Annotated in this window: 47 protein-coding genes, 1 pseudogene and 1 riboswitch (1 of these 49 running past the window's edge); of the genes and pseudogenes, 17 read left to right on the top strand and 31 right to left on the bottom strand. The window is 72.2% G+C overall.

Annotated features, from left to right (window positions below):
• The 9 genes and pseudogenes from gatB to ACFV04_RS12200 form a co-directional block, all read right to left on the bottom strand.
• A protein-coding gene (gatB, locus tag ACFV04_RS12240; RefSeq protein ID WP_360254175.1) for an Asp-tRNA(Asn)/Glu-tRNA(Gln) amidotransferase subunit GatB crosses the window boundary here: on the bottom strand, positions 1-1,362 show its 5' portion. It extends 150 nt beyond the left edge of the window; only the first 1,362 of its 1,512 coding nucleotides appear in the window; the start codon lies at positions 1,360-1,362; its stop codon lies beyond the left edge, outside the window.
• 77 nt (positions 1,363-1,439) lie between these two features.
• On the bottom strand, positions 1,440-1,697 hold the full coding sequence (locus ACFV04_RS12235) for a hypothetical protein (protein WP_360254173.1): 258 nt from the start codon (positions 1,695-1,697) through the stop codon (positions 1,440-1,442).
• Positions 1,694-3,202, bottom strand: coding sequence for an Asp-tRNA(Asn)/Glu-tRNA(Gln) amidotransferase subunit GatA (gatA, locus tag ACFV04_RS12230; RefSeq protein ID WP_380528699.1), 1,509 nt, complete (start codon positions 3,200-3,202; stop codon positions 1,694-1,696). The genes ACFV04_RS12235 and gatA overlap by 4 nt, the downstream gene beginning before the upstream one ends.
• 5 nt (positions 3,203-3,207) lie before the next feature.
• On the bottom strand, positions 3,208-3,504 hold the full coding sequence (gene gatC / locus ACFV04_RS12225) for an Asp-tRNA(Asn)/Glu-tRNA(Gln) amidotransferase subunit GatC (protein WP_360254169.1): 297 nt from the start codon (positions 3,502-3,504) through the stop codon (positions 3,208-3,210).
• A gap of 200 nt (positions 3,505-3,704) precedes the next feature.
• Positions 3,705-5,435, bottom strand: a pseudogene (locus ACFV04_RS12220) (putative bifunctional diguanylate cyclase/phosphodiesterase); the annotation flags it as partial.
• Between the two features lie 385 nt (positions 5,436-5,820).
• Positions 5,821-8,109 carry an NAD-dependent DNA ligase LigA gene (gene ligA, locus ACFV04_RS12215; RefSeq protein WP_380528697.1) on the bottom strand — a complete coding sequence of 763 codons (2,289 nt, stop codon included), beginning with the start codon at positions 8,107-8,109 and terminating at the stop codon, positions 5,821-5,823.
• Positions 8,110-8,128: 19 nt separating this feature from the next.
• Entirely contained in the window at positions 8,129-9,139 is a 1,011-nt protein-coding gene (locus ACFV04_RS12210; protein ID WP_380345627.1) for a methionine synthase, read from the bottom strand.
• A 48-nt stretch (positions 9,140-9,187) separates the two neighbouring features.
• Positions 9,188-9,877, bottom strand: coding sequence for an SDR family oxidoreductase (locus ACFV04_RS12205; protein WP_380528695.1), 690 nt, complete (start codon positions 9,875-9,877; stop codon positions 9,188-9,190).
• A gap of 13 nt (positions 9,878-9,890) precedes the next feature.
• On the bottom strand, positions 9,891-10,415 hold the full coding sequence (locus ACFV04_RS12200) for a TIGR00730 family Rossman fold protein (protein ID WP_360254161.1): 525 nt from the start codon (positions 10,413-10,415) through the stop codon (positions 9,891-9,893).
• Between the two features lie 58 nt (positions 10,416-10,473).
• Here ACFV04_RS12200 and ACFV04_RS12195 point away from each other — a divergent pair, with 58 nt between their 5' ends.
• Both ACFV04_RS12195 and ACFV04_RS12190 read left to right on the top strand, forming a co-directional pair.
• Positions 10,474-11,436 carry a class I SAM-dependent methyltransferase gene (locus ACFV04_RS12195; protein ID WP_380528693.1) on the top strand — a complete coding sequence of 321 codons (963 nt, stop codon included), beginning with the start codon at positions 10,474-10,476 and terminating at the stop codon, positions 11,434-11,436.
• On the top strand, positions 11,433-11,945 hold the full coding sequence (locus ACFV04_RS12190) for a hypothetical protein (protein WP_380528691.1): 513 nt from the start codon (positions 11,433-11,435) through the stop codon (positions 11,943-11,945). Before ACFV04_RS12195 ends, ACFV04_RS12190 begins: the two co-directional genes overlap by 4 nt.
• A 16-nt stretch (positions 11,946-11,961) precedes the next feature.
• On the opposite strand, the gene ACFV04_RS12185 is transcribed toward ACFV04_RS12190, so the two are convergent.
• The 4 genes from ACFV04_RS12185 to ACFV04_RS12170 form a co-directional block, all read right to left on the bottom strand.
• Entirely contained in the window at positions 11,962-12,495 is a 534-nt protein-coding gene (locus ACFV04_RS12185) for a Uma2 family endonuclease (protein ID WP_380528689.1), read from the bottom strand.
• Between the two features lie 176 nt (positions 12,496-12,671).
• On the bottom strand, positions 12,672-13,844 hold the full coding sequence (locus tag ACFV04_RS12180) for an alpha/beta hydrolase family protein (protein WP_380528687.1): 1,173 nt from the start codon (positions 13,842-13,844) through the stop codon (positions 12,672-12,674).
• A 121-nt stretch (positions 13,845-13,965) separates the two neighbouring features.
• Positions 13,966-15,102 carry a tRNA 2-thiouridine(34) synthase MnmA gene (mnmA, locus tag ACFV04_RS12175; protein ID WP_380528685.1) on the bottom strand — a complete coding sequence of 379 codons (1,137 nt, stop codon included), beginning with the start codon at positions 15,100-15,102 and terminating at the stop codon, positions 13,966-13,968.
• A 50-nt stretch (positions 15,103-15,152) separates the two neighbouring features.
• Entirely contained in the window at positions 15,153-16,334 is a 1,182-nt protein-coding gene (locus tag ACFV04_RS12170; RefSeq protein ID WP_360254149.1) for a cysteine desulfurase family protein, read from the bottom strand.
• Between the two features lie 354 nt (positions 16,335-16,688).
• Here ACFV04_RS12170 and ACFV04_RS12165 point away from each other — a divergent pair, with 354 nt between their 5' ends.
• Positions 16,689-17,456 carry an IclR family transcriptional regulator gene (locus ACFV04_RS12165; protein WP_380528682.1) on the top strand — a complete coding sequence of 256 codons (768 nt, stop codon included), beginning with the start codon at positions 16,689-16,691 and terminating at the stop codon, positions 17,454-17,456.
• Here ACFV04_RS12165 and ACFV04_RS12160 read toward each other — a convergent pair.
• From ACFV04_RS12160 to ACFV04_RS12125, 8 genes are all read right to left on the bottom strand, one after another.
• A complete protein-coding gene (locus tag ACFV04_RS12160) occupies positions 17,362-18,021 on the bottom strand; it encodes a trimeric intracellular cation channel family protein (protein WP_380345640.1) in 660 nt (219 codons plus the stop codon). The genes ACFV04_RS12165 and ACFV04_RS12160 overlap by 95 nt on opposite strands.
• Positions 18,022-18,066: 45 nt before the next feature.
• Positions 18,067-19,131 carry an ABC transporter ATP-binding protein gene (locus tag ACFV04_RS12155; protein WP_380528680.1) on the bottom strand — a complete coding sequence of 355 codons (1,065 nt, stop codon included), beginning with the start codon at positions 19,129-19,131 and terminating at the stop codon, positions 18,067-18,069.
• A 34-nt stretch (positions 19,132-19,165) separates the two neighbouring features.
• A complete protein-coding gene (locus ACFV04_RS12150; protein WP_380528678.1) occupies positions 19,166-20,236 on the bottom strand; it encodes an ABC transporter ATP-binding protein in 1,071 nt (356 codons plus the stop codon).
• Positions 20,233-21,243 carry an ABC transporter permease gene (locus ACFV04_RS12145; protein WP_380345644.1) on the bottom strand — a complete coding sequence of 337 codons (1,011 nt, stop codon included), beginning with the start codon at positions 21,241-21,243 and terminating at the stop codon, positions 20,233-20,235. Before ACFV04_RS12145 ends, ACFV04_RS12150 begins: the two co-directional genes overlap by 4 nt.
• Before the next feature lie 98 nt (positions 21,244-21,341).
• Positions 21,342-23,105 carry an ABC transporter substrate-binding protein gene (locus tag ACFV04_RS12140; protein ID WP_380528676.1) on the bottom strand — a complete coding sequence of 588 codons (1,764 nt, stop codon included), beginning with the start codon at positions 23,103-23,105 and terminating at the stop codon, positions 21,342-21,344.
• Between the two features lie 54 nt (positions 23,106-23,159).
• Positions 23,160-24,149 (bottom strand): ABC transporter permease, encoded by a 990-nt coding sequence (locus ACFV04_RS12135; protein WP_380345648.1) that lies wholly within the window; start codon positions 24,147-24,149, stop codon positions 23,160-23,162.
• A gap of 461 nt (positions 24,150-24,610) precedes the next feature.
• Entirely contained in the window at positions 24,611-25,558 is a 948-nt protein-coding gene (locus ACFV04_RS12130) for an enhanced serine sensitivity protein SseB C-terminal domain-containing protein (protein ID WP_380528674.1), read from the bottom strand.
• A 116-nt stretch (positions 25,559-25,674) separates the two neighbouring features.
• Complete coding sequence (locus ACFV04_RS12125) at positions 25,675-26,475, bottom strand: enhanced serine sensitivity protein SseB C-terminal domain-containing protein (protein WP_360254131.1); 801 nt, start codon at positions 26,473-26,475, stop codon at positions 25,675-25,677.
• 230 nt (positions 26,476-26,705) lie between these two features.
• Positions 26,706-26,810: riboswitch (glycine riboswitch) on the top strand.
• Positions 26,811-27,040: 230 nt separating this feature from the next.
• Here ACFV04_RS12125 and gcvT point away from each other — a divergent pair.
• The 7 genes from gcvT to ACFV04_RS12090 all read left to right on the top strand — a co-directional run bounded on the left by gcvT (position 27,041) and on the right by ACFV04_RS12090 (position 35,227).
• Positions 27,041-28,162: a glycine cleavage system aminomethyltransferase GcvT gene (gene gcvT, locus ACFV04_RS12120; RefSeq protein WP_380528672.1), complete on the top strand. Its 1,122-nt coding sequence runs from the start codon at positions 27,041-27,043 to the stop codon at positions 28,160-28,162.
• 102 nt (positions 28,163-28,264) lie between these two features.
• Positions 28,265-28,639 carry a glycine cleavage system protein GcvH gene (gcvH, locus tag ACFV04_RS12115; RefSeq protein WP_360254127.1) on the top strand — a complete coding sequence of 125 codons (375 nt, stop codon included), beginning with the start codon at positions 28,265-28,267 and terminating at the stop codon, positions 28,637-28,639.
• An 84-nt stretch (positions 28,640-28,723) separates the two neighbouring features.
• Complete coding sequence (gene glyA, locus ACFV04_RS12110) at positions 28,724-30,004, top strand: serine hydroxymethyltransferase (protein WP_380345655.1); 1,281 nt, start codon at positions 28,724-28,726, stop codon at positions 30,002-30,004.
• 190 nt (positions 30,005-30,194) lie between these two features.
• The gene (locus ACFV04_RS12105; RefSeq protein ID WP_380345657.1) at positions 30,195-31,562 is read left to right on the top strand and encodes an L-serine ammonia-lyase; all 1,368 of its coding nucleotides are present in this window, start codon (positions 30,195-30,197) and stop codon (positions 31,560-31,562) included.
• A 208-nt stretch (positions 31,563-31,770) separates the two neighbouring features.
• Positions 31,771-33,573 (top strand): hypothetical protein, encoded by a 1,803-nt coding sequence (locus tag ACFV04_RS12100; RefSeq protein WP_380528669.1) that lies wholly within the window; start codon positions 31,771-31,773, stop codon positions 33,571-33,573.
• A gap of 77 nt (positions 33,574-33,650) precedes the next feature.
• A complete protein-coding gene (locus tag ACFV04_RS12095; protein ID WP_380528667.1) occupies positions 33,651-34,178 on the top strand; it encodes a hypothetical protein in 528 nt (175 codons plus the stop codon).
• Between the two features lie 365 nt (positions 34,179-34,543).
• Positions 34,544-35,227 carry a hypothetical protein gene (locus ACFV04_RS12090; RefSeq protein WP_380345663.1) on the top strand — a complete coding sequence of 228 codons (684 nt, stop codon included), beginning with the start codon at positions 34,544-34,546 and terminating at the stop codon, positions 35,225-35,227.
• Between the two features lie 19 nt (positions 35,228-35,246).
• Here the strand turns inward: ACFV04_RS12090 and ACFV04_RS12085 are convergent, their stop codons facing one another.
• On the bottom strand, positions 35,247-36,848 hold the full coding sequence (locus ACFV04_RS12085) for an MDR family MFS transporter (protein WP_380528665.1): 1,602 nt from the start codon (positions 36,846-36,848) through the stop codon (positions 35,247-35,249).
• 28 nt (positions 36,849-36,876) lie between these two features.
• On the bottom strand, positions 36,877-37,470 hold the full coding sequence (locus ACFV04_RS12080; RefSeq protein ID WP_380345667.1) for an NADPH-dependent FMN reductase: 594 nt from the start codon (positions 37,468-37,470) through the stop codon (positions 36,877-36,879).
• A gap of 175 nt (positions 37,471-37,645) precedes the next feature.
• On the opposite strand from ACFV04_RS12080, the gene ACFV04_RS12075 reads away from it, so the two are divergent.
• A complete protein-coding gene (locus ACFV04_RS12075) occupies positions 37,646-38,398 on the top strand; it encodes a TetR/AcrR family transcriptional regulator (RefSeq protein ID WP_380345669.1) in 753 nt (250 codons plus the stop codon).
• 65 nt (positions 38,399-38,463) lie between these two features.
• Here the strand turns inward: ACFV04_RS12075 and ACFV04_RS12070 are convergent, their stop codons facing one another.
• The 3 genes from ACFV04_RS12070 to ACFV04_RS12060 form a co-directional block, all read right to left on the bottom strand.
• Positions 38,464-39,405, bottom strand: coding sequence for an EamA family transporter (locus tag ACFV04_RS12070; RefSeq protein ID WP_380528662.1), 942 nt, complete (start codon positions 39,403-39,405; stop codon positions 38,464-38,466).
• A gap of 268 nt (positions 39,406-39,673) precedes the next feature.
• Complete coding sequence (locus ACFV04_RS12065) at positions 39,674-41,647, bottom strand: ricin-type beta-trefoil lectin domain protein (RefSeq protein WP_380345673.1); 1,974 nt, start codon at positions 41,645-41,647, stop codon at positions 39,674-39,676.
• A 143-nt stretch (positions 41,648-41,790) separates the two neighbouring features.
• Positions 41,791-42,240 (bottom strand): ATP-binding protein, encoded by a 450-nt coding sequence (locus ACFV04_RS12060; protein ID WP_380528660.1) that lies wholly within the window; start codon positions 42,238-42,240, stop codon positions 41,791-41,793.
• Positions 42,241-42,400: 160 nt separating this feature from the next.
• On the opposite strand from ACFV04_RS12060, the gene ACFV04_RS12055 reads away from it, so the two are divergent.
• The 3 genes from ACFV04_RS12055 to ACFV04_RS12045 all read left to right on the top strand — a co-directional run bounded on the left by ACFV04_RS12055 (position 42,401) and on the right by ACFV04_RS12045 (position 44,478).
• Positions 42,401-43,213 carry a helix-turn-helix domain-containing protein gene (locus tag ACFV04_RS12055; protein WP_380345677.1) on the top strand — a complete coding sequence of 271 codons (813 nt, stop codon included), beginning with the start codon at positions 42,401-42,403 and terminating at the stop codon, positions 43,211-43,213.
• On the top strand, positions 43,210-43,410 hold the full coding sequence (locus ACFV04_RS12050; RefSeq protein WP_380345678.1) for a DUF397 domain-containing protein: 201 nt from the start codon (positions 43,210-43,212) through the stop codon (positions 43,408-43,410). Before ACFV04_RS12055 ends, ACFV04_RS12050 begins: the two co-directional genes overlap by 4 nt.
• Before the next feature lie 213 nt (positions 43,411-43,623).
• On the top strand, positions 43,624-44,478 hold the full coding sequence (locus ACFV04_RS12045; protein WP_380528658.1) for a hypothetical protein: 855 nt from the start codon (positions 43,624-43,626) through the stop codon (positions 44,476-44,478).
• Positions 44,479-44,753: 275 nt separating this feature from the next.
• On the opposite strand, the gene ACFV04_RS12040 is transcribed toward ACFV04_RS12045, so the two are convergent.
• The 4 genes from ACFV04_RS12040 to ACFV04_RS12025 all read right to left on the bottom strand — a co-directional run bounded on the left by ACFV04_RS12040 (position 44,754) and on the right by ACFV04_RS12025 (position 49,645).
• Positions 44,754-45,299: an ATP-binding protein gene (locus ACFV04_RS12040; RefSeq protein WP_380345682.1), complete on the bottom strand. Its 546-nt coding sequence runs from the start codon at positions 45,297-45,299 to the stop codon at positions 44,754-44,756.
• A 139-nt stretch (positions 45,300-45,438) separates the two neighbouring features.
• A complete protein-coding gene (locus ACFV04_RS12035; protein ID WP_380345684.1) occupies positions 45,439-46,662 on the bottom strand; it encodes an Ig-like domain-containing protein in 1,224 nt (407 codons plus the stop codon).
• A 227-nt stretch (positions 46,663-46,889) separates the two neighbouring features.
• On the bottom strand, positions 46,890-48,146 hold the full coding sequence (locus ACFV04_RS12030) for an Ig-like domain-containing protein (protein ID WP_380345686.1): 1,257 nt from the start codon (positions 48,144-48,146) through the stop codon (positions 46,890-46,892).
• Positions 48,147-48,400: 254 nt separating this feature from the next.
• Entirely contained in the window at positions 48,401-49,645 is a 1,245-nt protein-coding gene (locus ACFV04_RS12025; RefSeq protein ID WP_380528656.1) for an Ig-like domain-containing protein, read from the bottom strand.
• A 283-nt stretch (positions 49,646-49,928) separates the two neighbouring features.
• Here ACFV04_RS12025 and glgX point away from each other — a divergent pair, with 283 nt between their 5' ends.
• On the top strand, positions 49,929-52,148 hold the full coding sequence (glgX, locus tag ACFV04_RS12020; protein WP_380345690.1) for a glycogen debranching protein GlgX: 2,220 nt from the start codon (positions 49,929-49,931) through the stop codon (positions 52,146-52,148).
• A gap of 68 nt (positions 52,149-52,216) precedes the next feature.
• Here glgX and ACFV04_RS12015 read toward each other — a convergent pair whose 3' ends face one another.
• Positions 52,217-53,650 (bottom strand): family 2B encapsulin nanocompartment shell protein, encoded by a 1,434-nt coding sequence (locus ACFV04_RS12015; RefSeq protein WP_380528654.1) that lies wholly within the window; start codon positions 53,648-53,650, stop codon positions 52,217-52,219.
• Between the two features lie 232 nt (positions 53,651-53,882).
• Here ACFV04_RS12015 and ACFV04_RS12010 point away from each other — a divergent pair, with 232 nt between their 5' ends.
• Together ACFV04_RS12010 and ACFV04_RS12005 are read left to right on the top strand one after the other, a co-directional pair.
• Positions 53,883-55,766: an ABC transporter ATP-binding protein gene (locus ACFV04_RS12010; protein ID WP_380528652.1), complete on the top strand. Its 1,884-nt coding sequence runs from the start codon at positions 53,883-53,885 to the stop codon at positions 55,764-55,766.
• Positions 55,763-57,610: an ABC transporter ATP-binding protein gene (locus ACFV04_RS12005; RefSeq protein ID WP_380345696.1), complete on the top strand. Its 1,848-nt coding sequence runs from the start codon at positions 55,763-55,765 to the stop codon at positions 57,608-57,610. The genes ACFV04_RS12010 and ACFV04_RS12005 overlap by 4 nt, the downstream gene beginning before the upstream one ends.
• The last annotated feature ends 61 nt before the right edge of the window (positions 57,611-57,671 follow it).

Raw genomic sequence — 57,671 nt, 5'->3', positions numbered from 1 at the left:
CTCGGCGATGGCTTGGTCGACGGCGGCGCCCAGCGCGGAGTCGTCCGAGACCACGGCCAGGCCGCGCTTCTCGACGATCTCGTCCGGCTCGCCCTCGCCGGCCAGCACGCCCTCGATGACCTGGCGGGCCAGCTTGTCGTTCAGCTTGCCCTCGGCGACCAGCGCGGCGACCCGGGCGACCTGCACCGGGGTGATCGGCTGCTCGCTCAGCTCGGTGCCGGTCTCGTTGGCGCGACGGGCCAGCTCGCCCATCCACCACTTGCGGGCCTGGTCGGCCGGGGCACCGGCCGCGATGGTCTCCTGGATCGGGGCGACCGCGCCCGCGTTCAGCACCGACTGCATGTCCTTGTCGGACAGGCCCCACTCGGCCTGCAGCCGGGCGCGGCGCACCCGCGGCAGCTCGGGCAGGGCGGCGCGCAGTTCCTCGACCCACTCGCGGGAGGGGGCCACCGGCACCAGGTCCGGCTCGGGGAAGTAGCGGTAGTCCTCGGCGTTGTCCTTGATCCGGCCCGAGGTGGTGGTGCCGTTGTCCTCGTGGAAGTGGCGGGTCTCCTGGACGATGGTGCCGCCGTCGGTCAGGACGGTCGCGTGCCGCTGGATCTCGAACCGGGCGGCCCGCTCCACGCTGCGCAGCGAGTTGACGTTCTTGGTCTCCGAGCGGGTGCCGAACGTCGAGGTGCCGTTCGGGCGCAGCGACAGGTTGACGTCGCAGCGCATCTGGCCCTTGTCCATCCGGGCCTCGGAGACGCCGAGCGAGCGGATGACCTCGCGCAGCTCGGCGACGTACGCCTTGGCGACCTCGGGCGCACGGTCTCCGGCGCCCTCGATCGGCTTGGTGACGATCTCGATCAGCGGGATGCCGGCCCGGTTGTAGTCGAGCAGCGAGTGGGTGGCGCCGTGGATGCGGCCGGTCGCGCCACCGACGTGGCTGGACTTGCCGGTGTCCTCCTCCATGTGGGCGCGCTCGATCTCCACGCGGAAGGTCGAACCGTCCTCCAGCTGCACGTCGAGGTAGCCGTTGAAGGCGATCGGCTCGTCGTACTGCGAGGTCTGGAAGTTCTTGGGCATGTCCGGGTAGAAGTAGTTCTTCCGCGCGAACCGGCACCACTCGGCGATCTCGCAGTTCAGCGCCAGGCCGATCTTGACGGCCGACTCGACGCCGACCGCGTTGACCACCGGCAGCGAGCCGGGCAGGCCCAGGCAGGTCGGGCAGGTCTGGCTGTTCGGCTCGGCGCCCAGTTCGGTCGAGCAGCCGCAGAACATCTTGGTCTTGGTACCGAGCTCGACGTGGACCTCAAGGCCCATCACCGGGTCGTACGACGCCAGAGCGTCCTCGTAGGAGACCAGGGTCATGACGCTCACAGCGTCCCTTCACTCAAAAGACTTCGGAGGTACGGGCCCGGCCGCCGCTGGCGCGGGGCCGGGCCTGGGCGCTCAGCTCAGCCCAGCAGCACGTCGTCGGAGCCCAGCCGGCGCAGTTCGCGCACCAGCAGGGCGGTGCCGGTGACCAGCGCGGCGGCGCCGACCAGGGCGTTGACCAGCTTGAGGGTGTCGCTCTCGTCGCGCGCCCTGCGGACGTCCTTGGCGATGGAGATGGCGCCGAAGGCGCTGGTGCCGATGGACAGCCACAGGCCGGGCTTGGAGTGCTTGAAGCCCTTCAGGGAGCCGGGGGACTTCGCCTTCTCGATCTTGCTCACAGTGCCGGTGCCTCCTCCAGCAGGGTGTGCCCCCACTTGTCGTTGAGTGCGGCCTCGACGGCGCCGCCCACGCGGTACAGGCGGTCGTCCGCCATCGCGGGTGCGATGATCTGCAGGCCGACCGGGAGATTGTCCTCCGGGGCCAGGCCGACCGGCAGCGACATGGCCGCGTTGCCCGCCAGGTTCGACGGAATCGTGCACAGGTCGGCCAGGTACATCGCCATCGGGTCGTCGGCGCGCTCGCCGATCGGGAAGGCGGTGGTCGGCGTGGTCGGCGAGACCAGCACGTCCACGCCGGCGAAGGCGGCATCGAAGTCGCGCGAGATGAGCGTGCGGACCTTCTGGGCCGAGCCGTAGTAGGCGTCGTAGTAGCCCGAGGACAGGGCGTAGGTGCCCAGGATGATGCGGCGCTTGACCTCGTCGCCGAAGCCGGCCTCGCGGGTCAGCGCGGTGACCTCCTCGGCCGAGCGGCTGCCGTCGTCGCCGACCCGCAGGCCGTAGCGCATCGCATCGAAGCGGGCCAGGTTGGAGGAGCACTCGCTGGGCGCGATCAGGTAGTACGCCGGCAGCGCCAGGGTGAACGACGGGCAGGAGACCTCGACGACCTCGGCGCCCAGCTCGCGCAGCAGCTCCACCGACTCCTCGAAGCGCTGCATCACGCCGGTCTGGTAGCCCTCGCCGGAGAACTCCTTGACGACGCCGATCCGCATGCCGCGGACGTCGCGCATCCGCGCGGCTTCGACCACGGCCGGGACCGGCGCGTCGATCGAGGTGGAGTCCAGCGGGTCGTGGCCGGCGATGGCCTCGTGCAGCAGCGCCGCGTCCAGCACGCTGCGGGCGCACGGGCCGCCCTGGTCCAGGCTGCTGGAGAAGGCGACCAGGCCGTAGCGGGACACCGAGCCGTAGGTCGGCTTGACGCCGACGGTGCCGGTGACGGCGCCGGGCTGGCGGATCGAGCCGCCGGTGTCGGTGCCGATCGCCAGCGGGGCCTCGAAGGCGGCCAGCGCGGCGGCCGAACCGCCGCCGGAGCCGCCGGGGATGCGGGTGAGGTCCCACGGGTTGCCGGTCGGGCCGTAGGCGGAGTTCTCGGTGGAGGAGCCCATCGCGAACTCGTCCATGTTGGTCTTGCCGAGGATGACGACGCCGGCGTCCTTGAGACGCGTGGTCAGGGTGGCGTCGTACGGCGGGATCCAGCCTTCGAGCATCTTGGAACCGCAGGTGGTCGGGACGCCCTTGGTGGTGAAGACGTCCTTCAGCGCGAGCGGGACGCCGGCCAGCGGGCCCAGCTCCTCGCCCTTGGCGCGCTTCTCGTCGACGGCCCTGGCGGCGGCCAGCGCGCCCTCGGTGTCGACGTGCAGGAAGGCGTTGACCTTCTTGTCGACGGCGTCGATGCGGTCCAGGTGCGCCTGCGCGACCTCGACGGCCGACACCTCGCCCTTGGCGATGGCGCCCGCGGTCTCGGCGGCGCCCCACTTGATGATGGGAGTACGAATCGGCTCGGTCATCTCGGTCAGTCCTCCCCGAGGATCTGCGGCACACGGAAACGCTGGTCCTCGGCGGCGGGGGCGCCGGACAGCGCCTGCTCCGCGGTGAGCGAGGGCCGCACCTCGTCGGCGCGCATGACGTTGGTCAGCGGCAGCGGGTGGGAGGTCGGCGGGACGTCCTGTCCGGCGACCTCGGAAACGCGGGCGACCGCGCCGATGATCACGTCGAGCTGCTCGGCGAAGTGGTCCAGCTCTTCGGGCTTCAGCTCAAGACGCGACAGCCGGGCGAGGTGGGCGACCTCCTCGCGCGTGATGCCAGGCATGCAGCGATCCTCAGGGTGAGTTCTGGTGAGGCCCGGCGGTGCCTTGCGGGCGGTGCCGGGCCCGGGCAGGAGCAGCCGGGTCCGGCGCTCCGTCCTCATGGTCTTTGGACCCCATCCTATGGGGCCCGGACCGGCCACCGGCCAACGCGTTTGCCGAGGTGCCCGTCACCGCCGGGCGGACGTCCCCGCCGCCGGGCGCGTCACTGCGGCCGGAAGCGGGCCCAACTCTGTGTGCCCGGCGCCTTGATCTCCATCTGCGCGGCCTGCACCGCCTGGACCACCGGCGGCAGCACCGGGGGCAGTACGGGCGGCAGGACGGGCGGGAGCGTCGGCGGAATGGCGGGCTGGACGATCGGCTTGCCGCCCTGGACCTGCTGGAAGCCGGCCCGCAGCGGGGGCGGCGCGCCCAGCCGCTCCACCGGCGGGGCGCCGGTGCGGTGCACCCGGAGCCAGGCGGTGGCCTGCTCGGCGGGCAGCGCGGCCGACACCAGCCAGCCCTGGACGGCGTCCACGCCCATGCAGTGCAGCCGCTCCCAGGTCTCGTCGTCCTCGACGCCCTCGGCGACCACGGTCAGGCCCAGCGAGTGGGCGAGCTCCACGGAGCAGCGGACCACCGCCGCGTCGTGGTCGTCGGCGACCATCCGGGAGACGAAGGAGCGGTCGATCTTCAGCTCGCCGACCGGCAGGCTGCGCAGCCGCACCAGCGAGGAGTGCCCGGTGCCGAAGTCGTCCAGGGACATCCCGACGCCGTAGCCGCGCAGCTCGGCGAGGGTGTCGGCGGCCCGCCGGGAGTCGTCCAGCAGCAGCCGCTCGGTGATCTCCAGCTGGAGCGCGTGGGCCGGCACCTGGTGGCGCACGAGGTGGCCGGCGACGCGCTGGGCGAAGCCGGGGTTGAGCACGTCGCGGGGCGAGACGTTGACCGCGACCTGCACCTGCAGCCCCTGGTCGCGCCAGTACGCCAGCTGGCCGACCGCCGCCTCCAGCACGTAGTCGGTGAGCCGGGGCATCAGGCCGCTGGACTCGGCGAGCCCGACGAACTCGTCCGGCGAGACCCGGCCCTGGCCGGGGCGGTCCCAGCGCAGCAACGCCTCCAGGCCGACCACCCGGCCGTCGAAGGCCACCTTGGGCTGGTAGTGCAGCTGGACCTCGCCGGTCTCCAGGGCCCGCCGCAGGTCACCGAGGAGGCCGATGCGGTACGGGGTGTCGGCGTCCTGGGTCTCGTCGTACTGGGCGACGCCGCTGCGGCCGCTCTGGGCGTGGCCCATCGCGACGTCGGCCCGGCGCAGCAGCGACTCGGCGTCCTGGGCGTGCTGGGGGTAGACGCAGACGCCGGCGCTGGCCTCCAGGACGAGCAGCAGACCGTCCAGCCGGATCGGGGCGGCGAGTTCGGCGATCAGCGCATTGGCGACCCGTTCCAGGCTGTCCGGGCAGTTGATGCCGGGCAGCAGGACGGCGAACTCGTCGCCGCCCATCCGGGCCACCATCGGGCGGCCGCGCCGGTAGTGCCGGGGCAGGCCGGCGAAGACGTCGTCGATGGACTCCCGGGTGGGGCTGCCGGCCGGGCCGCCGGAGCGCAGCGCGCGGTGCAGTCGGCGGGCGATGTGAACCAGCAACCGGTCACCGGCCGTATGACCGAGTGTGTCGTTGAGTGATCGGAAGCGGTCGAGGTCAAGCAGGATGAGACCGACGCTGTAGCCCTGGTCGCACTCCGCGATCGCCTCCTGGGCGGCCAGTAGTAAGGCCTGACGGTTGGGCAGGTCCGTCAGCGGGTCGGTCAGTTGGTCGCGGGCGCGGTCCCGGGCGATCCGCCAGGCCGCCACCAGCACGGCCAGGGGCACCGCGAACAGCGGCAGCAGCTCGGGTTCGTACCGGTAGACCAGGACGGCCAGCGGGATGAGCGGCGCGGCTCCGGCCAGCAGCACGCCGAGCAGCAGGACCGCACCCGCCACCCCCTGCGGCGGGCGTGTGGGCGCGCCGCCGGTCGTACGATCCATAAGCCCTGTCCTCCGTCGGGCCCGCCCCGTCAGGCCGCCTTACGGTGAGGCACCGTGCCGGTACCGACAGCTGCCGGGCATGGAGCGACCCCGAGGAGCACCGGCTCAGCCGGTGCCCCCACCCCTGCTGACACTCTGTTGCGCTCCAGGGTATGCCGGGGTCGACCCGGTGGGCAGACTTTCGGACAACCGGAAACGCGCCACCACGCTCGGGTGTCGCACGGTGACACAATGCCCGCTCTCACCGGACGACACCCGGTGACGTTGCATCAGGACGATAACAACACCGATTCGGCCACCCGGCGCTCGGGTCGGTTCCGGATCAGCCCTCGACGGGCGCCTCCTGCGGCTGCGCGGCCTCCTCCGGCTCCGGAAGCCCCAGGTGGGCCCGGGCGGCGGCCGGCCCGTCGGCCAGCAGGACGGCGAAGCCCGCGTCGTCCAGGACCGGCAGTCCAAGCTGAACGGCCTTGTCGTACTTGGATCCTGGGTTGTCACCGGCGACCACAAAATCGGTCTTCTTCGAAACCGAACCGGTCACCTTCGCTCCGCGCGAGGTCAGCGCCTCCTTGGCACCGTCCCGGGTGTGGCCGGCCAGCGTGCCCGTCACCACGACGGTCAGCCCCTCCAGCGGGCGCTCCGCCTCCTCCTCGTCCGCGAACTCCTCGGTGAAGCGGACGCCCGCGGCACGCCACTTCTCCAGGATGTCGCGGTGCCATTGCTCCTGGTACCACTCGACCACCGACCGGGCGATGATCGGCCCGACGCCCTCGACCGCGGCCAGCTCCTCCTCGGTGGCCGAGAAGATCCGGTCCAGGTCACGGAACTCCCGGGCCAGCTCCTGCGCCGCGACCGGCCCCACGTGCCGGATCGAGAGACCGTTGAGGAACCGCCACAGCGGACGCTCCTTCACCTTCTCCAGGTTCTCCAGCAGGATTGCGGCGGTCTTCTTGGGCTCGCCCTTCTGGTTGGCGAAGAAGGTGGCCTTCTTCTCCTTGCCGGTGCGGTCGTCCAGCTTGGGCATGCCGGTCTTCTGGTCGCGCACCAGCACCTGGATCGGCAGCAGCTGCTCCATCGTCAGCCCGAAGACGTCGCCCTCGTCCCGCACGGGCGCCTCGGTCGGCTCCAGCGGCTGCGTCAGCGCGGTGGCCGCGACGTAGCCCAGGCCCTCGACGTCCAGCGAGGAACGGCCGCCCAGGAAGGCGATCCGCTCCCGGATCTGGGCCGGGCAGAACTGGGCGTTGGGGCAGCGCAGGTCGATGTCGCCCTCGGCCATCGGGCGCAGCTCGGCCCCGCACTCGTGGCAGTGCGAGGGCATCACGAACTCCCGCTCGGTGCCGTCCCGCAGGCTCTCCACCGGGCCGAGGATCTCCGGGATGACGTCACCGGCCTTGCGCAGCACGATAGTGTCGCCCAGCAGCACGCCCTTGGCCTTGACGACCTGCTGGTTGTGCAGCGTCGCGTACTGCACCATCGAGCCCGCCACCTTCACCGGTTCGGCCAGCACCGCGAACGGGGTGGCCCGGCCGGTGCGGCCGATGCCGACGCGGATCTGCGCCAGCTTGCCGGTGACCTCCTCCGGCGGGTACTTCCAGGCGATCGCCCAGCGCGGCGACTTCGAGGTGGCCCCGAGCCGGCCCTGCAGGGCGATCTCGTCCACCTTCACGACCACGCCGTCGATCTCGTGCTCGACCGAGTGCCGCTGCTCGCCGAACTGCCCGATGAACGCCCGCACCTCGTCCAGCGTGCCCACCACCCGGTTGTGCCGGGCCGTCGGCAGGCCCCAGCCGCGCAGCAACTCGTAGGCGTGCGACTGGTTGTCGGTGTCGAAGCCGACCCGGGCGCCGATGCCGTGCACCACCATGTGCAGCGGACGGGAGGCGGTGACCAGCGGGTCCTTCTGGCGCAGCGAACCGGCGGCGGCGTTGCGCGGGTTCATGAACAGCCGGATCATCGCCCGGGGCCGCTTGCCCTCCGCGGCGCGCTCCTCGTTCTCCCGGCGGCGGCGCTCGTTCTCCTCCACGAAGGAGGCGTTGAGCGCCTCGAAGGCCTCGGTCGGGAAGTAGACCTCGCCGCGGATCTCCACCAGCTCGGGGACGTCCTCGCCGTCGAGCCGGTGCGGGATCTCCTTGATGGTGCGGACGTTGGCGGTGATGTCCTCGCCCACCCGGCCGTCGCCGCGCGTCGCCGCCTGCACCAACTGGCCGTTCTCGTAGGTGAGGTTGACGGCCAGGCCGTCCACCTTGAGCTCGCACAGGTAGTGGTAGTCGATGCCGTCCAGCTCGCCGGCGACGCGCTCCGCCCAGGCGGCGAGCTCCTCGTCGTCCATCGCGTTGTCGAGGCTGAGGAGGCGCTCGCGGTGCTCGACCTCGGCGAACAGCTCGGTGGGGGCGCCGCCGACCTTCTGCGTCGGGGAGTCGGGCGTGACCAGGCCCGGGTGCCCGGCCTCCAGCGCCTCCAGCTCGCGCATCAGGGCGTCGAACTCGGAGTCGCTGACGACCGGCGCGTCCTGCTCGTAGTACCGGGCGCGGTGGTCGGTGATCTCCTGCGCCAGCTCGGCGTGCCGCCGGCGCACCTCCGCCGGTACGTCCTCCCAGCCCTCGACAGCCGTCACCGCAAGCCCTCCTACGTTCTCATTCCGGGTTGTCCACCAGGCTCTGCGCCGCCCGCACGCTCTGCGACAGCGCCCTGCGCGCGTACGCCGGGGAGGCCCCGGCCAGCCCGCAGGTCGGCGTCACCAGCACGCGGCGGCCCAGCAACTCCGGGGCGAACCCGAGCCTGCGCCACAAGGTCCTGACACCCTGGACACTACCGGCCGGGTCGGACATCCCCAGGTCAGTGGAGGGGACGACACCCGCGAGGATCATCGTGCCCGCATCCACGGCCTCGCCCAGGTCGTCGTCCGAGCGCTCGGTGAGGAGGGAGAAGTCGAGGGAGACGCCGGCCACACCGGCCCGTCGCAGCAGCGGGATCGGGACGTCCGGCGCGCAACTGTGCACCACCACGGGCGCGTCCAGGCCGCGGATCACCTCCCGCAGCACCTCCTCGGCGACCTGCCGGTCCACGGCCCGCAGCCGCTGGAAACCGCTCGCGGTCCTCACCGATCCGGCCAGCACCGCGGGCAGCGAGGGCTCGTCCAGCTGCAGCACGACGTCCGCACCCGGGACCCGCCTGCGGACGTCGGCGAGGTGGCGGCGCAGGCCCTCGGTGAGCGAGCCGGCGACGTCCCGGCAGGCGCCGTGGTCGGCGAGCGCCTTCTCGCCGTGCTTCAGCTCGACGCTCGCCGCCAGCGTCCACGGGCCCACGGCCTGGACCTTCAGCGCGCCCCGGTAGCCCTGGGTGAACTCCTCCAGGGCGTCCAGGTCCTCGCCGAGCCACGAGTGGGCCCGCCGGGTGTCCCGGCCGGGGCGGTCGGTGAACCGCCAGCCGCTCGGCTCGGTCTGCGCGAACAGCTCGACGAGGAAGCCGGCGCCGCGCCCGATCATGTCGGCGCCCGGCCCGCGCGCGGGCAGCTCCGGCAGGAACGGCAGGTGCTCCAGCGCCCCGGTGGAGGTCTTGGCGGCCTCCCGGGCGTCGGTACCGGGCAGCGATCCGACACCGGTGGCGGCGCCGCGCAGGTCGGGGAAGGGGTGTGGGGTGCTCACCCGTCCGAGCCTAGTGCGCGGCGCCGGTGCCCGGTTCCGCGCCCGGTCTCAGCGGCCCGGGCGGACGCTGATGTCGGTGATCTCCGCGTCCCGGGAGGCGTCCAGGGCGGCCAGAACCGCCCGGGCGACGGACTCGGGGTCGATCCAGCGGCCGGCCTCGTACTCCTTGCCCTCCTGCTGGTGCACCTTGGCCTGCATCGCCGTGGCGGTGCGGCCCGGGTAGACCGAGGTGACCCGGACGCCGCCCGCGTGCTCCTCCTGGCGCAGCGAGTCGGCGAGCGCCTTCAGGCCGTGCTTGCTCGCCGCGTACGCCGACCACTCGGCGTGGGCGTTCAGGCCGGCACCGGAGTTCACGAAGACGACGTGGCCCCTGGCCAGGCGCAGGGACGGCAACAGCAGGCGGGTCAGCTCGGCGGGGGCGACCAGGTTGACGTTCAGCGTCTCCTGCCACGCCTTCACCGGCAGCTCGCCCACCGTGCCCAGCTCGACCACCCCCGCGACGTGCAGCAGCGAGTCCAGCTCGACGGGCAGCGCCTGGTGCCCGAAGGCCCAGGACAGCTTCGCCGGGTCGCCGAGGTCGCCGACCAGGGTGTTCGCCCCGGGGAAGCGCTCCCGCAGCTCCGCGGCCCGGCGGGCGTCGCGGGCCAGCAGCCAGAGGTCGTCCCCGCGCTCGGCGAGCCTGCCCGCCAGGACGGCGCCGATGCCCGAACCGGCACCGGTGATCAGATGTGCAGCCATGGGTCCGATCCTCTCAGGCCTTGAGCTGCGCAAAAACCTCGGCGGGCGTGTCGGCGAAGGTCATCAGCTCCGACAGCGGCCGGGGCAGGAAGCCCTCGGCGTCCATCCGCTCCAGCTGGGTCCGCAGGCCCGCGTAGAAGCCCTCGGTGTCCAGGACGACCACCGGCTTCTCGAACATCCCGTGCTTCTTGAGCTCCAGCACCTCGGTGACCTCGTCCATCGTCCCGAGCCCGCCCACCAGCACGACGATCGCGTCCGCCCGGCCCACCAGCTCGGCCTTGCGCTCCGCGAGGTCACGGGTCATGACCAGCTCGTCGGCGCCGACGTACCCCTTGTGCTTCAGCATCTCGACCATGATCCCGACCAGCGTGCCGCCCGCGGCCTTCACCTCGTCGGCGAGCAGGCCCATCAGCCCGGCGTTCGAGCCGCCCCACACCAGGGTGTGCCCGCCCTCCCCGAGGAGCCGGGCGAACTCCGCGGCCGGGGCGGAGTAGCGGTCGTCGAGTGAGTACGCGGAGCAGAAGACAGTGATGTTCATAGTGCTCACTGGTCTATCACGCCACCTCTCCCCCGCTCACCGGCATTACGCCCGGCCGGTGGCGACCCCTAAGGTGCTGCGCGTGCGCCAACTCGAAATATCGGACCTGATCACGGCCGTGGACCCGCGTGACGGCCGGCGGCTCCCGGTCCTGCGCGAGGACGTCGTCCGGCAACTACGGGAGGGCGGGGACGAACGGGCGGCCCGGATCGTCGCCGGACTGCCCGCCGACCGGGACGGCGCACTCGACCCCGCCGCCGTCGACCGGTTGCTCGTCAGCGTGCACACCGAACTCCAGCGGCTCAGCGAGGAACTGCGCATCGGCGACCGCCTCGTCCACCTGCTCGGCCCGCTGTTCACCGCGATCCGGGCGGCGGACGGCGGGCGGCCCGGGCCGTACCGCCTGGTCGACATCGGCTGCGGTCTCGGCTACCTGGTCCGCTGGCTCGCCGCGACCGGCGCCCTCGGCCCCGACGTCGAACTCGTCGGCGTGGACCTCAACGCCGCACTCGTCGGCGAGGCCGACCGGCTCGCCCGGGCGGAGGGACTCGACTGCCGCTTCGTCCACGGCAACGCCTTCGAACTGCCGGAAGCCGCCACGGTCTACGTCTCCACCGGAGTGCTGCACCACTTCGGCGCGGACGCCCTCGGGGAGTTCTTCCGGGCACAGGCCGCGTCGCCCGCCCTCGCCTTCTGCCACTTCGACATCGCCGCCACCGGCCTGGCGCCCATCGGTGCCTGGGTCTTCCACCGCGCCCGGATGCGCCACCCGCTCGGCCGCCACGACGGCGTGGTCTCCGCACAACGGGCCCACCCCGACGAGGTGCTGCTGCGGGCGGCGGCGGCGCCCGGCATGCGGGCGCTGGTGTACGAGCCGCGCGGGCTGTCCAACCCGTTCTGCACCACCCTGCGGCCGGTGATCGGGGTGCGGCCGGAGCTGGAGGCGCCACTGCGGCAGGCGCTCGGACGCCGCGCCCGACGGCTGGTCGGGCCCGAGCACCTGGTCGGGGCCGCCCGATGACACCCGCCGTGTTGCTCCTGCTGCTGGGCCTGGTCGACGCGGCCTTCAGCGGCTTCCGCGCCTACGCCGGCCGCGACGCCCGCATCCGCAAACACCGGGGCAACGTCCGGGCCGCCGGGCGGGGATTCGCCGTCGGGGCCGCCTTGTTGACGGCTCCGGCCGTGGTGGCGGGCCTGGTGCTGGTGACGGCCGCCGACCGGGCACGGACCTTCGGGGCCCTGACCGCCGGAGGCTTCGGCTACCTGCTCCCCCTGGCCGTCTACGCGGCAGCCGTCCTGCTCTCACTGGCGGCCTACTTCACCCTGCCGTTCCGCGCCGGCACCCTGGCGATGGTCATCGGCCTAGGCCCGCTGACCCTGCTGCGGCCCCTCGCCGTCGTCGCGGCGTGCTGCGGCGCGGTCCTCAACGGTGGTGGCGTTCCGGCCCTGCTGGTCGGCGCGGTCGCCGGTGCGGCGGTCCTCTGCGTCGAGCCCGTCGTGCACTGCCGCTGGTACGGCGAGGTGCAGTAGAGCCCGCCACCGGAGGTCAGTCCTTGTACGGGAGGAGCTCCGACAGGCTCAGGGTGAAGCCGAAGGGCTCCGGAATGCCGATCGCATCGCCGAACTTCCGGTCACTGCGGGTGTGGTAGCGGTCGCGGTTCGGCTCCGAGAACAGCGCCACCGTCTGCTGGCGCGGGTCCACGATCAGGTGGAGCGGGATGCGCATCGCGGCGTAGTCGTGCAGCTTGTCCATCCAGTCATTGCCCGGATTGGACGGCGAGACGATCTCGACGGCGATCAGGGCTTCGGCGGCGGGGGCCTTGTTGCCGGGCTCGGAGAGGACCTCCAGCGGCAGGTACGTCAGGTCGGGCTCGCGCCCCTTCGAGACGTCCGGGCTGACGATCTCGCTCCGCTCGCTGGGGAGGTAGCCGTCAGGTGCATGCTGCTCGAACTGCCTGCGCACCTGGGCCGCGTTGAGCTGATGAATATCGGAAGGAGACGCCTGCATGATCAACGTGTCTCCGGACCATTCGATCCGGACACCCTCTCCGGAGGGTGCGCCTCGGACATCGTCGGCCACTGCTCCTCAGCGTAGTGATCAGGGGCGGAGCACGGTTCACCCCGCCCCCAACTCCGTTGTGCCGGAAGGGTTCGGTACGCGGCTGATGGCCCGGCGGCAGAAGCGGGGCGGGACTCCCCGGCGGCGGACGAACCGTTCGCGCAGGACGGCCGGGCCCGCGAATCAGGACCCACCGGTCACGGGTGCTGGAAGAGCACCTCCGGGTTCGCCGGCGACGGGCCGTCGAGGAGGGGCTGGTGGACACCCTTCAGGGTGCGGTCGAAGAAGGCCCCGACGTACTCCCGGGTGAGCTGCATGCCGCGCTCCGGCGAGGTGGTCGTCCCCGGGGGGAACGGCAGACCGATCTCGGCGGCCAGGACCGGGACGTCCGTGAAGCTGGCGTGGTTGGCACCCGCGACGGCCAGCCAGGGCTTGTAGCCCTTCCATCCCGCCCAGGCCTTGCCCCAGGACGGGTCCCCGCCGTCGGCTGTGTGGTTGCTCTGCTTGCCGAGCAGGAGGAACGAACGGCCCTGCAGCGCGTCGGCCGGGACGGGCGGGAAGAACGCTCCGTCCATGTTGACCCCGGCCCGGATCCGCCGGTCCTCGGCCATCGCGTTCAGTGTCGAGGCGCCGCCGATGGAGTGTCCGGCCATGCCGATGCGGTCGCGGTCGATGAGGTGGGACAGCCGCCAGGCGGGGTCGTGCCCGGTCAGCCGGTCCAAGACGAACGACACGTCCTTCGCCCTGCTGTCGGGGAGGGTGTCCGGGGCGCCGCCCTCGCACAGCGTGCAGCCCGGGGTGGTGCCGTCGGCGAGCGTCTCCCCGGAGTCCTCGTAGGTGTGGCCGACCAGGGCCACGACGTAGCCGTGACTGGCCAGGTCGGTGGCCAGGCCGGTCAGGGTGGCGCGGGGGTTCTCGAAGCCGGGCGAGAGGACGACCAGCGGGAACTTCCCGCCGGCGGCCCGAGCCCCGCTGTAGGCGTAGGTCGTGGTGTTCGCGACGTCCTGCGGCCGGAGTCCGGTGCCCGGCGGGACCCGCGTCGCCACGAAGCCCTGTGCCTCGCCGAGGGTCATGTACGGCGCGGGGACGCCGGTGTCGTGCCGGGCCGGGTAGAACATCGACACCGCCAGCTGCCGCGGCCCGGCCGTGGGCACCCAGGGGTCGGTGCGGTCCTGGTCGGTCAGGTGCAGCACCTCCTCGCCGACCGCGTACGGCCCGGTCGGGCGGGGCAGCTCGCCGTGGAAGGCCGCAGGGGTCACGGCGACAGCCACGGCGGCGGGCGACGGCGAGGCCATAGCGGCCCCGGCGATCGGGAGGGGAAGGGCGAGAACGAGGGCCGCGACGGCCGCGATACGGCGAGATCGGTTCATGGCCGTGAGACTAGGTTCGTGGCCCGGGCCCCCGGATCAGCCCGATTGATGCATTCTCCGGCCGTGGTCATCCGGAGGACCGGGCGGCGTCATCCTCGTGGATGACGCCGCCGGGTTCGTTTCAGGCGCTGACGGCCGGCCGCTCGGTGGTGGCGATGGTCGCGGAGCCGACGACGCGGGTGCCGTCGTACAGCACGACCGCCTGGCCGGGGGCGATACCGCGCACCGGGGTGTCGAGGCGGACGTGCAGCTCGCCGTCGACCACCGAGGCGCTCACCGGCACCTCCTCGCCGTGGGCGCGCAGCTGGGCGGTGTAGCGGCCGTCGGCCAGGGGCTCGGTGCCACACCAGCGGGGGCGGATGGCGGTGAGCGCGGTGACGTCCAGGCCCTCGACGGGGCCGACCGTCACGGTGTTGTCCACCGGGGAGATGTCGAGCACGTACCGCGGCTTTCCGTCGGCCGCCGGGCGGCCGATCCGCAGGCCCTTGCGCTGGCCGATGGTGAAGCCGTACGCGCCGTCGTGCTCGCCGAGCTTGGTGCCGTCGGTGTCGAGGATGTCGCCGGTGGCGGTGCCGAGGTGCTTGGCCAGGAAGCCCTGGGTGTCGCCGTCGGCGATGAAGCAGATGTCGTGGCTGTCGGGCTTCTTCGCCACGGCCAGGCCGCGGCGCTCGGCCTCCTCGCGGATGACGTCCTTGGTGGTGTCGCCGAGCGGGAAGAGCGAGTGGGCGAGCTGGTCGGCGTCGAGGACGCCGAGCACGTAGGACTGGTCCTTGGCGCCGTCGACGGCTCGGTGCAGTTCGCGCGAGCCGTCCGGCAGGTCGACGATCCGGGCGTAGTGGCCGGTGCAGACGGCGTCGAAGCCGAGGGCGACCGCCTTGTCCAGCAGCGCGGCGAACTTGATCTTCTCGTTGCAGCGCAGGCAGGGGTTGGGGGTGCGGCCGGCCGCGTACTCGGCGACGAAGTCGTCGATGACGTCCTCGCGGAACCGCTCGGCGAGGTCCCAGACGTAGAACGGGATGCCGATGACGTCGGCGGCCCGCCAGGCGTCCCGGGAGTCCTCGATGGTGCAGCAGCCGCGGGCGCCGGTCCGGAAGGACTGCGGGTTGGCGGACAGTGCCAGGTGGACGCCGGTCACCTCGTGCCCGGCTTCGACGGCCCGGGCGGCGGCGACGGCGGAGTCGACTCCGCCGGACATCGCCGCGAGTACGCGCAGTCGGCCGGTGGACGGAGTGGTCGGGGCACCCGGGAAGTCAGTCATGGTGACTACAAGAGTACGTGGCCGCCGGACCTGCCCGGCCCCGGAACTGCCTACCGCCGCACCGACGCCAGCCCGGCGTTGCGCGCCCGCTGGACCACCGGGCCGATGGCCTGCGCGAGCGCCGTGACGTCCTCCGGCGCCGAGGTGTGGCCGAGCGAGAACCGCAGCGAGGCACGGGCCAGCAGCGGGTCGACGCCCATGGCGAGCAGGACGTGGCTGGGCTGCGGCACGCCGGCGGTGCACGCCGAACCCGTCGAGCACTCGATGCCGGCCGCGTCGAGCAGCATCAGCAACGCGTCGCCCTCGCAGCCGGGGAAGGAGAAGTGCGCGTTGGCCGGCAGCCGGCCCTCGGCGGCCGGGTCGCCGTTGAGCACGGCGTCCGGGACGGCGGCCAGGACGGCCGCCACCAGGTCGTCGCGCAGCGCGCCGAGGGTCACGGCGTGCTCCTCGCGGTGCTTCACGGCCCAGGCCGCGGCGGCCGCGAAGCCGGCGGCGCCGGGGGCGTCCAGGGTGCCGGAGCGGACGTCGCGTTCCTGCCCGCCGCCGTGCAGCAGCGGGACCGGCGCGGCCCCGCGGGACAGCAGCAGGGCGCCGATGCCGAACGGGCCGCCGATCTTGTGACCGGTGACGGTGAGCGCGGTGAGCCCGGACTCGGCGAAGGAGACCGGGACCTGACCGAGCGCCTGCACCGCGTCGGCGTGCATCGGGATGCCGTACTCGGCGGCCACGGCGGCGAGTTCGCGCACCGGCTGGATGGTGCCGACCTCGTTGTTGGCCCACATGACGGTGACCAGCGCGACCGACGCGGGGGCGCGCTCGATCGACTCGCGCAGCGCCTCCGGGTGCACCCGGCCGTGCTCGTCCACCGGCAGGTACTCGACCGAGGCGCCCTCGTGTTCGGAGAGCCAGTGCACCGCGTCGAGCACCGCGTGGTGCTCGACCGGGCTGCACAGCACCCGGGTGCGGGCCGGGTCGGCGTCCCGGCGGGCCCAGTAGAGGCCCTTGACCGCGAGGTTGTCGGACTCGGTGCCGCCGCCGGTGAGCACGATCTCGCTCGGGCGGGCGCCCAGTGATTCGGCCAGCGACTCGCGGGACTCCTCGACCACCCGGCGGGCCCGGCGGCCGGCCGCGTGCAGGGACGAGGCGTTGCCGACCACCCCCAGGTGCGCCGTCATCGCGGCGATCGCCTCGGGCAGCATCGGCGTGGTCGCCGCATGGTCCAGGTATGGCATAACCATCCGATTGTAGAGGGCTGCGCCGCGCGGCCTTCCAACCCTGCGTACCGATCCGGCCATCGCGTGGTCGGACCGGCGCCGACCGCCCGCCCGGGCCGCGCCCGGACGCGGACGCTGGCCGGGCCTGACGGCACTTCCGAAAACCTTCCCGACACCTTCCGAACGCCTTGCAAGGGCCGTGCGAGGGCCTTCCCGGGGCTTGTACGCACGCCTCCCGCCCGGCCGCGTCGGGCCCGCCCCGCGCACTGGTCTGCACCAATTCCGGACAGTCGCGTCCGTCGCCGGTTTGTACCACTACGCCCCCCAGCGGTTAGCCTGGCGCCACTTCTCAGCCGGATCAACGGGGGCGCCATGTCGCAGTCGGTCGACCGCGCGCTGACCCTGCTCGGTGCGCTCGGTGACGCGCCGCTCTCGCTGGAGCAGGCCGCCGGCAGCCTCGGGGTGCACAAGTCCACCGCGTTGCGGCTGCTGCGCACCCTGGAGGAGCACGGCTTCGCCCGCCGCCAGCCCGACCTGCGCTACCGCCTCGGCGGCCGGGTGCTCTCGCTGGCCCACCGCGCCCTGGAGGACTTCGACGTCCGGCAGGTCGCCGCGCCGTACCTGGCCGCGCTCAACGCCCGCTGCGGCTACACCGTCCGGCTCGCCGTGCTGCACGACGGCGAGGTGCTGTACCTGGACGAGGTGGCCGGTCCCGCGGCGGCCGAGCCGTCCCGGATCGGGCGCCGGGCGCCGGTGACGGGCACGGCGGTCGGCCGGGTGCTGCTCGCCGGGCTGCCCGCGGACGGGCCGTGCGAGGAGGCCGAACTGGCGGCGGTGCGCCGCCGGGGCTGGGCAGCGGAGTCCGCGGAGCACCGGGAGGCGGTGACGTGCGTGGCCGCTCCGGTCGCGGGCAGCGGGGGCCGGACGGTCGCGGCGTGCGCGCTGAGCGCCCCGGCCGGGCAGGTGCCGCCGGCCGAACTGGCCCGGATGGTGCCGGAGCTGCTCTGCACGGCCGAGGCGATCTCGCTCGCGTACGGCGGCTCGCCTACTCCTCGCTGGTGCGAGAACCGTTGCGGTGCCAGGCCCGTGGCGCGCGCCAGCCGTACTTCAGGGCGAGCATCCGCAGGCCGAAGGCGGTGAGCGCGGCGGCCGTGCCGGTCACTCCGGTGAGCCGGTCCACGCCGATCAGCAGCGCGACCAGCGTGGATCCGACCAGGGCGGGCACGGCGTAGATCTCCCGGTCCCAGCGCAGCAGCGAGGGGATCTCGCCGGCCAGCACGTCGCGGATCACGCCGCCGCCGGCCGCGGTCACCATGCCGAGCGCGATCGCCGCGACGGCGCCCAGCCCGTAGTCGTGCGCCTTGGCGGTGCCGGTGACGCAGAACAGGCCGAGCCCGAGGGCGTCCAGGGTCTGCACGGCGCGGTTGATCCGCTCGACCTCGGGGTGCAGGAAGAACACCACCAGCGCGGCGACGAGCGGGGTCAGGAAGTAGCCGAGGTTGGTGAAGGCGGCGACCGGGGTGGCCCCGATCACCAGGTCGCGCATCACACCGCCGCCGAGGGCCGTGACCTCGGCCAGGACGCAGATCCCGAAGATGTCCATGTTCTTGCGGACGGCGAGCAGGCCCCCGGAGAGGGCGAAGACGAAGATGCCGACGAGGTCCAGCGACTGCTGCACGTCGGAGGGGAAGATCTGCGAGGTCACCACACAACTATGACCTGCGCGGAACCTTCCCCTCCGCTTGCCTCCTCAGACGGCAGTCTTCTCCGGCGTCCCCTCGGGCGCGTTCTCCGGGAAGTGGCAGGCCACCTGGTGCCCGGACTTCAGCGCCACCAGCGGCGGTTCCTGGGTGGAGCAGACGTCCTGGGCCTTCCAGCAGCGGGTGCGGAAGCGGCAGCCGCTGGGCGGGTTGATCGGGGAGGGGACGTCGCCGGTGAGCAGGATCCGCTCACGGCCGGAGCGCTGGCGTCGGCGCGGGTCGGGGACCGGCACGGCGGACATCAGCGCGTTGGTGTACGGGTGCATCGGGCTGCGGTAGAGCGAGTCCCGGTCGGCGATCTCCACGACCTTGCCGAGGTACATCACCGCGACCCGGTCCGAGACGTGCCGGACCACCGAGAGGTCGTGCGCGATGATCAGGTAGGTCAGGCCGAGCTCCTGCTGGAGGTCGTCCAGCAGGTTGACCACCTGTGCCTGGATCGAGACGTCCAGCGCCGAGACCGGTTCGTCCGCGACGATCATCTTCGGCTTCAGTGCGAGCGCCCGGGCGATGCCGATGCGCTGGCGCTGGCCGCCGGAGAACTCGTGCGGGTAGCGGTTGTAGTGCTCGGGGCTGAGGCCGCACAGCTCCAGCAGTTCCTGGACCGCCTTCTTGAGCCCGCCCGCCGGTACCGCGTTCTGCAGCTTGAACGGCGCTCCGACGATGGTGCCGACGGTGTGCCGGGGGTTCAGCGAGGAGTACGGGTCCTGGAAGATCATCTGGATGTCGCGGCGCAGCGGCCGCATCGCCCCGACGCTCAGGTGCGTGATGTCGGTGCCCTCGAACTCGATCTTCCCACCGGTCGGTTCGTCGAGCCGGGTGACCAGTCGGCCCATGGTCGACTTGCCGCAGCCGGACTCGCCGACGACGCCGAGCGTCTCGCCCGCGTTGACGCTGAAGTCGATGCCGTCGACGGCCCGGACCGCGCCGGTCTGGCGCCGCATCAGCCCGCTGCGGATCGGGAAGTGCCGGGTCAGGCCCGTCACCCGGAGCAGCGGCTCGCGGTCGGGGGCGGGGGCCGGCGACGGGATCGGCGCCGCCTGAGTGTCCGTCATCGGTTCTCTCCAGAAAGGTGGTACGAGGCCGGGCTCACAGCCGGGGCGCGATCTCTTCGGCGAAGATGCGGTGCCGCTCGTCGGCCGGCAGGTGGCAGGCCGCGAGGTGCCCGGGGGTGGCCTCGGCCAGCACCGGAACCTCGCTCGTGGAGCGCCCGTCGGTCAGGGCGGCGTACGGGCAGCGCGGGTGGAAGGCGCAGCCGCTCGGCACGTTGATCAGGCTGGGCGGGGTGCCCTTGACCGGGACGAGCCGGTCCTGCAGCTCCCGGTCGAGGCGCGGCATCGAGCCCAACAGGCCCCAGGTGTAGGGGTGTTCGGGCGCGTCGAAGAGGGTGTCGGCCGGGCCGCGCTCGATGCACTTGCCGCCGTACATGACCAGGATGTCGTCGGCCAGTTCGGCGACCACTCCGAGGTCGTGGGTGATGATGATGACGGCGGAGCCGAACTCCTCCTGGAGGTCGCGGATGAGGTCCAGGATCTGCGCCTGGACGGTGACGTCCAGGGCGGTGGTGGGCTCGTCGGCGATCAGCAGCGAGGGGTCGTTGACCAGGGCCATGGCGATCATCGCGCGCTGGCGCATGCCGCCGGAGAACTGGTGCGGGTAGTCGTCCACGCGGCGGTCGGGCTGCGGGATGCCGACGCGGTCGAGCATCTCGATCGCGCGGGCCCGGGCCCGCTTCTTGCTCGCCTCGGGGTGGTGCACCCGGTAGGCCTCGACGATCTGCTGCCCCACCGTGTAGTAGGGGTGCATCGCGGTCAGCGGGTCCTGGAAGATCATCGCCAGCTCGCGGCCGCGCAGTTGGCGCACCCGGTCCGGGCCGGCCGCGATCAGGTCCTCGCCGTTCAGCCGGATCTCGCCGCTGATCCGGGCCCGCTTGGAGCGGTGCAGGCCCATGATGCCGAGCGAGGTGACGGACTTCCCGGAGCCGGACTCGCCGACGATGCCGAGGGTGCGCCCCTTGTGCAGGTCGAAGCTGACCCCGTCGACCGAGCGGACCAGGCCGTCGTCGGTGTCGAAGTGGATCCGCAGGTCGCGCACGGAGAGGAAGGGGTCCCCGGAGGGGGCCTGCGCATCGGCTGCCGTGGTCTTCTGGAGGTCGGTCACGAGAGCCTCACGCGGGGGTCGACGAGGGCGTACAGGAGGTCGACCACGAGGTTGCAGGCGACGATGAAGAAGGCGGCGAGCAGGGTGACGCCGAGGATCTTGGGCAGGTCGTTGTCGGAGATCGCCTGGACGGCGAACTGGCCGACGCCCTGGAGCGAGAAGACCTGCTCGGTGATCAGCGCGCCGCCGAGCAGCAGCCCGAGGTCCATGCCGAAGATCGTGACGATCGGGGTGAGCGCGGCGCGCAACCCGTGCCGGGTGACGACCTTGCCCTCGGCGAGGCCCTTGGCCCGCGCGGTGCGGATGTAGTCCTCGCTCATCGTCTCCAGCATTCCGGCGCGGGTGAGCCGGGCGTAGAGCGCGGAGTAGAGGAAGGCCAGCGAGATCCAGGGGAGGATCAGGTTGCGGGCCCACATCAGCGGGTTGTCCGCGAAGTCGACGTACTGCAGGTTGTCCAGGATCGGCCACTCGTAGCTGAAGAGCGTGAGCAGCAGCGCGCCGGTGAAGAAGACCGGGAGCGAGACGCCGGCGAGGGCGACGCCCATGGAGAGGCGGTCGAAGATCGACCGCGGCTTCAGGGCGGAGACGACGCCGGTGGCGACGCCGGAGACCAGCCAGAGCACGGCCGCACCGGCGGCCAGCGAGATGGTGACCGGGATCCGCTTGGACAGCTCGGGCCAGACCTCCAGGTGGTTCTTGAAGGAGTAGCCGAAGCAGGGCACGTGACAGGTGGCCGGTTCCGGCCCGAACTGGTACTCGGCGCCGCTGACCAGCCCCTTGAGGAAGTTCCAGTACTGGGTGTACAGCGGCTGGTCGAGACCGAGGTTCTGCTTGACCGCCGCGATCGCGTCGGGTGAGGGGTTCTTCCCGATGTACTGGGCGGCCAGTTGGTCGGCCGTCTCGCCGGCGACGCGGGGGAGCAGGAAGAAGATCGCGAAGGTGACCGCGCTGACGACCAGCAGCAGAATCACCGCCGCGAAGATCCTGCGGATGATGTAGGCAAACACAGTTGGGCGGCTCCGGCGGCCCGCCGCCGTCCGGGATCTTCCGGACTGCGGCGGGCGCCGCTGCCTTCACCTGCCTTCAGGGATGCGGAGCCAGGCTCTTACTTGGTGGTGCCGATGTTCAGGTAGTCGTACTCACCGGAGAACGCCGGGGTGGAGGCGATGTTGGTGGCGTTGTCCGGGCGGTACAGGAAGACCTTGAAGTAGGTCAGCGGGACGATGACCGCCTGGTCCATGACCTTCTTGTCGATGTCGCCGTAGATCTTCTCGCGGGCCGCCTTGTCCGGGTTGACGGCGGCGTCGTCGATCATCTTGTTGACGGCCGGGTCGTCCAGCTGGGACAGGTTGCTGTTGCCGGAGGGCTTGATCGCACGGCCGTCGACGATCTGCTGCAGGAAGCCGTAGCCGGTCGGCCAGTCGGCGCCCCACTGCATCATCATCAGGCCGATGTTGTGGTCCTGGGTGAACTGCGGGGCACCGGCGCTGTCGGTCAGGTACTTGCCCTGCGGGTACTGCTGGATCTCGGCGTTGATGCCGACCTTCTTCAGCGCGGCCTGGATCGAGGTGGCCGCGGCGACCTCGGTGGCGCGCTCGGTGCGGGCCGAGATGACGGTGTTGATGCTGTCCTTGCCGCAGGCCTTCAGGGCGTCCTTGGCCTTGGCCTCGTCACCCTTGTTGTCCTTGGTCTCGTACTGGTTGAAGTCCTGGTGGCCCGGGATGTCCGGCGGGAGCACCGTGTTGGCGATCTGGCCGCGGATCGGGCCGCCCTCGGCGGTCTGCACCGAGACCTTGTCGATCGCGAACTGGACGGCCTTGCGGCAGTCGACGTTGTCGAACGGCGCGACCTTGGAGTTGATCGCCAGGTAGACCAGACGGCCGCCGTAGGCGTTGTCGGTGCTGGCCTTGAGCTTCGGGTTCTGCAGGATCTGCGCCTGGGTCTGCGGGTCGACGCCGCCGCCCACCAGGTCGACCTGGGCGTTGCCGGCCAGCAGGTCCTTGTCGATGGTGGCCTGGTCGATGTTCATCTTGAGCAGGATCTTCTCCGGAAGCTGCTTCCGGATCGGGTCGGTGCTCGCGTCCCAGTTGGTGTTCGGCACCAGGACGGCCTGCTTGCCGTCCTCGTAGGACTCGAACTTGAAGGAGCCCGAGGACACGATGTGCTTCACGTAGTCGGCACCGGTGTCCTTGGCCTGCGGGACCGGCGCGGTCTGCGGGGCGCTGACCAGGTAGTCGAAGTCCGCGAACGGGTGCTTCAGGTGGAAGACGATCGTGGTGTCGTCCGGCGTCTCGATCGAGTTCAGACCGCCGGCCTTGTCCTTGTACGGACCGGCGTACGGCGTGTCGTTGTCGACCAGCAGGTCGTGGAAGTACGTCGGGCCGTTGGAGTTCACGTCCGGCGCGAAGTTGGAGCGCTCGACGGCGTACTTGACGTCCTTCGAGGTGATCGGGGTGCCGTCGTCGTACTTCAGGCCCTTGCGGATCTTGTACGTCCAGGTCAGGCCGTCCGCGCTGGGCTGGCCCATCGACTCGGCGAGGTCCGGGACGAGCTTGTTGCCCTCCTCGCCGGCGGCCGGGTTGAACGTGGTGAGCGGACGGGCGTACAGCCGCGAGAAGTTGTAGATGTACGCGTAGTACGTGTTGCCCGGGTCGAGCGAGTCCGGGGTGCCCTTCATCTCGAAGGTGACCGTCCCGCCCTTCTTGTCCGAGGCGTTCACGATGTTCTTGGTGGCCGCGTTGGCGCCGCCGCCGCCCGAAGTGGACGAGGAGGAGGCGTCGCCGCTCTTCGACGAGCTGGAACAACCGGTCACGACCAGGACCGCGGCGGCGGCCGCCGCGGTCAGGGCGACGGTACGGGACCTACGCATGGGAAAGATCAACCCCTTGAGGATGTGGAGACGGTGGAGGGTCCTGACGCGGAGTCAGTTGCTCTTGGGATCGAGGGCGTCGCGCAGCCCGTCGCCGAGCAGGTTGAAGGCGAGCACGGTGATGAAGATCGCCAGACCGGGGACCACCATGTACTGGGGGTCCACCTGGTAGTACCGGATCGCGTCCTGGAGCATTCCGCCCCAGGAGGCTTGCGGGGGCTGGATGCCCACGCCGAGGAAGCTCAGCCCGGCCTCGAAGAGGATGTTGGTCGGGATCAGCAGGGTCGAGTAGACCAGGATCGGACCGACCAGGTTGGGCAGCAGTTCCTTGAACAGGATGAACGGTCCGCGGGCGCCGAGGGAGCGAGCTGCGTGGACGAACTCGCGCTCGCGCAGCGAGAGGGTCTGTCCGCGCACGATCCGGCCCATGTAGGGCCAGTTGAAGAAGCCGATCACGAAGATCAGCACCAGGATGTGCAGCGGGAGGCCGTGCAGGCCGAACGCACCGCCCTGCAGCGAGGTCGAGATCGCGATCGCGAACAGCAGCAGCGGGAAGGCGAGGAAGACGTCCATGACGCGGCTGATCAACGTGTCCACCCAGCCGCCGTAGTAGCCGGCCATGATGCCGAGCACGGTGCCGATGGTGTTGGACAGCACGGTCGCGCCGAACGCGACCAGCAGGGAGACCCAGGAGCCCTCGATCACGCGGGTGAGCAGGTCACGGCCCTGCAGCGGGTCGACCCCGAGCGGGTGGTCCCAGCTCATGCCTCCCCAGTCACCGAACGGCAGGCCGCCGAGGTCGGCGTCCAGCAGGTCCTGGTGGAGGGCGTCCGGGTCGAGCCCGAACATCGACTCGATCGGCTTGGCCAGCACGGCGAGCAGGATCAGCAGGATCACCACGGCGCCGCCGATGACGGCGGCCTTGTCCCGCTTGAAGCGGGTCCAGGCGATCTGGCCGAGGGAGCGGCCCTCGATCTTCTTGGCCGGGCTTTCGGCGGCTGCTGCCTCCGGCTCGTTCCCGGCGGTGGTCACGGATGCGGTCATGGTCAGTTGGTCCCCTCGCCGACGGTGGCCGGCCCACGGGTGCCGGTCGCCGGCTTCGGCGGTGCGGCTGCGGACGTGCGAAAGGTGCTAGGAGGAGCGGGTGTTCGCGGCAGTGCGTCGTGCACGGGCACTGCCACACGCGGGATGGGCTTCGCGTGGACAAGCGGGTCGGCGTGCGCGATCACCTTTGTGGGGTTCCAGTACGCGCGGTGCGTTGCGCAGAACTCTCTGCCATGCGAACTGGCTTACGCCAGACCTGACAACCGACAGATGCCCAACTGTGATCTGCAGGCATGCACCTCCACGATCTCCGGCATAACCCTCTTCACATGGCTGTAACAGGCATGTCAAGATGACCGGACGCCCAATCCGGAAATTCGTCCGGAAAGCATCGAAGCCGACTTGACGGACAATCAAGTCGGCTTCGCGGTGGAGATTACGGCGAGAAACGGTGGTGGCAATCAGCGCCCGGGGTAACCGGGCCACGGCCGCTGGGGCTGTTGCTGCTGGGGCTGCTGCTGCCAGCCCTGCGCGGGCGGCTGCGTGCCGTACGCCCACCCGGGCGTCGGCTGCCCGGGCATCGACGGCCCCGGGTACGCGGGCGGCGGGTACGGACCGGTCGCCGGGCGGCCGGCCTCCCGGTCGAAGAACGGTCGCGCGTTGGCGCGCATCCACAGCGCCACCGGGTCGTACTCGTCCGACATCGCCACCGTGGACACCGCGAGCCCCTCCGGGGCCACCGCGATCGCCCGCTGCATCAGCGCACGCACCGCCTCCACCGCGGGCGGCGAACTCTCGTACAGGTCCAGGCCGATCGCCAGGTAGGGCTCCCCCACCGCCGGCTGCACCCAGGCCCGGCGCAGCGCCCGGACCGCGCGCACCTCGGCGGCCTGCCGCTCCAGCAACGCGAAGAACTGCGGGGCGTTCAGCTGCGGCTCGCTCAGTTTCAGCGGCCCGGCGGGCAGCCGGTCCAGGCCCGCGGCGATCCGCCGCAGATCGGCCCAGGGCACGCCGACGCCGCCGCCGGGCGCGTGCGGGTTCAGCCACAGGCCCCAGCGGGTGCGGTACAGCGAGGCGGCGATCTCCGGGCCGGAGATGACCTCGTGGGCCCGCGCCCAGCCGGAGGCGGCCAGTTGCTCGGGCGAGGTGACGGCCGGCGCGTAACCGTGGCCGCTGATCTCCATGTTCCCGTACTGCGCGTCCGGGCTGCCCGGCGTGCCGTGCCAGAGCAGCATCCAGACCCGGCCGTCCGCCAGCGCGTGCAGCAGTCGCTCGTACGCGTCGTAGCGCTCCGGCGCGACCTCGCGCAGGGCGTGCTCCAACACGCCGGGATCCGCTCCCGGGCGCCCGGCCGGTGCCTGGTGGCTCCAGGGCCCCGGCACCCCGCCCGCTCCCGTTCCCGCACTCATGCGCCCACCTCGCCGCGCCTCTTTCCTCGAACCCGCCGGCCCGTCGGCCGTCTGCACGCACCCTATGGCGCGGCACCGGCCACCGCCACGGCGACGTGCCTGTGATACGAAGCCGCTCACACCCGCGTGTAGAAAGGCAGTACCCGGGTGAGCAGCCACTCGACCACCGGGTCGTCGGCGAGGTCGAGCAGTACGAGGTGGACGCCGCCCGGCAGCGGCGCGGTTCCCAGCGCTCGGCCGAGCGCGTCGTTCACCGCGGCCGGGTCGGCCGGGGCCGCCGGATCCAACTGGACGCCCACGAACATCACGGTGGGCTCGCCCTCGATGCTGGCCAGCGCCCTGCGGGCGGTCAACACTCCGGGGAGGGCCGACAGTTCGGCCCGGCAGGCGGCCAGGAAGTGCTCCGGGTCCTCGCCCGGCACCGGCTCGCGCAGCGCGACCCGGCCGCCGGTCGGCGCCGGATCCTCGGCGCCCTCCCAGCGGTCCTCGCGCGGACCGCGCCGCAGCTCGGCCACGCCCTCCGGCGGCACCGGGATGCCCACCGCCGCCTCCGGGTTCACCGCGATCCCCACGCCCAGCGGCAGTCCGCGGGCGAACTCCCAGACCGGCGCGATCGCGAAGGCCATCCCCGGTGCCTGCTGCAGGAACACCTCCTGCGAGGAGAACACCGGCACGTACGGTTCACCGGCCAGCTCGACGGTCGGCAGGTCCAGCGACTGCCCCTGCGGGTCCGCTCCCGCGGGCAGCGGCACCCACACCTGGCTGCGGGCCAGCACCTCGATCACCCGCGGCGTCGCGCCCGGGTCACCCAGGGCCGCGGTCAGTACCTGCTCCAGCTCGTTGGCCGGCCACGTACCGCCCGCCGGCGCGCCCTCAGGACCGCCCCACCCCTGCTGCTGCTCCACCGGGTACCCCATGCGCCGCCGACTCCGCCCTCTGCCGGTCGGCCGCCCTCTGCTGCGCCGACGCGGAGCAGTCTAGGGCCCGGGGCAGGGGGGACGGGGGCACGTGTTCGGGCGGGTGCGGTCCGCCCGGGCGCGCGGCCGCCGTGTGACCGGGTCCCCCCTCCCTTCCTCGCCCGGGACGTGCCATGATGTGCGCGTCCGACGGCATGCGCCGCGGGCCCCACAACTCCATACCGGCCGCTCGAACCCGCGCGGGAGAGCCCGGAGTGCCGCAGCAGCGGTACGGCCGGCGCCGAAGGAGCAAGTCCTCCCCGGAATCTCTCAGGCCCCCCTACCGCACGGGTTAGGCACATCTGGAAAGCGGCGCACGGCCCTGTCGTACGCCCACCCACGGTGCAAGCCGCCATGCTGTCCCCCAAGCTGGAATCAGCTGCGGGCCGGCGTGCGGTGAAGCTCTCAGGTTCGACGACAGATGGGGAGACCCACGCCGCCGCATGCCCGCGCGCAGGGTCGGTCCCCGAGCGGGTCCGGTCCGGCGCGTGCACCCCTGAGTGCCCCGACCGAGGAGTTCCTGGCCATGTCGTCCCTCCGCCTGACCGCGCTCGACGCGCTGCACCGCGCCCTCGGCGCGACCATGACCGACTTCGCCGGCTGGGACATGCCGCTGCGCTACGGCAGCGAGCGCGAGGAGCACCTCGCCGTCCGCACCAAGGCCGGTCTGTTCGACCTCTCCCACATGGGCGAGATCACCGTCACCGGCCCCCAGGCCGGCGAGATGCTGGACCACGCGCTGGTCGGCTTCGTCTCCGCGCTGGGCGTGCTGCGCGCCCGCTACACCATGATCTGCGCCGAGGACGGCGGCATCCTGGACGACCTGATCGTCTACCGCCTGCGCGAGGACGCCTTCCTGGTCGTCGCCAACGCCTCCAACGCCCAGCTGGTCCTCGACGAGCTGATCGCCCGCGCCAAGGGCTTCGACGCCGTCGTCACCGACGACCGCGACACCTACGCGCTGATCGCCGTCCAGGGCCCGGAGGCCACCGCGATCCTGGCCGACACCACCGACGCCGACCTGCCCGGCCTCAAGTACTACGCGATCCTCCCGGCCCGGGTGGCCGGCCGCGACGTGCTGCTGGCCCGCACCGGCTACACCGGCGAGGACGGCTTCGAGGTCTTCTGCCACCCGGTCGACGCCGAGGAGATCTGGCAGGCGCTGACCACCGCCGGCGAGGGCCGCGGCCTGGTCCCGTGCGGTCTGTCCTGCCGCGACACGCTGCGCCTGGAGGCGGGCATGCCGCTGTACGGGCACGAGCTGTCCACCGACCTCACCCCGTTCGACGCGGGCCTGGGCCGGGTCGTCCGCTTCGACAAGACCACCAACGAGGGCGCCTTCATCGGCCGCAAGGCGCTGGAGCAGGCCGCCGCCGCGGCCGAGACCAACCCGCCGAAGGTGCTGGTCGGCCTGGTCTCCGACGGCAAGCGCGTCCCGCGCGCCGAGTACACCGTGGTCTCCGCCGACGGTACCCCGATCGGCCGGATCACCTCCGGTGCGCCGTCCCCGACGCTGGGGCAGCCGATCGCGATGGCCTACGTCGACGCGGCCCACGCCGCCCCCGGCACCACCGTCGCGGTGGACGTGCGCGGCAAGCACGAGCCGGTCCGGGTCGTGGCGCTGCCGTTCTACAAGCGCGCCCGCTGAGCGACCCCGCCGACCGTCCCCTTTCCCCGTACCCGCACGTCGAAGCTTTCCGCGCGGCGGCCCGCTTCGTCGTACCCGCTTCCCATCCTGGAGAATGACGCCATGAGCAACCCCTCGCACCTGAAGTACACCGAAGAGCACGAGTGGCTGACCGACGCCGAGGACGGCGTCTCCACCATCGGCATCACGCAGCACGCCGCCGACGCTCTCGGTGACATCGTCTACGTGCAGCTGCCCGAGGTCGGCGACGAGGTGACCGCCGGCGAGACCTGCGGCGAGCTGGAGTCCACCAAGTCGGTCAGCGACCTGTACTCGCCGGTGACCGGTGAGGTCACCGAGGTCAACCAGGACGTCCTGGACGACAACGGTCTGGTCAACAGCGCCCCGTTCGAGGGCGGCTGGCTGTTCAAGGTGCGCGTCGCGTCCACCGGCAAGCTGCTCACCGCGGACGAGTACAACGCCTTCATCAAGGCCTGACCCGTTCGTGACCGGGCGGGCCGCCCACGCGTCGGCCCGCCCCCACCGGGGCCCCCTTTCCTCCTCCACCGGGAAGAACACACCATGACGGTTCTCAACCAGTCCCTGCACGCCCTCGACCCGGAGATCGCCGCCGCGGTCGACGCCGAGCTGCACCGCCAGCAGACCACCCTGGAGATGATCGCCTCCGAGAACTTCGCCCCGGTGGCGGTCATGGAGGCCCAGGGCTCGGTGCTCACCAACAAGTACGCCGAGGGCTACCCCGGCCGTCGCTACTACGGCGGCTGCGAGCACGTCGACGTGGTCGAGCAGATCGCGATCGACCGCATCAAGGCCCTGTTCGGCGCCGAGCACGCCAACGTCCAGCCGCACTCCGGTGCGCAGGCCAACGCCGCCGCGATGTTCGCGCTGATCCAGCCGGGCGACACCATCCTGGGCCTGAGCCTGGCCCACGGTGGTCACCTGACCCACGGCATGAAGATCAACTTCTCCGGCAAGCTCTACAACGTGGCCGCGTACCACGTCGACGAGAAGACCGGCCAGGTCGACATGGCCGAGGTCGAGCGCCTCGCCAAGGAGCACCAGCCGAAGCTGATCATCGCGGGCTGGTCCGCCTACCCGCGCCAGCTGGACTTCGCCGCGTTCCGCCGGGTCGCCGACGAGGTCGGCGCGCTGCTCATGGTGGACATGGCGCACTTCGCCGGCCTGGTGGCCGCCGGGCTGCACCCGAACCCGGTGCCCTACGCGGACGTGGTCACCACCACCACCCACAAGACCCTGGGCGGCCCGCGCGGCGGCGTCATCCTGTCCAAGGCCGAGTACGCCAAGAAGATCAACTCCGCGGTCTTCCCCGGCCAGCAGGGCGGCCCGCTGGAGCACGTGATCGCCGGCAAGGCGGTCGCCTTCAAGGTCGCGGCCTCCGAGGAGTTCAAGGAGCGCCAGCAGCGCACCCTGGACGGCGCCCGGATCCTGGCCGAGCGCCTGCTGCAGGCCGACGTCGCCGAGGCCGGCGCGTCCGTCCTGTCCGGTGGCACCGACGTCCACCTGGTCCTGGTCGACCTGCGCAACAGCCAGCTCGACGGCCAGCAGGCCGAGGACCGCCTGCACGAGGTCGGCATCACCGTCAACCGCAACGCCATCCCGAACGACCCGCGCCCGCCGATGGTCACCTCGGGCCTGCGCATCGGCACCCCGGCCCTGGCCACCCGCGGCTTCCAGGCCGAGGACTTCCGCGAGGTCGCCGACATCATCGCCGAGGCGCTCAAGCCCGCCTTCGACGAGACCGTCGCCGACGCCCTGAAGGCCCGCGTCACCGCGCTGGCCGAGAAGTACCCGCTGTACCCGACCCTGGCCAACCAGGAGTAGGTACCGGCGGGCGGGGCGACCCGCCGGCAGGCCCACCGGCCGGCAGGTGACCGGCCGGTAGGTGACCGGGCTCACCCCTCCCGCGTACGTGGCACCCCGGGGCACCCCGCACACTGGACAGTGCGGGGTGCCCCGTCCTGTGCCCCCATGCCAGCAAGTCCTTCCACGAGACCAGACAAGGACGTCCCCCGTGGCCATCAGCGTCTTCGACCTCTTCTCCATCGGCATCGGCCCGTCGAGCTCCCACACCGTGGGCCCGATGCGCGCCGCCCGGATGTTCGCCCGCCGACTGCGGACCGAAGGCCTGCTGACCCAGGTGACCGGCGTGCGCGCCGAGCTGTACGGCTCCCTGGGCGCCACCGGTCACGGCCACGGCACGCCCAAGGCCGTCCTGCTGGGCCTGGAGAACCACTCCCCCCGCACCGTCGACGTCGACCAGGCCGACAAGGACGTCGAGCGGATCACCGCCGAGAAGAAGATCAACCTGCTCGGCGAGCACTCCATCGACTTCGACCCGGCCAACCAGCTGGTCCTGCACCGCCGCCGCTCGCTGCCGTACCACGCCAACGGCATGACCCTCTGGGCGTTCGCGGCGGACGGCTCCACGCTGCTGGAGAAGACCTACTACTCGGTCGGCGGCGGCTTCGTCGTCGACGAGGACGCGATCGGCGCCGACCGGGTCAAGCCCGACGACACCGCGCTGAAGTACCCCTTCCGCACCGGTGACGAACTGCTCCGGCTCAGCCGGGAGACCGGCCTGTCCATCTCCGGCCTGATGCTGGAGAACGAGAAGGCCTGGCGCAGCGAGGAGGAGATCCGCACCGGACTGCTGGAGATCTGGTCCGTGATGCAGGAGTGCGTGCGGGCCGGCATGACCCGCGAGGGCATCCTGCCGGGCGGTCTCAAGGTCCGCCGCCGGGCCGCCGCGGCGGCCCGGACGCTGCGCGCCGAGGGCATCGGCCCGGCCAACGCGATGGAGTGGGTGACCCTCTACGCGATGGCGGTCAACGAGGAGAACGCCTCCGGCCGCCGGGTGGTCACCGCGCCGACCAACGGCGCGGCGGGCATCATCCCGGCCGTACTGCACTACTACCTGAACTTCATCCCGGGCGCCGACGACGACGGCATCGTCCGCTTCCTGCTCGCGGCCGGCGCCATCGGCATGCTGTTCAAGGAGAACGCCTCCATCTCCGGCGCCGAGGTCGGCTGCCAGGGCGAGGTCGGCTCCGCCTGCTCGATGGCCGCGGGCGGCCTCGCCGAGGTCCTCGGCGGCACCCCCGAGCAGGTCGAGAACGCCGCCGAGATCGGCATCGAGCACAACCTCGGCCTCACCTGCGACCCGGTCGGCGGCCTGGTCCAGATCCCCTGCATCGAGCGCAACGGCATGGCGTCGGTCAAGGCCGTCACCGCGGCCCGGATGGCGCTGCGCGGCGACGGCCGGCACCACGTCTCGCTGGACAAGGCGATCAAGACGATGAAGGAGACCGGCGCCGACATGAAGATCAAGTACAAGGAGACCTCGCGCGGCGGCCTCGCCGTGAACGTCATCGAGTGCTGACCCCGAACTGACCGGTCACGGACCGTACACCGGTCACCGACCGTGCACCGGTCACGGACCGTGCACCGGTCCGGCGCGCCCCGGCCCCCGGGCGGAGATCCCCTCCGCCCGGGGGCCTTCGCGATTCCCGTGCGCTTTTTTACTGGCCGACGGTCCGTCAGGAGGTCCATAATCACGGCCAGTCGGTTCACGCCAGAGGGGGAGGCGGATGACCTTCCAGCCCGGGCCGGTGCGGCCCGACGAGCCGCCCGCACCGTTCCCACCGCCCGACGGACCACCACCACCACCACCGACGTCACCGTACGCGACGTCCGAGGCCACCCGGCTGCTCTGCGCCGGCGTCTACCTCGACCCGGACTACCGCCGGCGCGTCATCGGCGAACTGGTCGAGCACGATGAACGCTCCGTCCCGCCGTCGCTCGGCTTCGACCTGGTCACCGTCCTCGCGCACGCCCTCCGGGCCCGGGCCCTGGAGGTCCGCACCGGCGCGGCGCTCGCCACGGTCTGGCTCGGCTTCTTCTGCACCGTCTACTGGCCGCTGATCCGGAACCCGCCGGACGGCAGCTACTGGAGGGAGTACGCGAACGGGCTGACCCACGGGTACGACGGGGGTCCGTACGGCAGTGAGTCGACGGCCGACACCGTGTTCGCCGCGATCTCCCAGTACATGCCGCCGTTCACGGCCACCTTCCCCGTCCTCTACGCCGTGGTCTGCCTGCTGTCCTGGTACGCCAAGCCCGCGGACGTCCGGCAGCACGCGCTGTACGCCCCCGCCTCGTCCGCCGGCACCCGGCCGTCCGACGTCCGGCGCACGGCCGGCGGGTTCCTCTCCGCCCTCGCCGTGATCGCCCAGGTCCTCTACTGGACGCTGGCCCTGCTCACGCTGAAGGAAGGGGTCTGGGAGGGCACGCTGTTCCCGCTGGCACTCGCGGCCACGGTGGGCCTGCACCGGCTGAGGATCGCCCAGGTCATCCGGAGCGAGCTGACCCGCACCGCGTTCCCGCAGCATCCGCGCCGCCTGCCCGACCGGCCGCGCTACCGGGAGCTGTGGCGGGCGATCGCCGCCGAACAGCACTCGCCGCTCATCGTCTACGACCCGGCCGACCCCTTCCTCGGCGCCGGATTCCCCTTCAAGGTCTGGTCGTTCACCCTGGAGCTGAAGCGCCGCGGGACCGGCCCGGTGGCCCCCGGGGGCGGCCTCACCGCCCGGACCGTCCTCGAACTGGTCACCCCGCGCCTGGCCGAGCTGCGGCAGGCCGCCGCCGAGTCCAGCCTGGACCGGCTGAAGGACCTGGAGATCACACACGTCGTCTACCTCCCGTACGGTCCGGCGCGCCGCGAGGTGTCGCGCGCGGAGGCGGAGATCGACAGGCACATCGCCGAGGCGGTGGACGAGGGCGGCGAACGCCGTCGGCACTTCCTGCGCGTCCGGGTCGGCGCCTGGGACGAACAGGTGGTGACGACCCTGCAGTTGCGGGTGCACACCCAGGGGAACCTGCTGATGGTCGAGGTCGTCCCGCACGTGCTCGGACCGATCCGGCGCGACTACGAACTGCTGGCGGACGCGGTGGCCCAGCAGGGCACCCGGGCGGGCCGCCGCGGTTCGGCGATGTCCGCGTTCACCGCCGGGCCGGCCGCCCTCCGCGCGCTGCTGCGGCCGGGCGGCGGGCGGGCGACGGGCGGGTCGGCCGCCGACGACGAACCGGCGGCCGTGGCCGCCCGCCCGGTGGTCTCGCTGCGTGAGGCCGCCACCTCACCGGCCGTCTCGATCTTCCAGGAGCTGGACGTCAGGCGGTACGTGAAGTCGATCGAGGAGCGGATCATCGGGGGTCTGCGGGTCGCCTTGGAGCAGGCCGGGTACGAGACCGACCGCTTCGAGCAGAACGTGATCCAGGTGATGGAGGGCGGGATCCACATCGGCTCGATGAGCGGCGGCGCCGTCGCCACCAACGGGGGCACGGCCCGGTCCGGCGCCCCGGAGGCCCCGCCGCCCGGCGGCAAGCCCTCCTAGGTCCTGTCCGGACCTAGTACCTCCGTTCGCCACCACGGCGGGGGGAGTTCGGGATCGACACGAGCGAGGAGCAGCACGTGCGGCACGACGAGGAGAGCACTCCCCCGGCACCGGCGCCCGGCGGGGTGTCGATCGGCGCGATGACCGGCGGGGCCGTCGCCTCGGGCCCCGGCGCCCGCGCGGAGGACCGGTCGCAGCGGGCCGGGGCGCCCGGCCCGCTGCCCGACGTGAGCGGCGTGACGGTGCCCGCCCCGGCGCCCGGCGGCGTGTCGATCGGCGCGATGACCGGTGGGGCGGTCGCCACCGGCGAGGACGCGACGGCCGTCGACGCCTCGGTCCGCCTCGACGCGTCCGGCCGTGAACTGCTCGCCGCCGTCCGCGAGTTGCGCGGACACCTGCCGATGTTCACCCGGGTCGAGGGCAACGGCGTGGCCGAGGTGGAACAGGAGCTGGACGCCGTCGGCACCGCGCTCGAACAGACCGGCACCGCCCCGCGCACCCGGCTGGAACGGCTCCGCGACCTCCTCCGGAGCTCGGGCACGGCGGTGTCCGGGCTCGCCTCCGCGCTGGCGGTCGTGCAGGCGATCGAGCAGTTCCTGCCCTGAGCGGAGTCGCCGGTCGACGAGCAGCGGGCGGCAAAACAGCGGGCGACAAGCACCCGGGCCGCAGGCACCGGGTGGCAGGCGGGCATCGGGCATCGGGCACGAGGGTCGACGGGGGAGCGGGAATGGCGGGCACGTACTGGGACAAGAACCGGCAGCAGTGGGTCACCCGGCCGCCGGCGGGCCGGGAGGCTCCGCCGACTCCCCCGTCGCCGACGACGCCCCCACCGCCGTCGTTCCCGCCTCCGTCGTTCCCGCCCTCGGCTCCGCTTCCGCCTCCGCCTCCGGGAGAACCCCCGCTGATCACGGCACCGCGCGGCCCCCGGCCCGAGCGTCCGCCGACGCCCGGGGCCCGACGGCGCCGGCGGGTGCTGGTGGCCGCCCTCGCCGGGGTGCTCCTCGGCGCACTCGCGGGCGGCGGCGGGTACCTCCTGACCCGGCACGAGGACGGGGGCGGGCCGGCCACCGCGGCGACCCCGCCGGTCACCCCGGCGACCACCGCCCCCGGCTCCGGGTCCGCCTCGGCCGCCCCTTCCCCCGCGGCCACGGAGTCCCCCTCCCCCGCGCCCACCACCCCGGCGCCCGCGCCGACCCCCACCGGGCCGCACCTCAACCGGGTCCAGGACCCCAACGGATTCACCCTCCTCGTCCCGGACGGCTGGCAGCGGGATGAGGAGAACAACTCCACGTTCTACCGGACCCCGGACCAGCACAGCCTGGTCCAGGTGTACTCGATGCAGGCCGAGCCCCCGTACGAGATGGCCGTCGCCACCGACGCGGACCTGGTCAAGAGGAAGCTGCCGGGCTACAGCCGCATCCGGCTGGAGCAGACCGCCGGCGGCACCGCCGAGCTGGAGTACGCCTACGACAACGCCGAGACCGGCACCCGCCGGCGAGCCGTCGACCACATCCTCGTCGGCCCGGACGGCGTCGCCTACTCGATCATCGTGGCCGGGCCCGAGGACGACTGGCCCGCCCTGCTCCAGGGCCTCCGGGAGGCCGAGCTCACCGGCTTCTGCTTCACCGCCCGGTGCCCCGCGGGCACCGGCTGACCCGGGCCACCCGAGGGGGCTACGCCGCCCCCACCCGGGCCCCGGCCCCGCCGCCGGCCGGGTCGGCGTCCGCCGCCGCCGGCTGCGGGCGGGCCAGGCAGGCCACCGCGGTCGCCACCGCCGCCAGGGCCGCACCGCCCGCCACCGCGCCGTGCAGGCCCGCCGTCACGGCCGTGCCGACGGCGTCGCGGGTGGCGGCGGGCAGGCCCGCCAGTGCGGCCGGGGTGAGGTGGCCGCCACCGGTGAGGGCGGCGGCGTCGGCCGAGCCGAGGTGCCGGGTGAGCGAGCCGGTCAGGCGGGCCGTGTAGACCGCGCCGAGGCCGGCCATGCCGAGGGAGCCGCCGATGCTGCGGAGCAGGGTGACCACGCCCATCGCGGCGCCCATGTCCCGACGGGGCACGGCGCCCATCGAGGTCAGCAGGGTGCTCTGCATCAGCAGGCCGAGGCCGGTCCCGGCGACGGCGGTCAGGCCGGAGGCGAGCGCGACCGGGGTGTCGGTGCCGAGGAGCAGCAGCAGCGCCGACCCGGCGAGCACCAGCGCCCCGCCCAGCAGCGGGTAACGCCGCTCGCCGCCCGGCCGGGCCATCACCCGCCCGGTCACCAGTTGGGCGCCCATCATGCCGAGCATCAGCGGCAGCAGGAGCAGGCCGCCGGTGGTGGGTGAGGCGCCCTGGACGAGCTGCAGGTACTGCGGCAGGCAGCCGATCAGGGCGAGCATCACCGCGCCGGTGAGGAGGCCGAGGACCTGGGCCACCGTGAAGTTGCGGCTGCGGAACAGCGCGGGCGGGACCAACGGCCCGGGGGCGCGCCGCTCGACCCGGGCGAACCAGCCGAGCGCCACCACCGCCACCACGGCCGTCCCGAGGATCCAGGGGGACGTCCAGGCGTACGTGGTGCCGCCCCAGCTGCCGACCAGGGTGAGCGCGAGGATGCCGGTGGTCAGCAGGACGACCCCGGCCAGGTCGAAGGGTGCCCGCACGCGGTCGGTCCGCAGCCGCACCCCGACGCCCACCGCGAGCAGCGCGAACAGCCCGACCGGCAGGTTGACGTAGAACGCCCAGCGCCAGCTGAGCCGGTCGGTGAGGAATCCGCCGAGCAGCGGCCCACCCACGAAGGCGACCGGCATCAGCACGCCGATCACCGACTGCGTCCGCCCCCGGTCGGACGCCGGCACGAGCACCCCGATCACCGAGAGCGCGCCGACCATCAGTCCGCCCGCACCGACCCCCTGCAGGGCCCGGAAGGCGATCAGCTCACCCATCCCCCGCGCCAGCCCGGACAGGACCGAGCCGGCCAGGAACACCACCACCGCCCACTGGTAGGCGCCCTTGCGGCCGTACAGGTCGCCGAGCCGGCCCCAGAGCGGGGTGGCGGCGGCGGAGGTGAGCAGGTAGGCGGTGACCACCCAGGAGAGGTGTGCCAGTCCGCCGAGCTCGCCGACGATGGTCGGCAGCGCGGTGCCGACGATCTGCCCGTCGAGGGCCGAGAGGAAGAAGCCGAGCATCAGCCCGATCACGCCGAGCAGCGGCGGCTTGGTCTGCTCCTCGGCGGCCGGCTCCGGCCCGGGCCCCGATCCGGGGTCCGTGTCCCTGCCCGCGCCTGCGTCCGTGTCCGTGGTCATGGTCGTCCGCCCCCCGCCGCCGGCCGGCTCAGGCCGCGAACGGGCGGGTCTGCCGGGCGTCGCGCAGCGCGTGCGCCCACCAGGCCAGTTGGTCGAGCATGGTCTTGGCGGCGGCGTCGGCGGCCGGGTCGAGGGCCTTGCCGTCGGCGTCGAAGCACTGGGCGGCGCCGTGGAAGCTGACCGTGTTGCGGATCGTCGCCGCGTTCAGCTCGGCCAGGACCACCCGCAGCTGCTCGACGGCCCGGAGGCCGCCGGAGAGGCCGCCGTAGGAGACGAAGGCGACCGGCTTGCCGTGCCACTGCCGGTTGTGCCAGTCGATGGCGTTCTTCAGCGGCGCCGGGAAGCTGTGGTTGTACTCGGGGGTGACGATCACGAAGGCGTCGGCGGCCTCCAGCCGGGGGGACACGGCGGCCAGCAGGTCGGCGTCGCCCGGGGGCAGTTCGCCGCCGAAGGACGGGAAGGCGGTCGGCAGCGGGGTCTCCACCAGGTCGACCAGGTCGACGGCCGCGTCGCCGCGGGCGTCGAGGTGGCCGAGCAGCCAGTCGGCGACGACCGGGCCGAAGCGGCCGTCGCGGGTGCTGCCGACGATGACCGCGATCTTCAGGTGCTGCTCCGTGGACATGGGGGTCCCCCTCCGGGATGCGATGGACGGCACGCCGATGTGTACGGCGTATTCGACAGATACAACGTACACACGGTCGCGTACATCGTCCACTGTGGATACGCCGTACACTCCAGATACGCCGTACACGCCGAAGTGGTACGGTGGGGCCACCCAGACGGAAGGAGCCCGCCCCGTGCCCGCTCAGCAGGCCCCCGCCGGGGACACCCCCGCCGACGACGACAAGCCCCAGGTCTCGCTCTGGGAACGCCTCGCCCGCCCGGCCCCCGCGCCGCGCACCACGCTGACCCCGCAGCGGATCGCCGAGGCCGCGGTCGCCCTCGCCGACGCCGAGGGCCTGGACGCCGTCACCATGCGCCGCCTGGCCGGCGCGCTCGGCGTCGCCCCGATGGCCGCCTACCGGTACGTCTCCGGCAAGGACGAACTCATCGAGCTGATGGTCGACTTCGTGTACGGCCGGCTCCCCCTGGACGAACCGGCCGACGGCTGGCGGGACGCCATGCGCTCACTGGCCGTGCACCTGCGGGCGATGCACCTGGCGCACCCGTGGAGCGTCCGGGCAGCCACCCCGTTCGCCCTCGGGCCCAACCAACTCGCCGTCCCGGAACGCGCGTTCGCTGTACTGGCCGAGCACGGCCTGGACGCCGACACCACCATGGCGGTCTTCCGCACCGTCACCGGCTACGTGCACGGCTCGGTCGCCGCCGAGGTCACCCTGGAGAACCTCCGCCGCGAGCGCGGCTGGTCCGACGGCGACCAGACCCGGGCCGGACTCGCCCCCCGGATGAGCTGGCTGATGAGCACCGGCCGCTACCCCCGCTACCAGCGCTACCTGCACGAGGCCACCCGCAAGGACGACGCCGACTGGCAGTTCGGGACCGGCCTCGACTGCGTCCTCGACGGCATCGCCGCCCACTTCGGCATCTGAGGCCCGGCCGGGCACCGGGCGCGGGAGCCGCCGGACCGCCCGGCCTCCCCCGCACCGGCGGCCGCTCAGCCCCGGCGGCGGGCCGGGAGCGCGAGGCAGGCCAGCCCGCCGGCCAGGACGGCGAGACCGCACCAGGAGACGGCGGGCAGCCGCTCCCCCAGTGCCAGCACTCCGAGCACGGCGGCCACGGCAGGTTCGGCGAGGGTCAGCGTGGTGGCCGTCTGCGCGCTGGTGTGCCGCAGGCCGTAGCCGAACATCCGGTACGCGAGGTAGGTGGTGACCACGGCGAGGTGCAGCACGACCCCCGCGCCCCGCACCGAGAGCAGCCACCCGACCGGCCCGAGGAGCAGGACCGGCAGCACCAGCAGCGCCGCTCCGCCGAACATCGCCCCCATCACCCCGCCCGACGGGCGCCCCGCCGCGATCAGCCGCCCGCCGATCAGCGAGTACCCGGCGTACGAGAGCCCGGAGAGCGCCGCCAGCAGCACCCCGAGCGGGTCCACCGCCGCCCCGCCGCCGGAGAGTTCGGGCCCCAGCACCAGCACCGCGCAGCCGAGCACGGCCAGCGCCGTGGCCCCGGCCCACCGCCCGCCGGGCCGCCCCTGCCGGGCGAGCCACCCGAGCAGCCCGGTGAACACCGGCGCGCTGCCCAGTGCGATCACCGTCGCCACCGCGACGCCCGTACGGTGCACCGCCGGGTAGAAGGTCACCGGATACCCGGCCACCGCGACCGCACCGGCCGCGAGCAGCCACCGCTCGCGCGCCCCGCACCGCCGGGGCAGCGCCCAGGCGGTGCGGTCGGTGAGGAACAACAACAGCCCGCCGAGCACCAGCCCGGCCGCCCCGATCCCGGCCGCCGGGGCGCCGCCGGGCGCCAGCGAACTGACGGTCCCGGTGGTGCCCCAGAGAACGGCGGCGATCAGGATCGGCACCGCGCCGCCGCGCGGGCGGACGGGGCGGGGAGCCGTGGGAACGGAGCGGGCAGGCGAGGACAAACGATTCGGCACAGTCGTGTACTTCCGTCGTCGAAGACCGTCAGAGGAGAGGTTCCGAGAACGGGCGCACGCCATCAGCCCACGGCGGCCTCACGACGGCCGAGCCGGGGCGAAGGGGATCAAGCCACCTACGCGCGCGCCCGATCAGGCGCTGAGCGGCGGCAGCACGACGTGCCAGTACAGCTTCACGAACCCGATGCTACTCGGGCCGGGAGGTTCGGCTTCGCGGGACGTCGGCCGGGCCGACTTCCCGCGCGCCAGGAGAGGCCGATCAGAGGAGTCAGAGGAGTTGGAAGGTCCACTCCTGCTTCCAACCGCCCTCACAGGTCCACACCCCGAGCTGCTTGAAGTCGGAGTCGTGGGTGAGGCAGTCGTCGTCGCCGATCCGGATCCGGTACTTCCCGCCGCCGACGCTCACGAACTGCCACTTCTGGTTGGAGGTGTCGCCCCACGCCTGCTGCTCGGCGACATAGGTCGCCGGGTTCTCGGTGAGGTTGTACCCGAGGTCGTTGACGATCCGGTAGCGGTCCCCGCCCAGCGACTTGATCGTCCAGGTCGAGCCCTTGTACCCGAGGATCCCGCCGATGATCGGCGAACCCCAGCTCGCGGTCTCGTTGGGTGCCGACGCGCCCAGCCCGTTGGACAGCTTCAGGAACAGCGGCCGCTCGGTCGGAACGCCGGAACCGCCACCGCCGGTCGTCGGGGGATTCGTGGGCTTCGGCTTCGTCGGCGTGGTCGGGTCGGTCGGCGTGATCACACCGCCGGAGAAGCCCTCCAGCACCCACTCCTGCTGCCAGCCCGACTTGCACGTCCACACGCCGAGCTGCTTGAAGTCGGCGTCGTGGGCGAGGCAGTCGTCCCCGGAGATCCGGATCTGGTACTTGCCGTTGCCGACTGCGACGAGCTGCCACTTCTGCTGGGAGGAGTTGCTCCACGGCTGGAGTTCGGCCATGTAGTTGGCGTTCTCGGTGAGTTCCAGCCCGTAGGAGCTGGTGATCCGGTAGCGGCCGCCGCCCACCGGGGTGAGCTTCCACTTGGATTCGCTGCCACCCCGGATCCCGGGGACGACCGACGCGCCGGCGGAACCGCTGACCGGAACGGCGCCCAGCCCGTTGTCGAGCTTGAGGGTCACGTCGGCGCCGTTGGCGGGCGTGGTCGGGTTGGTGGTCGGCGGGGTGCCGCCCCAGGCCCAGTTCTGGTTGGGCGCGTCCCGCTTGTCCTCGGAGCCACAGCCCCAGGCCACCACCGGGCTGCCGTTGGCGGTCTGGCCGCTGTAGTCGTCGATGCAGACGTCCTTGGACCGGTCCTCCTGGTCCACCAGGTGCCGGAAACCGCCACTGGCCGACATGTTCCAGCGCTGCCCGGGGTTGTCCAGGCAGTCCCAGACCTGGAGCTTGGTCCCGCTCGCGGTGTTGTTGGCCGGCAGGTCCAGGCACTTGCCGTTGGCCGCCTGGAGCCGGTACCCGTTGTAGGTCCACTTCTGCGCGTCGCCGCCGTTGCACTCCCACATCTGTACGGGGGTGCCGTTCGCGGTGCCGTTGCCGCTGACGTCCAGGCAGGCGTGGTAGCCGGGGCGGCCGGAGTCGGGAGTCAGGCTGCCGGTCCTGGTGCCGTAGCCGGATCGCCCGGGGAAGTGGATGGTGCGCACGTCACCGTCGCACTTGTAGGGCCGCGCGGTGCCCGACCGGCAGGTCCACGAGTCCTTCTTGACGCTGTCGCCGTCGTTGCCGACGAACGCCCAGTTCATGAAGCCGCCGTCGGTCCGGTTGCGGAACGTCGAGTCCCCCTGGAAGACCCAGATCCGGAACACGTCGTAGCCGGAGGGATCCTTCTTCTCCTTGTCCAGGAAATGATTGAGCTTGTAGGTGGTGTCGAGCAGCACCCCCTTCATGTCGGCCTTGTACTCGCCCTTGAACCACTCGGTGTCGTACAGGTCGGTGCCCACCGTCTTGTACACCATGACGTTGAACCCCGGGAACTTCTGGCTCAACTTCGTCGCGGTGCTCTGGGTGAACTCCGCGTTGTCCAGCTTGTTGCTGTTCGCGGCGTTGCGCATGCCCCTGATCATGTCGAAGGCCGAATTGATCAGCGCGGTCATGCAGTTGCCGCCGCCCGGCGAGGCCGGGGTTCCGCAGGTCGTGTCCACGGGAGGCGCCGCCGACGCCGTCGGGGCCTGCACGGCCAGGCCGCCGAACACGGCGACTGCGGCGACCCCGCAGGCCAGGGCGCGTTTCAGGCGGGACAGGGGTTCCACGTCAAAACCATCCTTCTTCTCGGTAAAGCTGGATGGTAGGACCCGAAATCCCGCCGCATCGCGGCCGTTGACGATATCCATATGGCCCGAACGAAAAGCCCTGACACTTCTTTACGCGCCTCCCCGGAAGCGCCTCACGGTTATCACGAATTGATATCTCCTGAAGCGCTCCCCGCAGGCGCGGGGAGGGCGATTTCGAACCATACGGTTTTGCCGATGAAGCCCTCGCCGCGCGGGTGGGCACCCCAGGAGGTGGCGAGGGCTGCGACGAGTTCGAGGCCTCGGCCGGACTCGTCGTCGAGGGCTGCCCGGCGCAGGGCCGGGAGCTCGGGGCTGGCGTCGGAGACCTCGATGCGGAGCACGGAGCAGGTGGGGAGAAGGAGGCGGACGCCGATCAGCCGGTCGCGCGGGGCGCGGGCGTGGCGGCAGGCGTTGGTGACGAGTTCGCTCAGGAGGATCAGGGCGATCTCGGTGGACTCGATCGGCACCTCCCACGTGAGGGCCTGCCGCAGCAGACGGAGGCGGGCACGGCCGGCGCTTCGGGGGAGTCGGGGGAACATCCACTCGACGGCATCGACGGGCTGAGTGTTCATCGGAGTCCTTGGGGGTGTACGGAAGGCTTCACTCACAAGGGCTGAGTTCGGCCATTTCACCCTTCTAGAGTCGGGAGCCGGACCTACCCTCAGTAGTCACACCGTTGGTACAGCGTGAGAGTCGACCGCTGGATGACCAGGGACGATGAGGGGGTTCGGGATGACCACGCCGAAGCAGAACCCGATGGCCTGGAAGTACTGCGGCGATCAGGTCAAGCGGTGGCGGGAGCAAGCCGGGGTCACCCGCGAGCAGTTGTGCCAGGCTGCGAGCTACGACTACGAGAGCGTGCGGTCGATGGAGGCGGGGAGGCGGAAGCCGTCGCTCAAGTTGCTCACCGTCGCCGATGAGTTGTGCGACGCGAGGGGGATGCTGCTGGCGGCGACCGACTTCCTGAAGCCGGAGAAGTTCCCGTCCTACTCGCAGGGCTACACGCATGCCGAAGCTGATGCCATCGCGATCCACACATACGAAGCCCTGCTCATCCCGGGATTGCTCCAGACCGAGGAGTACGCCCGCGAGCTGATCAGCCACGCCTGTCCGCCCCTGGACAACGAGACGGTTGAAGTCCGCGTCGCGGGCCGAATGCAACGCCAGGAGAAGCTGACGAGCTCACCGCCAGTGCTGTTCGGGTTCGTGATCTACGAAGCAGCGCTGCGCGCAAAGGTCGGCAGTGCGGACCTCATGAAGAGGCAGCTCGCGCACATCGTCGAGATGAGCGACCTACGCAACATCGCAATTCAGGTGCTCCCTGCAAACCGTGCGGCATACGCGGCCCTGACCGGCCCCATCATCCTGCTGGAAACCGCAGACCGCGAGCAGTTGGCCTACGTGGAAGGGCATCGAACCGGCGTATTGCATGCCGACCCCGACAAGGTCAACGTGATCACGCAACGACATGGCATGATCCGCATGCAGGCCCTCAGCACTGAGGAGTCCGTGGAGTTCATCGGGAAAGTCTCGGAGGAGCTATGAACGCTGGAACCGAGTGGTTCAAGTCGAGTTACAGCAACGACGAGGGCGGCGCCTGCGTCGAGATCGCCCCTTCCCCCACCGCCGTCCACGTCCGGGACTCCAAGGACAAGGCCGGCCCGACCCTCACCTTCTCTCCCGCCGCCTGGTCCGCCTTCGTCGCCTTCGCCGCCGAAGCTCAAGCCGCCGAGTCCGAGTGATCCCTTGGTGGAATGGGTGGGCAACCACCTTCCAACCACCCCTGCACGCAGCAGATATGACTAATCGTCATCAGCTCACCACGGCCCGTCGCGCCGTGTAGCGTGCCCGTAACGAATCAACCCCCGGCCGGTGCGCCAACACCGAGCGGGGGTCTGACCACCCCGATCGACGAAGGACTCGATCCTGTGGCTACCCACGACTCTACCTTCCCCATGGCCTCGCCCGGATACGGCAAGCAGTCCGCCCCGGGGCAACTTCCCCCGGCTGCCGACGACTTCGCGCACCTCCCGGTCCGCGAGGCGTACCTCGCCGGCCTGATCGACCACCTCCCCGACGGCGCCGCCATGGACGTCAAGACGCTCGCCGCCTACCAGCCGCTCTTCGGGCAGATGGCCGTCCGTACGGCCCTCAACAGGCTCTCCACCGCCGGTCACCTGCGCCGCGTCCGCGAGCGCGTGAACGCCGACCGTCCCCAGTGGGTGTTCCGCACCTACTTCTCCCGGACGCCTCGCAGCGACGCCTGGTGGAACCACTTCCTCGCCACCGGCGAGGCGGGCGAGTCAACGGAAAACGCACCCGATCCCCCGGAGGAGCGAAGCGCCACCGCGCCCTCCCCGGTGTCCCCCGCCTACGCCGCCCTCGCCGGCCTCGGCATCGCGGACACCCGTCTCGCCCTCTCCGCCGCCGACTGTGCCGCCCTCGAACCGCTCGCCGCCGAGTGGCTGGCCCGGGACGTCACCCCCGCCCTCTTCACGGCGGCCCTCACCGCAGGGCTGCCGACGCCGGTCCACAGCCCGGTGGCCTTCACGCGCCGTCGCCTGCTCGACAAGATGCCCCCGGAACGCCCCGCGCCGGCCGCCCGGGCCACCCGCATCCCCGAGTGCACCGAGTGCCGCACCCCGTGCCGCCCCCAGGCCCTTCTGGGCGGCCTCTGCAGCGCCTGCCGCTCCCCCCGCGGCATCAACCGGGCGGCATCGCCTCCGTCCCGCCTCTCCCCCGTCTCGGTCCACCGCCACGCTGCCCGGATCCGCGCGGAACTGAGGACGGCCGCGCGCCAAGGATCATGAATATTCACAGGTATCAGCGTTAACCTATGCAAAATCCAAAGGTGAACTAGGTTACAAACCTTGGATTCCCAGTCACCCGGTTTGCCCACATGCTGAGATTCGTGCAATAGTCAAGGCATCGAACTTCGGCGGGCCCGACCTGGCACTGCCGACGCCCATCGCGCGGCACGCACCCCCTTGGCCGGCGCGATGACTTGCACGGGCCCCCACCCGCCGGACCACGGCGAATTCGGGGGCCCTGCGCGTATCCGGGGACAAGCCCCGGACAGCACGCCTCAGTGCCGCTCGCGCACCTTGAGCTCGAACCAGACTCCCTTGCCCCGCGGCAGCAGGTCCGCACCCCAGCGGTCGGAGAGGTCGTCGACGATCTTCAGCCCGCGGCCCCGCTCGTTCACCGGCCTCGGCTCGGCCAGGATCATGCAGGGCAGCGCCCGGGAGGAGTCCCGGACCTCGACCCGAAGCCAGCCCGGCTTGCGGCTGACGTGCAGGCCGATGGTGCGGCCGGCGGCGTGCCGCACCGCGTTGGCCACCAGCTCGCCGGTGAGCAACTCACCCGCCTCCAGGTGCTGGTGGAGGTCCCAGGACTCCAGGACGGACAGCACCAGTCGACGGGCGACCGGGCCCGACTCCGGCCGGGACGGCAGCCGCACCTCGCTCGGCGCGGACTGGTCGCGCAGTCTGCCGGAGTACATCTCCTCCAGCTCCTCGGAGCTGAGCCGTTCCAGCGCCGAGAGCGCTCCCTGGACGTCGATCCAGGACGCCTCGGCGACCCGGCCGACCCCGGGAACTGATGACTGATCTGTTTCGCCCCAACCCGCCATGCGGACCATCATTGCGGAACGCAAGCAGCCGCGTACGGACAATGAGCAAACGATCTCGGCCGAGTCGGCATATGCCGGGTGCAAGCGGGGGTCACCCCGGGTCGACGTACGTCAAGCCCGAGTTGACCCCCGAGCCGTCCTACCAGGAACTCCACGGCACGTTCCAGCCACTCAGCCCGTTCGACGGGTCGAGCGTTTCCTTCTTGATGGAGTTCTTGACGGTCACCACATCTCCGACGAGCGAGCCGGCGTAGAACTTGCCCATCGAGCTGGAGTCGCTGCCGCCCTCGGCGTCCTTGAGCCCGACACAGCCGTGGCTGACGTTGTCTCCGCCGAAAATGCTGTTCTTGGCCCACCAGTTGCCGTGCACATAGGTGCCGCTGGTGGTCAGCCGCATCGAGTGCGGCACCTGGAGGTCGTAGGGCGCGCCGGTCATGCCGGGCAGGGTGCTGGACTGCATCCGCACCGTGCCCTCCTTGGACATGATGACCATGGTGCCGTTCCAGGTCGGGTGGTCGTCCGAGCCCGAGGTGATGTCGATGTCGGAGCTCTGCCCGCCCGAGACGACCGTCATCCTGTGCTCGGCGGCGTCAACCGTCGAGATCTGGGATCGCCCGATCGTGAAGGGCTCGTCCCGGTCCGAGCCGCCGTAGACGCCCGGAGCGATCTCCACGCTCTTCAGCCGGTAGTGCACGTTCACCTTGGTGCCCGGCTTCCAGTAGCCCTCGGGACGGAAGTCCACCCGGCGGTCGCCGAACCAGTGACCCTTCACCACGGTGCCGTTGTCGGTCTCGAAGGTGATGCCCTTGGCGACCGCTTCCTTGTTCTTGACGTCCTTGGTGAACTCCACCGAGACGATCATGCCGACGCCGTACGTCGCGTTGTTGTCGACGTTGTCGGAAGCCTTGGCCTGGACCTCCGGCGTCAGCGTGGTGAAGCTGCTGTCCGCCTCGGCGACCGCGCCGTCGGCGTCCGCCGCCATCGCGCTGACCTGGTAGGCGGTGCCCACCGAGAGGCCGGTCGACGGGGTCCACGAGGAGCCGTCGGCGGAGATCGTGCCGGGCACCTCCTTGCCCGACTTGTCGCTCACCTTGACGGTGGTGAGCTTGCCGCCGGTCGCACCGACCTTCAGCGCGTTCGGTGCCACGTCCACCGAGCCGGCCTTGGGCTCGATGCTCACGGCCGCCTTCGAGACCTTCGGCGCCGCGCCGGTGGGTGCCGCCGCGGGCTTGGAGGCGCCCGCACCGGCCCCCAGGTCGGCCTTGGCCGCGCTGCCGTCCCCGCCGCCACCGCCGCAGGCGGCCGTCAGCGCCATCGCCCCGCCGACCAGGCCGGCGGTCACCACTCTGCGTATCGACCTCACGCCGATCCCCTCCTCGGACATCCCCGAACTCCCCGGAACTCCCCGTGGATCCGATCCGCGACGGACCCGGCCGGGCGCGAGCACCCGGCCACCGGAAAGGTTGCGCCATGCGCGGGGCTCCTCGCCCCGAAAACCGGAGCGGCCCGACCCCAACGGGTGAGGATCGGACCGCTCCGTGAGAACTCACCGGAGCGCCCGGACTGACCGGGCCGACCTCCGGGTAGGGCCTACCAGTTGGCCCAGGCCAGGTTCCAGCCGCCGAGCCCGTTGTCGGGGGCGACGGTCTTCTCCTTGCTGTTCACGATCTTGACGACGTCGCCGACCATCGAGTCGTTGAAGAACTTGCCCGCCACCGAGCTGTCGCTGCCGCCCTTGACGTCCTGCATCGACACGCAGCCGTGGCTGGCGTTGGTCTTGCCGAACGGGCTGGCCCAGTAGTTGCCGTGCACGAAGGTGCCGGAGGTGGTCAGCCGCATCGCGTGCGGCACGTCCTGGATGTCGTACTCGCCGCCGAGACCGACGGTCTGCGAGTTCATCCGGGTGACCTTCTCCTTGGACATGATCACCATGGCCCCGCTCCAGGACGGCGTGGCGTCCGCGCCCAGGGTGACCGGCACGGTGGTGGTCTGGCCGCCCCGCTCGATGGTCATCTGGTGGGACTTGGCGTCCGCGGTGGCGACCTGCGAGCGGCCGATGGTGAACGGCTCGTCCTTGTCCACGTCGCCGTAGACGCCCGGGGAGACCTCGACGTTCTTCAGCCGGTACTTGACGGTCACCTTGGTGTCCGGCGCCCAGTACTGCTCCGGGCGGAAGTCCACCCGCTTGTCGCCGAACCAGTGCCCCTTGACCACGGTGCCGTTGTTGGTCTCGAAGCTGATGCCCTGGACGACGGCGTCCTTGTTCTTGACCGGCTTGTTGAACTCCACCGAGACGATCATGCCGACGCCGTAGGTGGCGCCGTCACTGATGTTGTCGTTGGTGGAGATCTTCTTGTCCGGCGTCAGGGTGGTGAACGAGGTGGTGGACGCGGCCACCAGGCCCTCGGCGTCCTTGGCCTGCGCGTTCACCTTGTACGCCATGCCGACGGTGAGTGCCGCCGCCGGCTTCCAGCCGCTGCCGTCCGGGGTGATCGCACCCGTGACCGGCTTGCCGTCCTTGTCGGTCACCTCGACCGTCGTGAGCTTGCCGTTGGCGACGGACACCTGCAGCCCGGAGGGCTGGACGTCCTGCGCGCCGTCCTTCGGCTCGACGGAGATCACCGCCGCCGAGGTCTTGGGCGTCCCCGAACCGCCCGAACCGCCCGCGTCCGCCGAGGCCGACGTGCCGGCCGCGTTGCCGCCGCCGGAGCCCCCCGAGCCGCCCTTGTCGTCGTTGCACGCCGCGGTGAGCAGCAGCACCCCGCCCATGACCAACGCCATCGCCCCCCTGCGCCCGTAGCGGCTGGTGGTACGTATCGCGGCGCCGGCCGTCTTACCCGTCTTCACGGTTTGTCCCCTCCCGGTATCCACTCTCTTGACGCGTTGAGTGCCCCCATGAGTTGCACCGGGCGCCGATCTTTCGCGCCGGACTGCGGACGCGTCGGAGCAGGATAACCGGGCCGTTCGAACGGATTTGCAGGGGTGTCGAACAGAACCGGGTGAAGCCGGGGTGAACCGGGCGTGAAGGGCGGTCCGGGGGGGTGCCGGGGCGCTGCCGGGGGAGTCCCGGGGGGTGCCGGCAGCCGGATCCTGTCCGGGGCCTAGTGCAGCGCGCCGCCGGCCACCCACTGGTCCCAGGGCACGTTCCAGCCGTTCAGCCCGTTCTGCGGCGGCACGAGGTCCCCGGTCGAGGCCCGCACCTCCACCACGTCCCCCGGGACGGTGTGCTCGAACAGCCAGCCCGCCGGGGTGTCCTTGCTGGTGCCGCCCTTGGCGTCGACCAGGCCGATGCAGCCGTGGCTGGTGTTGGCGGTGCCGAACGCCGCCGGGTCCGCCCAGTAGTTGCCGTGCAGGAAGGTGCCGGAGGTGGTCAGCCGCATCGCGTGCGGCACGTCCTTGATGTCGTACTCGTCGCCCATGCCGACGGTCTGCGAGTTCATCCGGGTCACCTGGTACTTCTCCGACACCACCATCACCCCCCGGTAGGTGGAGTGCTCGGGACTGCCCCCGGAGACCTTGAGCACCCGGACCACCCTGCCGCCCTGGCCCGCCCGGACGGTCAGGGTGTGCGCGTCCAGGTCCACGGTGGAGACCTGGGCCCGGCCGACGGTGAAGCGCAGGTCCCGGTTCTGGGTGCCGAACTCGCCCGGCGCGCCCTGGACGTCCTTCAGCCGCAGCGCCACCGAGACCCTGGTGCCGGCCGTCCAGTACTGCCGCGGGCGGAAGTCCAGCCGCTGGTTGCCGAACCAGTGCGCGGCCACCGGCACCGGCGGGTCGGCGGTGACCCGGAGGGCCCGCTCCACCGCCGCCCGGTCGGCGATCGGACGGCTGAAGCGCAGCGAGACCGGCATGCCGACGCCGACCGTGGAGCCGTCCTCCGGGGTGAAGAAGGCGACGAAGGTGTGCGCCCGGGCCACCGTCGAGAAGTCCGTGTGCTGGGCGGCCCGCTGGCCGTCGTCGTCCTCGGCGACGGCGTCCAGGGTGAACGCGGTGCCCAGCGGCAGCGGCCCGTCGGGCGCCCAGCCGGCACCGTCCGGGGCGATCGATCCGGGCACCTCCGTGCCCTTGGCGTCGGCCAGCCGGACCGACACCAGCCGGCCCTGCGCGGCGCTCACCCGCACCGCGCCCTCCGGCTGCACGTCCACGGCGCCGTCGGCCGGCAGCGTGGTGACGACCGCCCGGGACGGCGGCGGGGGCGCGGTGTACGCCCCGGGCCCCGCCCCCGCCTCCACCGCGTCCCCGGGCGGCCCCGCCGGGGACGCCCCGCCACCACACCCCGTGAGGACCGCCAGGCAGCAGGCCACCGCCGCCGCGCCCCGCGCCCACACCCGTCCTCGGCGCCGCATCCCGGGGCCTCCCCACCGTTCGTGTCCGACGTCCGGAACAACGACGGCCGCGGACGGGGGGACACGCACGCCGGCACGGAACGCCCGCACCCCGGGCGCGCGGGGCGACGGGCCGTGCGCCTGCCCCGCCCCGCACCCGCCCTCCCGGGAGCCCCCGCCCCCGGGCCCGCCCCCCTGCCCGCCATCCGCCGGTAAGCCCCCGTTCAGCGGCTTCCGATCTGCGCAATCCGGGAATGAGGAAGTGAACGGGGTCCGGGACACCCCGCCCAGGGAGGGTACGGCCATGGCGTCAGGTCAGGAGCTGGAAGCCGGGGTACGGCCGGACGGCGGCCCGCACACCGCCGAGCCACCGCGGCCCGGCAGCTGGCAGCCACTCGGCGCCCGCTTCCACACCGACCGGCTCGGCCACCGCGGAACCAACTTCGCGCTCTGGGCGGCCGGCGCCGAGGCCGTCGAGCTGTGCCTCTTCGACGAGGACGGCCGGGAGAGCCGGCACCGCCTCGGCGAACAGGACTTCCAGGTCTGGCACGGCTTCCTGCCCGGTGTCGGCCCCGGCACCCGCTACGGCTTCCGGGTGCACGGCCGGTGGGACCCGTGGACCGGCGCCCGCTGGAATCCGGCCAAGCTGCTGCTGGACCCGTACGCCCGCGCCGTGGACGGCTGTTACACCTCGCACGACGCCGCCTGCGCCGCCGTCCGCAACTGGCCGGAGGCGGACGTCGCCGACACCGTGCGGGACAACCGCGACTCCGCCCCCTACGTGCCCAGGGCCGTGGTCGTCCACGACGACGACGACTGGTACGACGACCACCGCCCCAAGACGCCGTGGGCCGAGACGGTGCTCTACGAACTGCACGTGCGCGGCTTCACCATGCGCCACCCCGACATCCCCCCGCACCTGCGCGGCACCTACGCCGGCCTCGCCCACCCCGCCGCGATCGCCCACCTCACCCGCCTCGGGGTGACCGCCGTCGAGCTGCTGCCGGTCCACCAGTACGCCAGCGAGGACCACCTGCAGGCCCGCGGCCTGGTCAACTACTGGGGCTACAACACGGTCGGCTACTTCGCCCCGCACGCCGGCTACTCCTCCGCCGGCTCGCGCGGCGGCCAGGTCGGCGAGTTCAAGCGGATGGTCCGCGCCCTGCACGCCGCCGGGATCGAGGTGATCCTGGACGTGGTGTTCAACCACACCGCCGAGGGCGGCGCACTCGGCCCGATGCTGTCGCTGCGCGGCATCGACAACGCCGCCTACTACCGCCTCCCGCCGAACCGCCCGCGCGCCTACGCCGACTACACCGGCTGCGGCAACACCCTGGACACCCGCCACCCGCAGGTGATCCGGCTGGTCACCGACTCGCTGCGCTACTGGGTCGCCGAGATGGGCGTGGACGGCTTCCGCTTCGACCTCGCCGCCGCCCTCGCCCGCGGCGGCCCCGCCGGCGACGGCGTGGACATGGACCACCCCTTCCTCACCGCCGTCGCCCAGGACCCGCTGCTCAGCCGGGTGAAGCTGATCGCCGAACCCTGGGACGTCGGCCCGGGCGGCTACCAGGTCGGCGGCTTCCCCCCGCTGTGGGCCGAGTGGAACGACAAGTACCGCGACACCGTACGGGACTTCTGGCGCGGCGCCCGCCCGGACGTGCGCGAGCTCGGCTACCGCCTGTCCGGCTCCTCCGACCTCTACCAGCGCGGCGGCCGGCGCCCGTACGCCTCCGTGAACTACGTGACCGCGCACGACGGTTTCACCCTGCGCGACCTGGTCTCCTACGACCGCAAGCACAACGAGGCCAACGGCGAGGCCAACCGGGACGGCACCGAGGACAACCGCTCCTGGAACCACGGCGCCGAGGGCGAGACCGCCGACGGCGCGGTCAACGCGCTGCGGCTGCGCCAACTGCGCAACCTGACGGCCACCCTGCTGCTCTCCGCCGGCGTCCCGATGCTCACCGCCGGGGACGAACTGGGCCGCACCCAGGGCGGCAACAACAACGCCTACTGCCAGGACAACGAGGTCAGCTGGCTGGACTGGTCGCTGCTGGCGGAGCCCGGCTGGCGGGAGCTCTGCGACCTGACCGCCCGGCTGGTCCGGCTGCGCCGCGCCCACCCGGTGCTGCGGCAGCGGGCGTTCTTCTCCGGCCGGGCCGCCACCCCCGGCGGCCAGCCCGACCTGGCCTGGTTCACCCCGCTGGGCAAGGAGATGACCGAGGCCGACTGGTTCGCGCCGACCGCCTGCCTCGGCATGCTGCTGTCCGGCACCGCGATGTCCGAACGGGACGACGCCGGACGGCCGTTGCGGGACGACAGCTTCCTGCTGCTGCTCAACGCGGGCCACCGGGCCACGGCGTTCACCCTGCCCGGCGAGCCCTGGGCGGCGCCGGAGGCCGCCTACGAGACGGTGATCGACACGGCCGACGCGGGCGCGGTCGGACCGCACCCGCAGGGCATCGTCGTCCTGGACGGGCGCTCGCTGCACCTGCTGCGCGCGCCCGCCCCGGGCGCCTGACCCGGGCCGGGGCCCGGGACCCGACGCGGCGGCCCGGGCCGTGCCGGCCGCCGCCTGCCGGGGCGGCGTCAGCCCCGGGCGTGCCCGAGCTCGACGTTCTCCAGCACGCCGATCGCGTCCGGCACCAACACCGCCGCGGAGTAGTAGGTGCTGACCAGGTAGGAGGCGATCGCCGTCTCGTCGATGCCCATGAACCGGACGTTCAGACCCGGCTCGACCTCGTCCGGGATACCGATCTGGGTGAGCCCGACGACGCCCTGGTCGTCCTCCCCGACCCGCATCGCGAGGAACGAGGTGGTCTGCCGGTCCGAGACCGGGATCTTGTCGCACGGGAAGATCGGCACCCCGCGCCAGGTCGGCCGCTGCTTGCCGAGCACGTCGACGGTGGCCGGGTGGATGCCGAGCCGGTTGCACTCCCGCCCGAAGGCGGCGATCGCCCGCGGGTGGGCGAACAGGTAGTCGGTGTCTCGGCGCATGCTCAGCAACGCGTCCAGGTCGTCCGGGGTGGGCGCGCCGGAGCGGGTCTGGATCCGCTGGTCGACGTCGGCGTTGCCGAGCAGGCCGAAGTCCGGGTTGTTGACGATCTCGTGCTCCTGCCGCTCGCGCAGGGCCTCGATGGTCAGCCGCAGCTGCTCCTCGGCCTGGTTCATCGGCCGGTTGTAGAGGTCCGCGACCCTGGTGTGCACCTTGAGCACGGTCTGCGCGACGCTCAGCTCGTACTCCCGCGGCGTCGACTCGTAGTCCACGAAGGCACCGGGCAGCTCGTACTCGCCCTCGTGGCCCGCCGACAGGCCGATCTCCGCCTCGCCGTGCGCGTTCCGGGCCTGCGCGGCGTCGGCGGCGAAGCCCAGCAGCTGCTCGCGCAGCGAGTCCGAGCGGTCGACCAGCTCCTGGAAGACGGGCCGGGGCAGCGCCATCGCGATGCCGGAGGTCGCCGCCGTCACGGTGTACGGCCAGGTGCCGTCCGGCTCGGTGAGCACCTCGTCGCCGAGGTGGTCGCCGTCGGCGAGGGAGCCGAGCGCCGTCCGCTCGCCGTACTTGCCGGTACCGGTCCGGTCCACCTTGCCGTGCGCGACCAGGAACACCTCCTCGATCGGATCGCCCTCCCGCACCAGGACGTCGCCGGCCGCGAAGTCCCGCCGCACGAACCGGCGGGCCAGTTCCTCCAGCACCCCGTCGTCCCGGTAGCCGTGCAGGGCCGGCACCTCGCGCAGCGAGGGGGCGATCACGCTCACCGATCCGCCGGCCCCGGCGAAGCTCACCCGGCCGCGTCCGGTGGCGAGGCTGAGACGGCGGTTGACCCGGTAGGTGCCCCCGCTGACCTGGACCCAGGGCAGCATCGTCAGCAGCCAGCGGGAGGTGATCTCCTGCATCTGCGGCTTCGACTTGGTCGTGGTCGCCAGGTTCCGCGCCGCGACCGTGCTGAGGCTGAGCTGGGCCCGCACCCGCACTGTCGCGGCCCCGGGTCCGGGGCCCGGGGTGGGTTCGGTCTCGACCGTCATGTCGGCACTCCTGTCACTCAGGCGTCGATGGGCGTCCCCCCGGGGATTCCATCGGCCGATCGGCCGGGGCTCGCAAGAGGCGCCCAGCGCACTCCTCCCTGCACGAAGCGACGCGCACGCCCTGCTGTTCGCCTCCGCGCCGCCCGCCGGAGTGGCCGGTTCTCGCCCGCGACGCCGACAGGGGCGAAAAACCGGATGAGAAGTGACGGGCTCTCTGCCTACCCTCACCGCGATGGCCGAGAACCGACATGACACCGACAACCCGCCCGTCGACGGGACCGCCCGGGCCGACGATCCCGACGGATCCGACGTACCCGGCGCAGCCACCACGGCCACCGGCCCGACGACCGGACCGCGCCGTTCCACCGTCCGCTCGCTGCTGCGCCTGTGGCCGTACGCGCGCGCCGTCCGCGGCCGGCTGGCCGTCTCGGTGACCGCCGCCACGCTCGGCATGCTGAGCACGCTCGCCGTCCCGGTGATCCTCGGCCGGATCGTGGACGGCCCGCTCGCCACGCACGACCTGACCGCCCTGTGGCCCCTGGCCGGCCTGCTGCTGGTCGTGGGCCTCTTCGAGGCCGGACTGTTCTACACCCGCCGGGTGGTGCTGGCCCGCCCGCTCGCCGGGCTGGAGACGGCGATGCGCGGGGACCTCTTCGCCAAGCTCCAGCGGCTGCCGGTCTCCTTCCACGACCGCTGGGGCTCCGGCCAGCTGCTCTCCCGGGCGACCGCCGACATGTACACCATGCGGCTGTTCCTGGCCTTCCCGCTGGTCTTCCTGGTCGTCAACTCGGTGACGTTCCTCGCCGGCACGGTGGTGATGTTCACCCAGGACTGGCGGCTCGCGCTGATCGCCCTGGTGCCCGTCGTCCCGCTGTTCCTGATCACCCGGAGCTTCGAGTCCGGCTACTCCGGCGCCTCCCGCCTCGCCCAGGACCAGAACGGCGACCTCGCCACCGTGGTCGAGGAGTCCGTCCTCGGCATCCGGATCCTCAAGGCCTTCGGCCGCCACCGCTCGATGGCCGAACGCTTCCGGGCCCTCGCCCAGGAGCTGCGCCGCACCGAGCTGCACAAGGCCCACCTGCTCGCCAAGCTCTGGGCCGTCATCATCGGCCTGCCGGAGCTCGCCCTCGGCTGCGCCCTCGCCGCCGGCGCCTACCTGGTCGCCCACGACGAGCTGAGCGCCGGCACCCTGGTCGCCTTCCTGTCCACCGCGCTCGCGCTGCGCTGGCCGGTCGAGTCGCTCGGCTGGCTGCTCGCCTACGCCAACGAGGCCGCCACCGCCACCGACCGCTTCTTCGAGGTGCTGGACGAGCCGGACACCCCGGACCCGGGCACCGCCACCGGGCTCGCCGCCCCCGACGGCATCCGCTTCACCGGCGTCCGCTTCCGCTACCCCGACGCCCCCGGGGACAGCCCCGACCTGCTGGCCGGCATCGACCTGCACGTCCGCAGCGGCGAGACGATGGCCCTGGTCGGCGCCACCGGCAGCGGCAAGACCACGCTCACCGCACTGCTCCCCCGGCTGTACGAGGCCACCGCCGGCACCATCACGCTGGACGGCCGGGACATCCGCGACCTGCCCCGGGAACGGCTGCGCGAACTCGTCGCGGTCGCCTTCGAGGAGCCCACCCTGTTCTCCGCCACCGTCCGGGAGAACGTCCTGATGGGCGCCCCGGGCGCGAGCGGGAAGCAACTGGACTCCGCCCTCGCCACCGCCCAGGCCGGCTTCGTGGACAAGCTCCCCGAGGGTGCGGACACCGAGGTCGGCGAGCAGGGCCTGAGCCTGTCCGGCGGCCAGCGCCAGCGCCTCGCGCTGGCTCGCGCGGTGGTCGGCGACCCGGCCTTCCTGGTGCTGGACGACCCGCTCTCCGCCCTGGACGTGCACACCGAGGCCCTGGTCGAACGGGCGCTGCGCGAGGTCCTCGGCACCACCACCGCCCTGGTGGTCGCCCACCGCCCCAGCACCGTGCTGCTCGCCGACCGGGTCGCGGTCCTGGCGGACGGCCGGATCGAGGCCGTCGGCACCCACCAGGAGCTGCTGCGCGACTGCGCGCACTACCGCGAACTGATGTCCGGCGAGGCCGCCCTCGTGCCCGAAGGAAGTGCAGCCCCGTGACCACGACCGCCGAACCCACGCAGGCCGGTCCCGTCCGGCCCACCGGCGAGGAGCCGCCCCCGCCCCCGGCCGACGAGGAGGACATCCCCGTCCCGCCCGGTGCGCCCCGGGCGCTGCTGCGCTCGCTGCTCGGCCCGCACCGGGCCCGGATCGCCGTCGCGATGGTGGTGATCCTGGTCCAGCAGGCCGCGCTGCAGTCCGGCCCGCTGCTGGTCGCGGTGACGATGGACCGCGCCGTCCCGGCGCTGCGCGCGCACGACTCGGGCCCGCTGGTCGCGGTGATCGCCGCGTACCTCTTCTGCGCCCTGCTCAGCCCGGTGCTGCAGTGGGTGTTCATCAAGATCAGCGCCCGGGTCAACCAGGACATCCTGCTGGAGCTGCGCGGCCGGATCTTCCGGCACGCCCAGCGGCTGAGCCTGGACTTCCACGAGCGCTACACCTCGGGCCGGATCATCTCCCGCGCCACCAGCGACATCGACGCGCTGCGCGAACTGCTCTCCGAGGGCCTGCAGGAGCTGCTGACCGTCCTCCTGTCGGTCTGCTACATCTCGGTGCTGCTGATGGTGCTGGACTGGCGGCTCGGCCTGGTCTCGCTGGTGTCCACCGTGCCGCTGGCGCTGATCGCCCGGTCCTTCCGCAGCCGCTCGCGGCGGGTCTACCGCCGCTCCCGTACCTCGGCCGCCTCGCTGATCGTCCGGTTCACCGAGACGATGAACGGCATCCGCCCGGTGCAGGCCTTCCGCCGCGAGGAGGCCAACGACACGGCGTTCGCCGTGGTCAACCGGCAGTCCGCCACCGCGACCGCGGACGGCCTGCTGGAGATCGCCCGCTACGTCGGCCTCTCCCGGGCCACCGCCAACCTGTGGATCACCGGCGTGGTGCTGTTCGGCGCCTACCTGGCCGTCGAGGACGCGCTGGAGCTGGGCGTGCTCACCGCCTTCGTGCTCTACCTGCGCCGGCTCTACGACCCGATCGACCAGCTGGCGATGTTCCTGAACAGCTACCAGTCGGCCGCCGCGGCGCTGGAGAAGATCGCCGGACTGCTCGCCCACGAGCCGAGCGTCGCGGAGCCCGCCGAGCCGAAGGAGCTGCCCCGGACGGCCGGCCGGGGCCGGGAGGTGTCCTTCGAGCGGACCCGCTTCGCCTACCGCACCGGCAAGGAGGTGCTGCCGCCCTTCGACCTGCTGGTCCCGGCCGGGCAGACGGTCGCGGTGGTCGGCGCGACCGGCGCGGGCAAGTCGACGGTCGCCAAGCTGCTGGCCCGCTTCTACGACCCGACCGACGGCCGGATCCGGCTGGACGGCGTGGACCTGCGCGAGCTGGCCACCCCCGAGCTGCGGCGCGGGGTGGTGATGGTGACCCAGGAGTCCTTCCTGTTCTCCGGCACCGTCGCCGAGAACATCGCGATCGGCCGCCCCGGCGCCGGCCGCGAGGAGGTCGAGCGGGCCGCCCGCGACATCGGCGCGTACGAGTTCATCGCGGCGCTGCCGGACGGCTTCGACACCGACGTGCGCAAGCGCGGCGGCCGGATCTCGGCCGGCCAGCGCCAGCTGGTGGCCTTCGCCCGCGCCCTGCTGGCCGACCCGGCGGTGCTGATCCTGGACGAGGCGACCAGTTCCCTGGACGTTCCGGGCGAGCAGGCCGTCCAGCGGGCGATGCGCACGGTGCTGGCCGGCCGGACGGCGGTGATCATCGCGCACCGGCTCTCCACCGTGGAGATCGCCGACCGCGTCCTGGTGATGGACCAGGGCCGGATCGTGGAGGACGGCTCCCCGCGGGAGCTGATCGACGGCTCCGGCCGCTTCGCCGCGCTCCACCGGGCCTGGCGGGACAGCCTGGTCTAGGTCCGGGCGGGGCCGGCGCCCCGCCCCACGAATGTGCCCGACCGGGTGCGCCGTCACGCAC

It is taken from the genome of Kitasatospora sp. NPDC059599, assembly GCF_042735125.1.
In the GTDB taxonomy this organism is placed as follows: Bacteria; Actinomycetota; Actinomycetes; order Streptomycetales; family Streptomycetaceae; genus Kitasatospora.
Note: the sequence above shows the minus strand (reverse complement) of the source record. Positions and strands in the feature narration are given on the sequence as shown.

Bases quoted from the DNA above. Each gene is read 5' to 3' on its own strand.
- gatA (WP_380528699.1), bottom strand. From the start codon at position 3,202: ATGACCGAGCCGATTCGTACTCCCATCATCAAGTGGGGCGCCGCCGAG.
- gatC (WP_360254169.1), bottom strand. From the start codon at position 3,504: ATGCCTGGCATCACGCGCGAGGAGGTCGCCCACCTCGCCCGGCTGTCG.
- ACFV04_RS12205 (WP_380528695.1), bottom strand. From the start codon at position 9,877: ATGGCTGCACATCTGATCACCGGTGCCGGTTCGGGCATCGGCGCCGTC.
- ACFV04_RS12200 (WP_360254161.1), bottom strand. From the start codon at position 10,415: ATGAACATCACTGTCTTCTGCTCCGCGTACTCACTCGACGACCGCTAC.
- ACFV04_RS12190 (WP_380528691.1), top strand. From the start codon at position 11,433: ATGACACCCGCCGTGTTGCTCCTGCTGCTGGGCCTGGTCGACGCGGCC.
- ACFV04_RS12180 (WP_380528687.1), bottom strand. From the start codon at position 13,844: ATGAACCGATCTCGCCGTATCGCGGCCGTCGCGGCCCTCGTTCTCGCC.
- mnmA (WP_380528685.1), bottom strand. From the start codon at position 15,102: ATGACTGACTTCCCGGGTGCCCCGACCACTCCGTCCACCGGCCGACTG.
- ACFV04_RS12170 (WP_360254149.1), bottom strand. From the start codon at position 16,334: ATGCCATACCTGGACCATGCGGCGACCACGCCGATGCTGCCCGAGGCG.
- ACFV04_RS12165 (WP_380528682.1), top strand. From the start codon at position 16,689: ATGTCGCAGTCGGTCGACCGCGCGCTGACCCTGCTCGGTGCGCTCGGT.
- ACFV04_RS12155 (WP_380528680.1), bottom strand. From the start codon at position 19,131: ATGACGGACACTCAGGCGGCGCCGATCCCGTCGCCGGCCCCCGCCCCC.
- ACFV04_RS12140 (WP_380528676.1), bottom strand. From the start codon at position 23,105: ATGCGTAGGTCCCGTACCGTCGCCCTGACCGCGGCGGCCGCCGCCGCG.
- ACFV04_RS12135 (WP_380345648.1), bottom strand. From the start codon at position 24,149: ATGACCGCATCCGTGACCACCGCCGGGAACGAGCCGGAGGCAGCAGCC.
- ACFV04_RS12130 (WP_380528674.1), bottom strand. From the start codon at position 25,558: ATGAGTGCGGGAACGGGAGCGGGCGGGGTGCCGGGGCCCTGGAGCCAC.
- ACFV04_RS12125 (WP_360254131.1), bottom strand. From the start codon at position 26,475: ATGGGGTACCCGGTGGAGCAGCAGCAGGGGTGGGGCGGTCCTGAGGGC.
- gcvT (WP_380528672.1), top strand. From the start codon at position 27,041: ATGTCGTCCCTCCGCCTGACCGCGCTCGACGCGCTGCACCGCGCCCTC.
- gcvH (WP_360254127.1), top strand. From the start codon at position 28,265: ATGAGCAACCCCTCGCACCTGAAGTACACCGAAGAGCACGAGTGGCTG.
- glyA (WP_380345655.1), top strand. From the start codon at position 28,724: ATGACGGTTCTCAACCAGTCCCTGCACGCCCTCGACCCGGAGATCGCC.
- ACFV04_RS12100 (WP_380528669.1), top strand. From the start codon at position 31,771: ATGACCTTCCAGCCCGGGCCGGTGCGGCCCGACGAGCCGCCCGCACCG.
- ACFV04_RS12085 (WP_380528665.1), bottom strand. From the start codon at position 36,848: ATGACCACGGACACGGACGCAGGCGCGGGCAGGGACACGGACCCCGGA.
- ACFV04_RS12080 (WP_380345667.1), bottom strand. From the start codon at position 37,470: ATGTCCACGGAGCAGCACCTGAAGATCGCGGTCATCGTCGGCAGCACC.
- ACFV04_RS12060 (WP_380528660.1), bottom strand. From the start codon at position 42,240: ATGAACACTCAGCCCGTCGATGCCGTCGAGTGGATGTTCCCCCGACTC.
- ACFV04_RS12055 (WP_380345677.1), top strand. From the start codon at position 42,401: ATGACCACGCCGAAGCAGAACCCGATGGCCTGGAAGTACTGCGGCGAT.
- ACFV04_RS12050 (WP_380345678.1), top strand. From the start codon at position 43,210: ATGAACGCTGGAACCGAGTGGTTCAAGTCGAGTTACAGCAACGACGAG.
- ACFV04_RS12045 (WP_380528658.1), top strand. From the start codon at position 43,624: ATGGCCTCGCCCGGATACGGCAAGCAGTCCGCCCCGGGGCAACTTCCC.
- ACFV04_RS12040 (WP_380345682.1), bottom strand. From the start codon at position 45,299: ATGGCGGGTTGGGGCGAAACAGATCAGTCATCAGTTCCCGGGGTCGGC.
- ACFV04_RS12025 (WP_380528656.1), bottom strand. From the start codon at position 49,645: ATGCGGCGCCGAGGACGGGTGTGGGCGCGGGGCGCGGCGGCGGTGGCC.
- glgX (WP_380345690.1), top strand. From the start codon at position 49,929: ATGGCGTCAGGTCAGGAGCTGGAAGCCGGGGTACGGCCGGACGGCGGC.
- ACFV04_RS12015 (WP_380528654.1), bottom strand. From the start codon at position 53,650: ATGACGGTCGAGACCGAACCCACCCCGGGCCCCGGACCCGGGGCCGCG.
- ACFV04_RS12010 (WP_380528652.1), top strand. From the start codon at position 53,883: ATGGCCGAGAACCGACATGACACCGACAACCCGCCCGTCGACGGGACC.